The 57,671-nt window shown below is 61.2% G+C and carries 33 protein-coding genes (1 of these 33 running past the window's edge); 26 read left to right on the forward strand and 7 right to left on the reverse strand.

The features are described from left to right. Both ACILSI_RS13390 and ACILSI_RS13395 read right to left on the reverse strand, forming a co-directional pair. The coding region (locus tag ACILSI_RS13390) for an AAA family ATPase (RefSeq protein WP_395722388.1) at nt 1–603 on the reverse strand (603 nt) is incomplete at its 3' end. 136 nt (nt 604–739) lie between these two features. Continuing rightward, nucleotides 740–1,117 carry a hypothetical protein gene (locus ACILSI_RS13395; RefSeq protein WP_395722389.1) on the reverse strand — a complete coding sequence of 126 codons (378 nt, stop codon included), beginning with the start codon at nt 1,115–1,117 and terminating at the stop codon, nt 740–742. Between the two features lie 80 nt (nt 1,118–1,197). On the opposite strand from ACILSI_RS13395, the gene ACILSI_RS13400 reads away from it, so the two are divergent. Further along, nucleotides 1,198–2,391, forward strand: coding sequence for a serine hydrolase domain-containing protein (locus ACILSI_RS13400; RefSeq protein WP_395722390.1), 1,194 nt, complete (start codon nt 1,198–1,200; stop codon nt 2,389–2,391). A 2-nt stretch (nt 2,392–2,393) separates the two neighbouring features. Here the strand turns inward: ACILSI_RS13400 and ACILSI_RS13405 are convergent, their stop codons facing one another. Then, the gene (locus ACILSI_RS13405; RefSeq protein ID WP_395722391.1) at nt 2,394–3,530 is read right to left on the reverse strand and encodes a M20 family metallopeptidase; all 1,137 of its coding nucleotides are present in this window, start codon (nt 3,528–3,530) and stop codon (nt 2,394–2,396) included. Between the two features lie 67 nt (nt 3,531–3,597). On the opposite strand from ACILSI_RS13405, the gene ACILSI_RS13410 reads away from it, so the two are divergent. Together ACILSI_RS13410 and chrA are read left to right on the forward strand one after the other, a co-directional pair. Beyond that, nucleotides 3,598–6,369, forward strand: coding sequence for a PSD1 and planctomycete cytochrome C domain-containing protein (locus tag ACILSI_RS13410; RefSeq protein ID WP_395722392.1), 2,772 nt, complete (start codon nt 3,598–3,600; stop codon nt 6,367–6,369). A gap of 74 nt (nt 6,370–6,443) precedes the next feature. Further along, nucleotides 6,444–7,727 (forward strand): chromate efflux transporter, encoded by a 1,284-nt coding sequence (gene chrA / locus ACILSI_RS13415; RefSeq protein WP_395722393.1) that lies wholly within the window; start codon nt 6,444–6,446, stop codon nt 7,725–7,727. A 14-nt stretch (nt 7,728–7,741) separates the two neighbouring features. Here chrA and ACILSI_RS13420 read toward each other — a convergent pair whose 3' ends face one another. Beyond that, nucleotides 7,742–8,431: a VIT family protein gene (locus ACILSI_RS13420; RefSeq protein ID WP_395722394.1), complete on the reverse strand. Its 690-nt coding sequence runs from the start codon at nt 8,429–8,431 to the stop codon at nt 7,742–7,744. A gap of 167 nt (nt 8,432–8,598) precedes the next feature. Between ACILSI_RS13420 and ACILSI_RS13425 the strand changes: the two genes are divergently transcribed. From ACILSI_RS13425 to ACILSI_RS13460, 8 genes are all read left to right on the forward strand, one after another. Continuing rightward, the gene (locus ACILSI_RS13425) at nt 8,599–11,709 is read left to right on the forward strand and encodes an efflux RND transporter permease subunit (RefSeq protein WP_395722395.1); all 3,111 of its coding nucleotides are present in this window, start codon (nt 8,599–8,601) and stop codon (nt 11,707–11,709) included. Between the two features lie 4 nt (nt 11,710–11,713). Then, nucleotides 11,714–12,697 carry an efflux RND transporter periplasmic adaptor subunit gene (locus tag ACILSI_RS13430; RefSeq protein ID WP_395722396.1) on the forward strand — a complete coding sequence of 328 codons (984 nt, stop codon included), beginning with the start codon at nt 11,714–11,716 and terminating at the stop codon, nt 12,695–12,697. Between the two features lie 11 nt (nt 12,698–12,708). Continuing rightward, nucleotides 12,709–13,986, forward strand: a complete 1,278-nt coding sequence (locus ACILSI_RS13435) for a TolC family protein (RefSeq protein ID WP_395722397.1) — start codon at nt 12,709–12,711, stop codon at nt 13,984–13,986. A gap of 69 nt (nt 13,987–14,055) precedes the next feature. Next, entirely contained in the window at nt 14,056–14,589 is a 534-nt protein-coding gene (locus ACILSI_RS13440) for an RNA polymerase sigma factor (RefSeq protein WP_395722398.1), read from the forward strand. Further along, nucleotides 14,582–16,087 carry a LamG-like jellyroll fold domain-containing protein gene (locus tag ACILSI_RS13445; RefSeq protein ID WP_395722399.1) on the forward strand — a complete coding sequence of 502 codons (1,506 nt, stop codon included), beginning with the start codon at nt 14,582–14,584 and terminating at the stop codon, nt 16,085–16,087. The genes ACILSI_RS13440 and ACILSI_RS13445 overlap by 8 nt, the downstream gene beginning before the upstream one ends. A gap of 219 nt (nt 16,088–16,306) precedes the next feature. Then, entirely contained in the window at nt 16,307–16,750 is a 444-nt protein-coding gene (locus ACILSI_RS13450) for a hypothetical protein (RefSeq protein WP_395722400.1), read from the forward strand. Beyond that, nucleotides 16,747–16,989, forward strand: a complete 243-nt coding sequence (locus tag ACILSI_RS13455; RefSeq protein WP_395722401.1) for a hypothetical protein — start codon at nt 16,747–16,749, stop codon at nt 16,987–16,989. The genes ACILSI_RS13450 and ACILSI_RS13455 overlap by 4 nt, the downstream gene beginning before the upstream one ends. An 859-nt stretch (nt 16,990–17,848) precedes the next feature. Next, on the forward strand, nt 17,849–19,237 hold the full coding sequence (locus ACILSI_RS13460) for an NPCBM/NEW2 domain-containing protein (protein ID WP_395722402.1): 1,389 nt from the start codon (nt 17,849–17,851) through the stop codon (nt 19,235–19,237). A 50-nt stretch (nt 19,238–19,287) separates the two neighbouring features. Here ACILSI_RS13460 and ACILSI_RS13465 read toward each other — a convergent pair whose 3' ends face one another. Both ACILSI_RS13465 and ACILSI_RS13470 read right to left on the reverse strand, forming a co-directional pair. Next, nucleotides 19,288–20,502: a cation:proton antiporter gene (locus ACILSI_RS13465; RefSeq protein WP_395722403.1), complete on the reverse strand. Its 1,215-nt coding sequence runs from the start codon at nt 20,500–20,502 to the stop codon at nt 19,288–19,290. A gap of 27 nt (nt 20,503–20,529) precedes the next feature. Beyond that, on the reverse strand, nt 20,530–21,657 hold the full coding sequence (locus tag ACILSI_RS13470) for a linear amide C-N hydrolase (RefSeq protein ID WP_395722404.1): 1,128 nt from the start codon (nt 21,655–21,657) through the stop codon (nt 20,530–20,532). Between the two features lie 448 nt (nt 21,658–22,105). Between ACILSI_RS13470 and ACILSI_RS13475 the strand changes: the two genes are divergently transcribed. The 9 genes from ACILSI_RS13475 (at nt 22,106) to ACILSI_RS13515 (ending at nt 43,389) form a co-directional block, all read left to right on the forward strand. Continuing rightward, a complete protein-coding gene (locus ACILSI_RS13475; RefSeq protein ID WP_395722405.1) occupies nt 22,106–26,569 on the forward strand; it encodes a PVC-type heme-binding CxxCH protein in 4,464 nt (1,487 codons plus the stop codon). 94 nt (nt 26,570–26,663) lie between these two features. After that, nucleotides 26,664–29,477, forward strand: a complete 2,814-nt coding sequence (locus ACILSI_RS13480; RefSeq protein ID WP_395722406.1) for a PVC-type heme-binding CxxCH protein — start codon at nt 26,664–26,666, stop codon at nt 29,475–29,477. An 18-nt stretch (nt 29,478–29,495) separates the two neighbouring features. After that, complete coding sequence (locus tag ACILSI_RS13485) at nt 29,496–30,269, forward strand: SDR family NAD(P)-dependent oxidoreductase (protein WP_395722407.1); 774 nt, start codon at nt 29,496–29,498, stop codon at nt 30,267–30,269. 5 nt (nt 30,270–30,274) lie between these two features. Next, a complete protein-coding gene (locus ACILSI_RS13490; RefSeq protein ID WP_395722408.1) occupies nt 30,275–33,772 on the forward strand; it encodes a DUF1592 domain-containing protein in 3,498 nt (1,165 codons plus the stop codon). Nucleotides 33,773–33,780: 8 nt separating this feature from the next. Further along, nucleotides 33,781–34,800: a BPSS1187 family protein gene (locus tag ACILSI_RS13495; protein WP_395722409.1), complete on the forward strand. Its 1,020-nt coding sequence runs from the start codon at nt 33,781–33,783 to the stop codon at nt 34,798–34,800. A 103-nt stretch (nt 34,801–34,903) separates the two neighbouring features. Further along, complete coding sequence (locus tag ACILSI_RS13500; RefSeq protein WP_395722410.1) at nt 34,904–37,894, forward strand: PSD1 and planctomycete cytochrome C domain-containing protein; 2,991 nt, start codon at nt 34,904–34,906, stop codon at nt 37,892–37,894. 34 nt (nt 37,895–37,928) lie between these two features. Further along, nucleotides 37,929–39,362, forward strand: coding sequence for a DUF1501 domain-containing protein (locus tag ACILSI_RS13505; RefSeq protein WP_395722411.1), 1,434 nt, complete (start codon nt 37,929–37,931; stop codon nt 39,360–39,362). Nucleotides 39,363–39,421: 59 nt separating this feature from the next. After that, on the forward strand, nt 39,422–40,696 hold the full coding sequence (locus tag ACILSI_RS13510) for a DUF1552 domain-containing protein (RefSeq protein ID WP_395722412.1): 1,275 nt from the start codon (nt 39,422–39,424) through the stop codon (nt 40,694–40,696). Between the two features lie 122 nt (nt 40,697–40,818). Next, nucleotides 40,819–43,389, forward strand: a complete 2,571-nt coding sequence (locus tag ACILSI_RS13515; RefSeq protein ID WP_395722413.1) for a DUF1592 domain-containing protein — start codon at nt 40,819–40,821, stop codon at nt 43,387–43,389. 167 nt (nt 43,390–43,556) lie between these two features. On the opposite strand, the gene tnpA is transcribed toward ACILSI_RS13515, so the two are convergent. Further along, nucleotides 43,557–44,009 carry an IS200/IS605 family transposase gene (gene tnpA, locus ACILSI_RS13520; RefSeq protein ID WP_395722414.1) on the reverse strand — a complete coding sequence of 151 codons (453 nt, stop codon included), beginning with the start codon at nt 44,007–44,009 and terminating at the stop codon, nt 43,557–43,559. 154 nt (nt 44,010–44,163) lie between these two features. Here tnpA and ACILSI_RS13525 point away from each other — a divergent pair, with 154 nt between their 5' ends. The 6 genes from ACILSI_RS13525 to ACILSI_RS13550 all read left to right on the forward strand — a co-directional run. Further along, nucleotides 44,164–45,465 (forward strand): DUF1552 domain-containing protein, encoded by a 1,302-nt coding sequence (locus tag ACILSI_RS13525; RefSeq protein WP_395722415.1) that lies wholly within the window; start codon nt 44,164–44,166, stop codon nt 45,463–45,465. A 91-nt stretch (nt 45,466–45,556) separates the two neighbouring features. After that, nucleotides 45,557–46,342 (forward strand): GxxExxY protein, encoded by a 786-nt coding sequence (locus ACILSI_RS13530; RefSeq protein WP_395722416.1) that lies wholly within the window; start codon nt 45,557–45,559, stop codon nt 46,340–46,342. Next, complete coding sequence (locus ACILSI_RS13535) at nt 46,339–50,409, forward strand: DUF1592 domain-containing protein (RefSeq protein WP_395722417.1); 4,071 nt, start codon at nt 46,339–46,341, stop codon at nt 50,407–50,409. The genes ACILSI_RS13530 and ACILSI_RS13535 overlap by 4 nt, the downstream gene beginning before the upstream one ends. A 52-nt stretch (nt 50,410–50,461) precedes the next feature. Next, nucleotides 50,462–51,757 (forward strand): DUF1552 domain-containing protein, encoded by a 1,296-nt coding sequence (locus tag ACILSI_RS13540; RefSeq protein ID WP_395722418.1) that lies wholly within the window; start codon nt 50,462–50,464, stop codon nt 51,755–51,757. A gap of 109 nt (nt 51,758–51,866) precedes the next feature. Continuing rightward, nucleotides 51,867–56,015 carry a PVC-type heme-binding CxxCH protein gene (locus ACILSI_RS13545; RefSeq protein ID WP_395722419.1) on the forward strand — a complete coding sequence of 1,383 codons (4,149 nt, stop codon included), beginning with the start codon at nt 51,867–51,869 and terminating at the stop codon, nt 56,013–56,015. 160 nt (nt 56,016–56,175) lie between these two features. Further along, a protein-coding gene (locus tag ACILSI_RS13550) for a family 16 glycoside hydrolase (protein WP_395722420.1) crosses the window boundary here: on the forward strand, nt 56,176–57,671 show its start. Its footprint extends 1,873 nt past the window's final position; 1,496 of the gene's 3,369 nt are visible here — the first part of the coding sequence; it begins with the start codon at nt 56,176–56,178; its stop codon lies off the right edge, out of view.

Here is a 57,671-nt window from a genome sequence, read left to right on the forward strand (position 1 = left end):
TTCGTCGTCCTCGCTAAGGTAGTCGATAACGATGTTGAGCATGAAGCGGTCGAGCTGCGCCTCGGGGAGCGGGTAGGTGCCCTCCTGCTCGATGGGGTTCTGCGTGGCGAGCACGAAGAAAGGCTCGGGCAGGTGCATGGTCTTGCCATTCACGGTGACTTGATGTTCCTGCATGGCTTCGAGCAACGCGGCCTGCGTTTTGGGCGGCGTGCGGTTGATTTCGTCGGCCAGGATCATGTTCGCGAAGACGGGACCGCGGCTGAAGACGAGTTTGCGGCCTTCGGGGCTGTCTTCGAGGATTTCGGTGCCGGTGATGTCGGAGGGCATCAAATCGGGCGTGAACTGGATGCGCTGGAAGCTGAGGTGGCAGACATCGGCGACGGTTTTGATGAGCAAGGTCTTCGCGAGGCCCGGCGCGCCGGTGATGAGGCAGTGGCCTCCGCTGAGCAGGGCAATGAGCATTTCATCAATGACATGCAACTGGCCGACAATGACCTTTCCGACCTCCGTGAAGAGCCGCTGACGTGCGGTGGCGAGCAATTCGACGACCTGGCGTTCGGAGAGAGGGGCGGAAGACGGCGGAAGGTCGGGAGGAGCGCTCATGAGTGCCCTATCAAACAGCGGCGAGGGTGCCAAGTTTTCATCTGGCACGAGACAACTCGAAATAGCGCGGGCGCTGACCGGTCAGGTGGTCAACGGTCAAGGCGGGTCAAGTATCGAGCGGTGGCCCTGTGAGGAGCTACTTGGACCACGCAGGCTCTGGCTCCCAAGTCTTCTCGCCGTGACCGACGCCGATGAGTTCGGCTTCTTCCTCTTCCTCAGTTTGTTCGAGGAGCGGGGCGAAGCGCTCGGAGCGAAAGCCGAGTTCCTGCTTTACACTGGAGTGCGGATCATCGGGATTGTGGAGTTCCTTGAGCAGGAGGAGAAGATCAAACTGGGCGTCGGCCAGCTTGATCTCGGCGTCGTCGGTGACGGTGAACTTGGGGTTCGAGCGTCCGGCACGCAGAGCTCGAACCGTGTAGATCTGGTCTTTCTTGGGCAGGGACTTGTAGAGGTCGAAGACCCAGGGATCGAATTGATCATCGATGCAGACAACTTGCTGGCCGGTTTTGAACATGGAAAGCGATGAATAGCGTCCAGTTGCACAATGGCAAGAGATTGACAGGGCACCAGGGTTTGATCGTATGCTGCGTCACCGTGAAATTGATCCATCTAACCGCCTGCCTGCTGTTTTCGCTGTCTTTGAGCCTTCACGCGGAGGTGAAATCCATCCGCGAGAGCATGGAGGCGCTGGTGAAGGATGGATCGCTCTCGGGATCGGTGACGCTGCTGTGGCATGATGGCAAAGTCGTGAGCGAGGAAGCCGTCGGCCTTCAAGATCTCGAAACGAAGACGCCGATGTCGAAAGACAGCCTGTTCTGGATCGCGTCGATGACCAAGCCGATCACGGCGCTGGCGGTGATGATGCTGCAAGACGAAGGCAAGCTGAGCATCGACGATCCGGTGATGAAGCATCTGCCGGAGTTCAAAGGCCAGATGCTGATCAAGGAGAAGACGGCGGAGCAAACGGTGCTGGTGAAGCCAGCGCGACCGGTCACGATCAAGGATCTGCTCACGCACACGAGCGGACTGGTGGGCAATTCACCGCTGGATGGCGACGCGCTAGACGTGCTGAATTTGAAGGAGGCGGTGATCACCTACGCGCTGTCGCCGCTGCAGTTTGAGCCGGGCTCGAAGTGGTCCTACTGCAATCCGGGCATCAACACGCTGGGCCGCATCGTGGAAGTCGTGAGCGGCGAGGAGTACGCGAAGTTTTTGGAGAAACGCCTCTTCAAGCCGCTGGGCATGCGCGAAACGACGTTCTGGCCGAGCAAGAAGCAGCTCGCACGTCTCGCCACGAGCTACAAACCGACGGCGGATGGCAAGGGACTGGAGCCGACGACGATCCGCTACCTCACGCCGCCATTCTCGAACAAAAAGCGTGCGCCGCTGGCCGCAGGCGGGCTGTTCTCGACAGCGGAGGATTTGCTGAAGCTCTATGTGATGGTGCTGAACGGCGGCGAAGCGGACGGAAAGCGCTACATCTCGGAAAAATCGCTGCAATTGATGACGGCGAATCAAACCGGTGATCTGAAGGCTGGGTTTACTGATGGCATGGGCATGGGGCTGGGTTTTCAAGTGGTGCGTGAACCGGTGGGCGTCACGGCGATGCTTAGTCCGGGCACGTTTGGGCACGGTGGAGCGCATGGAACGCAGGGCTGGATCGATCCGGTTAAGAAGACGATCCACATCATGCTCATTCAGCGCGCCGGATTGAAGAACGGCGACGCCTCGCCGATGCGGCAAGCGTTTCAGGACGCGGCGGCTGCGGTTCTGTCCAAACCTGAGTAAACTCAGACAAAGCGCCGCGCGATCTGCGTGTAAAACGCCAGCGCGGCCTCGACCTCGGCGCATTCGACGTATTCAATGGCGGCGTGAGCTTGATCAATGCTACCGGGTCCAAACAGGATCGTGGGAATGCCCAGGCGTGAGAACTTGCTGGCATCACTGCCAAACGGCACGCCGCTGACACTGTCCTCGCGGTTCATCTCGCGCAGCACCTCGCGTGAGAGATGCACGAGCGAGGTGTCCGCGTCCGTCTGAAACGGCCAGTCCTGCAGCATCGGCTTTTCCATCTCGGCGATCACGTCGGGATGACGTTGGGCGAGTTCATCGAGCAACGACTGATAATGCGCGAGCACCGTCTCCACCTCCTCCCCCGGCAACAAACGACGGTCCACCTCGATCACGGCCTCGTCCGGCACAAAATTGACCTGCACCCCGCCTTTGATGACACCCACGTTGCAGGTCCCAGGCCCCAGCAGCGGATGCTGCACCTGCCGCATGCGCTCATGATCCTCGTTCAGCATCAGCACGATGCGGGACATGGCGGTGATCGCGTTGATGCCAAGATGCGGCTTCGCGCTGTGCGCGGCCTTGCCCTTCGTGCGAATGCGCCAGCGCAGGCAGCCCTTGCTGGCGATGACGCATTTGAACTCCGTGGGTTCCGCCACCACGGCGGCGTCCGCTTTGAGGTCTTCGCAGAGTTTCACCACGCCACGGAAGGAAAACTCCTCGTCCACCACGGCGGCCAGCCAGACCTCGCAGGGTGGCGGTTCGCCGCTGGCATTAATGTCCGCCAAGGCGTGCATCATCGCGGCCAGACCGGCCTTGTCATCGACGGAGCCGCGCCCGTGCAGCTTCCCGTCACGGATCACTGGGTCAAAGGGATCAATCGTCATGCCCTTGATCGAGACCGTGTCCGTATGGGCCTCAAAGACAATGCGACGCGATGAATCACGCCCCGGAATGCAGGCAATGACATTGTTGCGCCCTGGGAACACCTCCTGCTCCCAGACCTTGATGCCTCTCGTCTCGAAAAAACGCCGCAAATATGCCGCCGCCTCCTTTTCACCCGGCCCGCCTTCGTACGAGCTGTTGATGCTGTTGATGCGGACGAGATCGGCGAGTGTTTGGAGCACAGGAGACATGCCGCAGCCTAGCCAAACCCCGGGCCACGGCAAGAAGCCCCGCTCCAGACCGTATTTTTTGCATCACATGAAGGTTTTCATCCCCATCGCCCTCGTCGTCGCGCTGCATGCTGGCATCGCGTCCGCCGCCGCGCCTGCGGATGACTCACAGATCGCGTTCTTCGAGAAGACCATCCGCCCGATCTTCATCAACCGCTGCTACGAGTGCCATTCCGTCGAGTCTGGCAAAAGCAAGGGCGGGTTGCTGCTCGACTCACGCGACGCCTTGCTCAAAGGCGGGGACAACGGACCCGCGCTCGTCGCGGGCAATCCTGACAAGAGCCGGATCATTGAGTCCGTGCGCTATCACAACCAGGACATGCAAATGCCGCCTAAGGGGGCCCTGCCCTCCGCCGAAGTGAAGGCGCTCGAAGCATGGGTCAAGATGGGAGCACCTGATCCGCGCGAAGCCGTCGTGGCCGCCAAACATGCCGCTCCGCGCGTCATCGACATCGCCGCTGGCAGCAAGCATTGGGCCTTCCGCCCGATTGCGAATCCCAAAGTGCCTGCATTGAAGACTGAGAACCCGATTGATGCCTTCATCATTGAAAAACTCACCGAGAAAGGCCTCACACTTGCCGCGCCTGCCGACAAACGCACGCTCATCCGCCGTGCCACGTTCGATCTGACCGGCCTGCCGCCCACACCGGAGGAAGTCGATGCCTTCCTGGCTGACAATGCTCCGAATGCCTTCGCCAAAGTCGTGGACCGCCTGCTGCGCTCGCCGCATTACGGTGAAAAATGGGGCCGCCACTGGCTGGATGTGGCCCGATACTCGGACTCGAACGGTCTCGATGAAAACATCGCCCTCGGCACGGCCTGGCGTTATCGCGACTACGTGGTGAAGTCGATCAATGCGGACAAGCCTTTCGACCAGTTCCTCACGGAGCAACTTGCGGGCGATCTGCTCGAATCGAAAGACATTCCCACGCGCCACGAACGCGTCACCGCCACCGCCTTTCTCAATCTCGGCGCGAAGGTGCTCGCCGAGCCGGACAAGGACAAGCTCGCCATGGATGTGATCGACGAGCAGATCGATGTCATGGGCCGCGCCTTCATGGGCCTGACGCTCGGCTGCGTGCGCTGTCATGACCACAAGTTCGACCCCATCCCGCAGACCGACTACTACGCGCTCGCCGCCATCTTCAAAAGCACGCAGAGCTTCAGCGTGGACCGCATCGGCGCGCTGAGTACGGCGTATGAGGCGCCCATGGGATCGCTGGATGACTTCGCGGCGGTGAAATCCTCCGAACGCATCCTCAAGGATCAAAGAGCTGCGGTCGCCAAGATGGAAAACGAGGCGAACACCGCCCTGCGCAAGGAAGTGAGCCAACGTGCCGCCGATTACCTCATGGCCGCATGCGAGCTGCCAGTCGCGCCCACGTTGAGCCAGGTGAAACCCGTGGCGGACAAACATGGCCTGCGCGCGCATGTGCTGCTGAACTGCCGCGTCTATCTGGCCGCGAACGAATCCAATCCCTTCTTCAAACCATGGCAGGACGCGCTGAAGAAAACGGGCAACACCGAAAACCTCCGCCCTTATTACACGGCCATTTTCAACGCCGCCGCACAGATCAAATTCAGTCCCAAAGACAAGGCGGACGATTCCCTGCTCCACCAAGCGCGTGCCGAGTTGGACAAAACCGCCGGCTTCCTGGCGCTGCCACCAGAACCCATCGTGCTTTATCCCAAAGAGATTGCTGAGAAGGTTCGCTCTTTGAAGGACACGATGATGTCCACGGAGAGCAATCTGCCCGACCTGCCCACCACGCTGGCCGTGTCCGAGGCGCCTAAGGTCTTCAAGGAACTGCCCGTCCACATTCGCGGCAACCATCTGGCCCTCGGCAAGCCCGTGCAGCGTGGGTTCATCCAAGTCGCCCAGGCCGCGCTCAAAACTCAGCCGCAGTTCCCCGCGAATCAAAGCGGCCGTCTCGAACTGGCCCGCTGGCTCGCCAGCGCGGAGCATCCGCTCACTTCCCGCGTCATGGCCAACCGCATCTGGTCCTGGCACTTCCATCAGGGCATCGTCTCCACCACCGACAACTTTGGCCTGCTAGGACAGAAGCCCTCGCATCCTGAATTGCTCGACTGGCTGGCACGCTGGTTCACCCACAACGGCTGGAGCCTGAAGGACATGCACCGGCTCATCATGAATTCGCGTACTTATCAGCAAAGCTCCGCTGTTCCGCCGCAGGCCGCCCTCAGTGACCCCGAAAATCATCTGCTGAACCACTTCCCGGTCCGCCGTCTTGAGGCCGAGGAAGTCCGCGATGCATTGCTGCATGTCGCTGGCAGCATCGACACCACCATCGGCGGCAAGACCATCCCGCGCCGCAATCGCGAGTTCGTGTTCAACCACACCTCCAAAGACTTCACCACCTACGGCAGCAGCCGGAGAGCGCTCTACCTGCCCGTCATCCGCAACAATCTCTACGACCTCTTTCAGCAGTTCGATTACCCCGATCCCTCCACCTCCACCGGCCTGCGCAACAGCACCGTCGTCTCCCCGCAGGCGCTGCTGCTCATGAACAGCGATCTCGCCAGCGACGCGGCCCGGGCCTTCGCCCAGCGCCTCGCCAAGCTCTCTCCTGAAAACGTGCAGCGCCTCCGCGCCGCCTATCGCCTCGCCTTTGCCCGCGAGGCCACCGACGACGATCTCCACCGTGCGCAAAATTTCCTCATCACCACCAACGCCGCGCTCAATTCAAGCCAGCAGGACTCCGCAAAACGAGAGCAACAGGCCTGGACGCAGCTTTGTCAGGCGCTCATGATGAGCAACGAGTTCATCTATCTGCGCTGAGGGTTTAAGGAATTGAAACGGTGTGAATCTCTGGCATGGCAATCGCCATGAATCAGGACGGAACGCGCCCTTCCATGCCCACCTTTACCCAGGCCGTCCACTACTGGCTCAAGCTCGGCTTCATCAGCTTCGGTGGCCCTGCCGGGCAGATCGCCATCATGCACAAGGAGTTGGTGGACAAGCGGCGCTGGATCAGTGAGACACATTTCCTCCATGCGCTGAACTTCTGCATGCTGCTGCCCGGCCCCGAGGCCCAGCAACTCGCCACCTACCTCGGCTGGCGCTTGCATGGCGCGAAGGGCGGCCTCGCGGCAGGCGCGCTGTTCGTGCTGCCGTCGATGTTCATTTTGTTCGGCCTGAGCTGGCTCTACATGGCGGGCGGGCATCTGCCCTGGCTGGCGGCCATCTTCCACGGCCTGCTCGCCGCCGTGATCGCCGTCGTGGCGGAGGCTGTGCTGCGCATTGGCAAGAAGGCGCTGAAAAGCCCCACGCTCTGGTGTCTGGCCGCGCTGAGCTTCATCGCCATCTACTTCTTCCAGATTTCCTTCGTCCTCATCATTCTCGCCGCCGCCCTGCTCGGCTTCATCGGCAACCGCCTTTATCCCAAACAGTTCCCCGCTGGCAAAGGCCACGGTGCAGCCAAAGAGGTCGCCGCAGCTATCGAATTGCCCCCTGCCCCGCAGGCCTCATGGTCACGAGCGATCCGCATCTCCGCGCTGTGCCTCACGCTCTGGTGGCTGCCGGTCTTCGGAATCGCCTCGTGGCTTGGCTGGAGCAGCACACAGGCGCAACAGGGCCTCTTTTTCAGCAAAGCCGCACTCGTGACCTTCGGCGGAGCCTACGCCGTGCTGCCCTATGTTGCGCAGCAGGCTGTCGAGACGCATGGCTGGCTTTCGCATCCGCAGATGATGAGCGGACTCGCCCTCGCCGAGACGACGCCCGGCCCGCTGATCATGGTGCTGCAATTCGTCGGCTTCGTCGGCGGCTGGCAGCATCCCGGCGTACTCAGTCCGCTCGCCGGAGCCACGCTCGGCGCCCTCATCACCACCTGGGTCACCTTCCTGCCCTGCTTCCTGTTCATCTTCCTCGGCGCCCCGCACATCGAAAAGCTCGGCGAGCAACCCCGCCTCAGCGCCGCCTTGACCGCCATCACGGCGGCTGTCGTCGGCGTCATCCTCAATCTCGGCGTCAAGTTCACCACCCATGCTCTCTGGCCCACGAGTGGCGGATTCGATGTCTTCATCGTCGTCCTCGCCGTGCTGGCCTTCATCGCCATGCAGCGCTTCAAGGTCGGCCTCATGCCCGTCATCGGAGCCTGTGCCACATTGGGACTGTTAAAGCAGCTTTTGTTCGGCTGATTGCGTCATCCGCTTCACACTGCCGCTCCAAACAACGCCCCGACGCCCGCCGTCAGGCCCATCGCCAAAGCGCCCCAGAAAGCCACGCGTAGCGCCGACTTCAAAACAGGCGAACCACCGGCACGAGCCGCCAGTGCCCCCAGCAACGCCAGGAAAAGCAGAGAGCTCAGCGACACCGTCCAGACCAGCGCAGACGCAGGCACCACCAGGACCAGCAGCAGTGGAAGAGCCGCGCCAACGGCAAAGGTACCCGCCGAGGCGAAAGCCGCCTGCACAGGCTTCGCACTCAAGGTGTCTGAAATGCCCAGTTCATCGCGAGCATGAGCCGTCAGCGCATCCTTCGCCATCAACTGTGTCGCCACTCGACCAGCCAGCTCTTCATCGAGACCACGGCCCACATAAATCGCCGCCAGCTCGGCATGCTCATGCTCAGGGTCCGTCGCCAGCTCATGGCGCTCACGCCCCATGTCCGCCTGTTCGGTGTCGGATTGGGAACTCACCGACACATACTCACCCGCGGCCATCGACATCGCCCCGGCCACCAATCCCGCGATGCCCGCGACCAGCACATTCCCAGGGCTCGATTCCGCCGCCGCCACACCCACGATCAAACTCGCCGTGGAAACGATGCCATCATTGGCCCCTAGAACCGCCGCCCTGAGCCAGCCAATCCGATGCGCCCGATGATTTTCAGTGTGTCTCATGTAACGACCCTCTGGCACGCCATCTGTGCTCGCAAGGCAGATCACCACACATTCCTTGGCAATCCTGACCTCCAGTGTCTTGCCCAGACTAATCCAGCTTGAAAGACCCATCCTCTCCCGCCAGTTACCACGCCCCGCCTTCGCCCCCGTTCGTTTTCATCTCCCGCATGTCCCTCCCCCGCTTCGCTCTCCGCCATCCCTGGACCATTCTTGTTGCTGTCGTGGCGGTCATGCTGGGCTCGTGGATCGCCACGGAAAAGATGGCGCGCGATGTCTTCCCGCCGCTCGGCATTCCCACCATCTACGTCGCGCAGCCGTATGGCGGCATGGATGCGCTGCAGATGGAGGGCTACCTGACCTACTACTACGAGTATCACTTCCTCTACATCGCCGGGATCGAGCACGTGGAGTCGAAGAACATCCAGGGAGCCTCCATCATGAAGCTCCAGTTTCATCCGGGCACGGACATGTCCGCGGCGCTGTCGGAAACCATCGCGTATGTGAACCGCAGCCGCAGCTTCATGCCGCCCGGCACGCCGGGGGCCTTCGTGACGCGCTTTGACGCCGGCAGCGTGCCCGTGGGCAATCTCGTCTTCTCCACGGAGAATCCCACGCGCACCGTCGGCCAGATGCAGGACGCGGCGCTGAACATGGTGCGCCCGCTGTTTGCCACGTTGCCCGGCGTAAGTGCCCCACCGCCCTTCGGCGGCAGCGCCCGCACTATTTTGATCAATGTGAAGCCCGACCGCCTCCGCGCTTATGGCTTGTCACCCGACGACGTCGTCAAAGCGATGACCGAAGCCAACACGATGAGCCCCAGCGGCAATCTCGCGCTGCCCAACAGCTTCCCCATCGTGCCGACGAACGCCGTCGTGAAAAACATCCAGGACCTCGCCGCCGTGCCACTGACGGTCACCGACAAAGGCGCGGTCTATGTGCGCGACATCGGCGAAGTCAGCGACGGCAGCGACCTCACCACCAGCATCGCCATCGTGAACGGCAAACGCACCGTGTACATGCCCGTCACGAAGCGCAGCGATGCCTCCACGCTCAGCGTCGTCGAGCTGGTGAAAGCCAACCTCGGCAAATTCAAAGCCGCCTGCCCCGAAGACATCAACGTCACCTTCGAGTTCGACCAAAGCCCGTGGATCATCCGCGCCATCGAAGATCTCGTCAAAGAAGGCCTGCTCGGTGCCGCGCTCACCGGCCTGATGGTCCTCCTCTTCCTCCGCGATCTCCGCAGCGCCATCATCGTCATCCTGAACATCCCCATCGCCATCGCCGCCGCGCTGCTCGCGTTGTGGCTCACCGGCTACACCGTCAATCTGATGACCTTGGGCGGTTTGGCGCTCTCCGTCGGCATTTTGGTCGATGAAGCCACCGTCGAGATCGAGAACATCCACCGTCGCATGAAGCAAAGTGGTGCGGGCACTCTTGCCCGCATTGTTTTGGACGCCTCCGAAGAAACCATCGGCCCGCGCAGCCTTTCGATGCTCTGCATCCTCGCCGTCTTCGTGCCCAGTTTCTTTATGACCGGCGCAGCGAAGGCTCTTTTCCTGCCTCTCTCCCTCGCCGTCGGCTTCGCGATGATCTCATCGTATCTGCTCTCCAGCACGCTGGTGCCCATCCTCAGCATCTGGTGGCATAAAGAACCCCGTCAATCAGGTCAATCAGGTCAATCGGGTCAATCAGGTCCCAGCCCACTGCGCTACCTCTTCCTCCCCAGCATCACCACCCGCCACCTCCTCGTCCCCGCTTACCTCGCCGGCACGATCTTCGCCATCACGCTCTTCCTTCCCTTCCTCGGCACCGAAATCTTCCCGCAAATCGACGCCGGACAACTCCAGCTTCGCCTCCGCGCCCCCACCGCCACGCGACTCGAAACCACCGAGCAGATCGCGCAACGCGCCCTCGCCATCATCGGCGAAGAAGCCCCCATCGCCACCAGCATGGGCCTCATCGGCGTACATGCGCCGAATTACCCCGTCAATCTCATCCACCAATGGAACAGCGGCCCGGAAGAGGCCACGCTGCAAATCCAGCTCAAGGAAGATGGCAGCCGGATGCCCATCGACGAACTGCGCGAAAAACTCCGCGCCCGCTTCGCGCAGGAGTTTCCCGGCGTGTCATTCTCCTTCGAGCCTGCCGACATCGTTTCGCGTGTCATGTCGCTCGGATCGCCCACGCCCATCGAAATCGCCGTCAGCGGCAAAGACTTCGCTGCAAGCCGTGCGCACGCCGAAACGCTCCGCGCCAAGCTCGCCGAACTGAAAGACCTTCGCGACGTCCAGTTCAGCCAAACCCTCGATTACCCCAGCGTCGATGTGAACATCGACCGCGAACGCGCCGGCCTGCTCGGCGTGAAAATGAGCGATGCCACACGCAGCCTCGTCGCCGCCACCGCCAGCAGCCGATTCACCGTTCCCAACTACTACGCCGACCCCAAAACCGGCCAAAGCATGAGCCTGCAAATACAGGTGCCGCAGACGATGATGAAAAGCCTCGAAGACCTGCGCAACCTGCCCGTCAGCAGCGACAAACAAACCACCGTCCCGCTGCGCAACATCGCCAAAATCACCGAAGGCAACGTCATCGGCCAATACGACCGCTACAACATGTCCCGCACCGTTTCGGTCATCGCGAATCTGCACGATCAACCGCTCGGCACCGTCGCCAAACAGGTCGAAAAAGTCATCGCCGACAATCCCGCGCCCACCGGCACCAGCGTCGCCCTGCGCGGCCAGGTCCCGCCCATGAAGGAACTCCAAAGCGGCCTTCAAAACGGCCTCCTCATCGCCATCATCACCATCTTCCTCCTGCTCGTCGCCAACTTCCAAAGCCTGCGCCTCGCGCTCATCGTTCTCACCACGATCCCAGCCGCCATGCTCGGCGTCGTGCTCGCCTTGAAGCTCACCGGCACCACCGTGAACCTCCAGAGCTTCATGGGTGCCATCATGGCCGTCGGCGTCGCCGTCGCGAACGCCATCCTGCTCGTCACCTTCGCCCACCGCGCCCAACTCAGCGGCCTTAGCAAACGCGAAGCCGCCCTCGAGTCCGCCACCACCCGCCTTCGCCCCATTTTGATGACCAGCCTCGCCATGATCGCCGGCATGATCCCCATGGCTCTCGCCAGATCACAAACCTCTCCCCTCGCCATCGCCACCATCGGCGGCCTCGCTTTGGCAACCGTCGCCACCGTGCTCGTGCTTCCTGCTGTGTATGCGCTGCTGGCGAGCAAGACGGCAAAAAATGCTTCTCTCGAACCCATCGACGCTTAATCCCATGCGCCTCCTGACCTTTCTATTCTTCACGTCACTAGCCTCCGCGCTCGAACTCCCGACGACCAAGCCCACCACCGGTGCCATCCATCGCTGGGTTTCCCTGCCCTCCACGCTCGCGCCATGGCAGCAAGCGACTCTGCACGCCAAAGTCACCGGCTACATCGCAACGCTCACCGTGGACAAAGGCGATGCCGTCAAAGCAGGCCAAGTCCTCGCCACACTGGAGGTGCCCGAACTCCAGGCCGACATCGCCAAATCGAAAGCCGAGGTAACAGCGGCTCAGATAGAGGTCAAACGTATGCACGAAGCCCGCGCGAAGTCTCCCGATCTCGTCTTGCCACAAGCCGTCGATGATGCCGAAGCCAAGCTTGCCATCGCCAAAGCCGGATTGGAGCGCAGCGAGACTCAAATCCAGTTTGCGACGCTCAAAGCACCCTTCGACGGCATCATCACCGCGCGGTTCGTCGATCTCGGCTCACTCGCCACCGCCAACACGACGAAGCTTCTCGAAGTCACCGACCTCAGCACGCTGCGCCTGCAAATTCCCGTCACCGAACTCGAAACCGGCCTCGTCACCGTCGGCAAGCCCGTGAAGGCTCAAATTGACGCCGCCGGAGCCACACCCATCGAAGCCAGCATCAGCCGCATCGCCTACGCGCTCGATCCCGCCACGCGAACCATGCTCGCCGAGGCCGACCTCAAAAATCCCGACCTCAAACTCCGTCCCGGCATGTATGCGATGACCAAGATCGCCGTCGAAAAACACGACAACGCCACCCTCATCCCCGTCGCCGCCCTCGTGATGGAAAAGACGAATGCCTTCGTCTTCAAACACACCGACGGCAAAGCCATCAAAACTGCCATCAAGATCGGCTTCAACGATGGCACGAATGTCGAAGTGCCTGAACTGAAAGCGAGCGACGTGCTCCTTGTTCCCGGAACCATTGCACTGACCGACAAGCAGGCCGTTAGCGCCAAACCCTGATTCGCAGCCAGATGAAAACGTTTCTTTTCCTCCTCGCCGTCACGCTTTCCACTGCCGCTCCGGTCCACGTCGATCTAGTGACCGTGATGAAGCTCGCGGGCGCTAACAACGACGAGATCCAACTCGCTCGCGTGAAGCACACCGAGACCCTCGCGGAGTCGAAGCTCGCGTGGCAGCGCTTTTGGCCCAGCCTGAACCTCGGTGTTGGTTACAAGCGGCATGACGGCAACATCCAGGATGTGGCCGGGGCCATCTTTGATGCCAGCAAGCAGCAGTACACCGTCGGCCCCTCCGTCCTCATCGACTGGGCGCCGGGCGAGATCTATTACGCCGCCCTCGCCGCCAAGCAGAAAGCTCTCGCCGCCGAGCAGCTCGCCGAAAAATCCCGGCGCGATATCGTCACGCAGGCCACAGGCCGTTATTATGACCTTCTCGCCAATGAGGCCAGCGTCGCCATCATTGAGGACGACCTCCGACTCACGCAGGATTACGAAAAACAGCTCGCAGGAGCCGTCACCGCTGGCACAGCTTTCCGCGCCGACCTGCTCCGCGTTAAAACGCAGGTCTCACGCGCCAGGCTCGCGATTCGTCAGGAACAAGAGAAGCGCGATCTCGCCGCCGCCGCACTCGCCGAAACGCTGCGCCTGCCACCGCAGACCGAACTCCGTCCCGCGAAGGCCGATCTCGTGCCCGTACGCCTCAACGGCAAAACCGGCGTCGCCACGCTGCTTTCTCAGGCCACACAGAACCGCCCGGAAATGAAAGTAGCCTCTGCGGTCAGTACCGCCGCCCAGCTTGAGCGTGACCGCGCCCGCATCGCCCCGCTGATCCCCAGTGTGCAGGCTGGTTACAGCTTTGGCGGCCTCGGTGGCGGCTACAACGGCCAGATGGGCAGCTTTGACGACACGCAGGACATGTACATCGGCCTGGGTTGGAAAGTCGGTCCCGGCGGACTCTTCGACCGGCAGCGCCAGGTCATCGCCAACAGCCGCGAAGAAGCCACGCAGCTTCAGGCAGGCCAGATCAAGGCCGCCATCGGCCGCGAAGTCGTCGAAGCCGCCGCGAAAGCCCAAAGCGCCCACGACCAGATCGCCATCAATGACGAAGCCGTCACCGCGGCCGAAGAGATGGTCAAACTCGCCAAAGAACGTCAGGCCAGCCAGCTCGGCGTCGTGCTCGAATACCTCCTGGCCCGTGAAGAACTCACCCGCGCCCGCCAGAGCCGCGTGCAGTCCGTGACGAACTTCAACAAAGCCCAGCACGAGCTGAAACGGGCGGTGGGAAGGTAAAACGGCCATCTTGGCAGCGGAGAATTTTCCTGTCCGGTTTCCCCTTCTCGCGTGAGATAATGGGATCGCATGAATCTCGCCGAAACCCACGCCGCGCAGGTTTTCCTCGCCCATCACGACTTTGTGAAGGGCGTGGCGCTCAAGTATGCTCCCTGGCCGGGGCTGATGGAGGACATCACGCAGCAGGTCTTCCTCGAATTCATGGCGAAGGAGTCGAAATGGGACCTCAGCAGCGATGCGCGGCCGCTTTTGGCGACGATGACGCGTCACATCGCCATGCGGCTGTGGCGTGAGCGCACGCGGCAGCAGCCGGACGTGGTGCAAAAGCTCGCCGATCACATCCGCCTGCTCGCGGAGGAGCGCGAGACGCCGCCGCGCTACGAGGACGAGGTCCGCGTGCTGCGCAGCTGCCTGCAAAAACTGCCTCAGAAGAGCCGCGAGCTCGTGGAGCTCTATTATTACGATGATGTCGGCACGCCGCAGATCGCCGAGCAGATCCAGATGAAGGCCGACACCGTCTGCCGCGCCCTCTCCCGCGTGCGGGAAAAGCTGCGCGAGTGCATCGAACAAAACCTCAACCAAGGAGGCCACGCCCATGCCTGACGCCGACACGCTCATCCAGCACTACCTCGAAGGCACGCTCACCGATGCCGAGGCGGATGAATTGCACACGCGGTTGCAAAACGAGCCACAGCTCGGCTCCAAACTGCTCCAGCACTTCGAAATGGACGCGATGCTCCGCGCCACGAAGCCGCTCGCCGTGCCGGGCAAGGTCATCCAGCCCGCTTTGGTGCCGCGACGTCGCTTCACCTTTGCCACCGTCACCACCGTGGCGGCGATGGCGGCCTGCATCACGCTCATGGGCGCGTGGCTGGCCATGTCGTGGCTGCAAAGTGACGAGGAGGACACCACGGCCTCCGTCGCCGTGCTCACACGCGGCGTGAATCTCGAATGGGAATCCGCCGCCATCGCGCCGGGAACGCCGCTTTCGCCCGGATTGCTGAAACTGAAGTCCGGCATCGCGCAGATCGAGTTTTATCAAGGCGCCCGCGTCTTGATCGAAGGTCCCGCCGAGCTGCAGCTCATCTCCAGCGGCGAGGCGACGTGCACGCGTGGCAAGCTCAGCGCGAACGTGCCGCCGCAGGCCAAAGGTTTCCGCATCAACACCCCGAAAGGCACCATCGTCGATCTCGGCACCGAGTTCGGTCTCGATGTGAGCGATGCGAGCGCCGAGGTCCACGTCTTCAAAGGCGAGGTCGAGCTGCACAAGGCCGCCGAGTCGATGAAATCGCTCAAAGAAGGCCAGGCGATGGCCTTCGCCGCCGAATCGCAGATGCTCCCGGCGAATCTGTCGAACTTCGCCTCGCTCAGCGATCTCGATTCGCGCACCGCGGTGTCGGATCGCACGCAGCTCGACCGCTGGCGTGCCGCGAGCGACCAGCTCAATGCCGATCCGGCCCTGAAGCTGCATTTCAACTTCCAGGACGACGACAGCTCGCGCTCGCTGCGCAATCACGCCTCGCACGGCGAGGACGGCAGCATCGTCGGTGCCTCGTGGACCACGGGCCGCTGGCCGGGCAAAGGCGCGTTGGAGTTCCGCAATGTGAGCGACCGCGTGCGTCTGAGCGCTCCGAACGAGGTCAAAGCGCTCACCATGGCCATGTGGGTGCGCATCAACGGTCTCGACCGCTACTTCAACTCGCTCTTCATGTCCGAAAGCTGGGGCGAGCGCCGCATCCACTGGCAGATCGTGCGCGACGGCCGCATCCGCCTCGGCATCGCCGGAGGTCCGGGCCAGCATCATCAGGACTGCGATACGGAGGTCTTTTTCACCCCCGAGCGCTTCGGCCGCTGGATGCACCTCGCCGTCGTTTTTGATCCGCAGAGCAAAGAAGTGCGTCATTACGCCAACGGCTCACTTCTGGCCAAAATCGCCCTCAAAGACCCGTCGCCGCTCAAACCCGGCATCGCCGAACTCGGCAACTGGAACGACCGCCGCACCACCGGCGTCGCCATCCGCCATCTCAGCGGCACGATGGACGAGTTTGCGCTTTGGGACCGCGCGCTGAGCGAGGCGGAGATCAAGGCGATGGGGCGGTGAAGTGGCCGAGTCATCGTGATTGGTGATTTCCAGCAGATTGGTTTCTGAGATCATCTGTGGGCCTCCCTGAGCCGAGTCCCCGAGACGGGCGAAGTCAATCTGTTGGAGAAATCCGACTTCAAAAAAAGGATGACGCGAGGCATAACACATCCATCCTCCAAGCGGCCCGACAAGCCGCTTCCAGCGCTTGAGCAGCCGAAGTAATCACAGCACCTGAACATGCGACTCTACCTCGACACGTGCAGCCTGAACCGCCCTTGGGACGATCAATCCCAGGTGCGTATCCACCTGGAAGCTGAGGCCGTTATCTACATCGTGGATGCTGCCCGTCGTGGCCGTGAGGAAATCGTCAGCAGCGATTACCTGCTCGCGGAAATCCAGCAGATGAATGATTCCGTCCGCCGCGCCGACGTACTCGCCTTGCTTGATCCTGCCACCCTGCATGTGCCGCAGCATTCCTCCATCGACACACGGGCCCAAACCTTCGCCGCCTGGCACATTGAGGGCTATGATGCCCTGCACATCGCCGCCGCGGAGGCCGCGCAGTGCGACTACCTCCTGACCACCGACGACCGTCTCATTCGCCGCAGTGCCCGGGCCGGCCCCGCCCTTCGGGTGAAAATCTTGAATCCCTTCGATTATCCCCCATCTTCCACGCCATGACCACCCTGCACGAAATCAACCAAAAGGCCCGGCAAGCGCTTCTCACCACGCTCGGCCCCGTGGACTATACCCGCTACCAGCAGCAGTTCAGCCAGGGCGCTGGCGACTACACCGCCGAGCGCCAGCAGAGAAAGGCGACCACGAGTGAAGTGATTGAACAAGTCAGCGAACTGAAAGCCACAGACCACCTCGTCGCGCCGCCCAATGCCACCGTTTTAGTCGTGGAAGGCAGGGCGTAACCGCCACTGAAGTCGCCTAGGCCCAGCTCGACACCGCTATCACGAACAACGTGAACTCCTGGACACACGCCAACTTCTCCACACGCCATGAACGGAAGAACTGGAGTCTATAACAAGTGGCCCAAGATCGCTCCCGAGTTGTCTATGGCTTTGGGGCGAGTGCAGGATCGGTTGATCTTTCGACATCGTAAGTGGCTGAAGCGTTACCAGCTCACATTTGACTGCACTGTCTGGGAGATGACGGGTTGCACCTCCGACACGTTCTATCAGCACTTCAACGATCAATTTGAGGAGGGAATGACTTGGCTGAACTACGGTGAGTGGCAGATAGACCACATTTTTCCGCTCGCTGCCGTTGACCCAACAGACACCAGTTTGATACTCGGAGCCTTCAACTATCGGAACCTTCGCCCTGTTTGGGCTACGACCAATTCCACGAAGGGAGCTACTGTTTCGTCACCACGTCCAACCCACGGATACCTGACTCGTGGTCAACCCGATCTTCTCCAGACGATCCCAGCAGATCAGCTGCAGATCCCATGACGAGACACCGACCAACCACCAAGGTCGGATGCATGCAACGGATCGTAGGCTATCCGGAGAGACAACTACGTTTACTCCTCGCCGTCGCCTGATCTGGGGCATTAGTCTCGGTCGACAAGCCGACATGGCGTTTCACAAACTTTATCCGATTTTGCCCGCTCCTGCGGAATAGAGTTTTTGAATCGCCCCTTTAGTCGAAAAACAAAACACGGGCATGCACGTCCGTTTCCCCCTCCCGCGGGATGAAGACCTCCCCATCGCCTTTTTGCCGCAACATCACGAGGCAAACGCGCGACTTAGATGTCCCCCACCCCGCATGAAATACCTCCTTGCTCTCGCATTCCTCACCACGGCCGCATTTGGTCAGCCGCGTGACATTTTTGACTACACTGGCCAAAACAACGCACCGGCGGGCACGAAGCGGCTGGTGTTCATCGCGGCGAAGGGGACGCATGGGGGCGGTGGGCAGCATGAGTTTCTCGCGGGGGCGGCGTATCTGGCGCGGCGGATCAATGAAACCTATCCGCAGGCTTTTGCGGTGGTGTATCCGGATAGCAACTGGCCGAAGGATCTGACCAAAGCGGATGCGATCATCGTGCTGCTCAACCACGGCGGTCGGGCGGCGGACGATGCGAACATCAAGGCGGCCTGCGATCGCGGGGCGGGCTTTGCGGCGATTCATTACGGCGTGGAGGCCAAGATCGGCTCACAGGGCAAAAACTATCTCGACTGGATGGGCGGCTTCTTCGAGACGTTTTACTCGGTGAACCCGACCTGGGATGCGAGCGTGCAGCCGGGCCAGCATCCGGTGGCGAATGGCGTGAAGGCTTTCTCGGCAAAGGATGAATGGTATTACCACATGCGCTTCGTGCCGGAGATGAAGGGGATAACGCCAGTGCTCAGCGCCATCGCGCCACTAAACACGGTGAGGTTCAAAACAGGCGACAAGCCCAGTCCGCACGGTGGCAATCCGCACGTGCTGGCCGATGTGAAAGCGGGCAAGCCGCAGCATCTCGCGTGGGCCTTTGACCGGCCGAAAGGCGGTCGCGGTTTCGGTTTCACGGGCTTCCACTTCTTCGCCAACATGACGAACGACAGCTTTCGCACCACGATGCTGAATGGCGTCGCATGGGCCGCTGGATTGGAGATTCCAGCGAACGGAATCGCCACCAAAACCCCCACTCAAGCCGAACTCGACGCCATGATGGCCGAAGCTCGCGGCGCGGGTGCGATGCCTGTTGGCAATGCCAAACCTGTCTTCGAAACGCCGCTCATGACGGCAAAGAATCCCAAGCCGCGCATCCTCGACATCGACGTGGCCATCAAGAACGCGAAAGAACTGTATCTCGTGGCGTCCGATCAGGGCAGCATCTCCTGCGACTGGGCCACGTGGATCGAGCCGCGTCTCATCCTGGCGGATGGCAAGGGCATTGACGTTACCACCTTAAAATGGAAGGGCGAGGAGCGTGGTTATGGCCGCACGCAGATCGGCAAAAACAATGCGGGTGGCCCGATCCAAGTTGAGGATCAGGTGTATGCGAATGGCATCGGCACACATGCGTCATCGACCATTGCGTATGATTTACCGGCTGGGGTGGAGCGCTTCACCGCGAAGGGGGCGATCGATGACGGCGGCATGGTCCGCGCTGGCAAGCTGAGCGATGCGGCGATGCGCTTTCACATCTCCACCGCGCTGCTGCGGTAGCTTGGCCTGTTCCGCAGGAGCAGGACCACTATGGAGACCCGGCGGGCGGATCAAGGGGCGGGCAGGCGCCGGATGAAACGGCCGGTGAGCACCGGGCCGATCACACAGGTGACGACGACCATGAAGAGAGTGGCATTGATGAAGCGCTCATCAAGGAGCCTCTCCCCGGCGGCGTTGCGGACCTGATAGCCGACGACAGCGCTGGCGAGTGTGGCGGCCATCTGAGGGATGGAAAGGCTCCAAACCACGGAGGTGGATGCGGGATCGAGGCCGGTGAAGCGGCCAGTCAGGCGTGCTGCCACCCATTTGCCCAGAATGAGCACGCCGGTGAGGCCAAACACGAGGGGCCACTGGGAGGTGACGGTGTCACGCAGCACGCCGAAATCCACGAGGAGGCCAGTGGCGACAAAGAAGACCGGGATGAAGAGGGTGCGTGAGACAAGCTCAAGCGACTCGATGTCGAAGCCAGCAGGGATGACGCGCTTCAAGGCAAGTCCAGCGAGGAAGGCGCCGACGATGCCCTCCAGGTGGATGAGATGGGCAGCCTCGGAACAGACGATGATGAAAGCGAGCAGGATGCCGATGCGGGCCTCCTGGGTGCTGCCGATGCGACGGAGGAGGAAGGCTGCGAAGCGGCTGAGGCCAAAGAGAACGAGCGGCACAAACACGAGCAGCTCCGCGCCCTCGGCGGCGAGAAAGCCCCAAGAGAAGCCGGTCTGGTGAATGGAGACGGTGATGGCAAGGATGATCATGGCGGCGACATCCGTGAAAAGAGTGCCTCCCACGGTGATGACGGCGGCCCGTGACTGCGTGAGGCCTGCCTTGGCGAGGAGGGGATAGGCCAGCAGGGTGTGGCTGGCGATGATGGAGCCGATGAGCAAGGAGGCATTCCATTCATAGCCGCCCGCCCGGCCGAGCATGAGGCCGCCAAGCAGGGGCACGAGGAAAGTGAGACTGCCGAAGACCATCGAATCGCGCCGGCATTTGTGGAACTCTTCGAGGTTCACCTCGTAACCGACGAAGAACATGAAGAGTAGCTTGCCGAGGTCGGAGAAGAAGCGGGTGCTAGAATCCTCAGGAAGCATGACGCCGAGCAGCCCGGGACCCAGCAGCATGCCGGCGAGGAGGTAGCCGACGACAGGGGGAAGCCTGAGCCGCGCCATGATCTGGGGCAGCAGGACGAGAAAAAGACAGATAACGGCGACGCGGCTCATGGGAGCCAGGGCGAGGAAGGGCAGATGCGCGAGGAGGGTGTGACAGGTCATGAGTTTCTCTTCAAACTGCAGGTGCGGTCAGGGCCGGGCGGCAGGGGTGAGGTCTTTCACATCCTCTTCACGATGGGCGCTCTCATCAATGACGGTGATGCCCGGCTTGGTGAAATCGACGCGTTTGAGGTCGATCGTGCGCACACGGCGGTTGGACATGGTGTGAAAATAGAGGACTCGCTCCTGCAAATCCGCAGCCGTGGTGATCTGGGTGGCCCCTGTGATGTCCGTGGCGATTTTTTCCCGCGGGGCGGTGGTGCCGGCGGGAATGTTAAAGCTGTCGAGGATTCGAAATGCTTCGAAAACGGCCTCGTGGGATGTTTTCAGCGGTCTGGCGAAGGCGGTGAAGGCGGCGGCGCGGATGAACCGGGACGGCGGGGTGAAATCACCGGGCAGGCCGACGAACCCGGAGCCGCCGCCGAGGGGGGAGAGCTTCAATCCTTCGAGGGTGATGGCGGCACGAGGAGCGGGTGAGAGTCCGATGTGGTTGCGCAGGTTGGTCAGGTGCCAGGAGTAGTCGGGGGAGTTTGTGATGACGCCGAGGAAGGCATCATGCACCTGCAAGCGGCCCTTTTGCGAGATTTCCAGGATGAGGCAGGCACCCGAGGCATCGGCGATCTTCCAATGGAACGGGAGTGGTGCGCCGCCGAAGCGCGGGTCCTCCACATTGACGACGGTGACCTCGTCCAGATGCTCACGCACCTCGGCCACGGTGCGGAAGGAGGAGAGCATCCACTGCATGAAGTCTCCGACGCTGAGCGAACGGTCAGCCTGCGAGGGATCATACGGTGCGAACTCCGCGAAGCCGGGAAAGTAATACATGCCGACGTAGAGACCGGCTTCATTCAGACCGTCCGGGCCGTAGTCCTGATCGTAGGCGGTGATGGTGACAAAGCCATGCCGGGAGGTCCAGCGCCTGCCTTTAGGTCCCTCTGGAGTGAGCGCGGTGAAGTCCCTGCCGCGTGGGAAGATGACCAGCCGGTCATGCTTGGCATCCCCCAGGGCCCATTCCACGGTGCGGGCCACGACCACCCCGCCATCTGCCGCCCGCAGGGAGATGCCAGTGCAGGCAGAGGCATTTTGAAGTGGCACAAAAGCCATGGCGCTGATGGCGGCCAGACAAAGCCAAGTGGTGGAGTGAAGAAGCGCTTTCATCAGGTTCATGGTATCGGTGTGAGCAATCGAAGCGGACAGCCAAAAGCTTGGGCCAGCCTTCTGGAAGACAAGCATGAAGCCGGTAAGGGAAGGGTGCGGACCATGGGGAGATCAGGTGCCATGTCATCTTTTTTGAACCCTGATTTTCCTGAGGCAAGACGCTGGTTCCGGCTTTTGCTCAGCTCCATAAAGCTCCTCTGCTCGCTTCTTTAGCCTTCTGGGTGGCAGCAAGCAGTCGCAGCAGCGGAGGATGAATGGGCTCCATGAGCTTGATTCGATCGCATCGACGCTGCAGCGCTGCTCGCAAGGCGGCGAGACGGTGTTCGATTCTTCGCATCGACGGAACATTGTCCGGTTTTCATCTCTCATGCGGGATGCAGTTTCCGAATCGTCTCTTTTGTCGCAAAAACACCCGGCAAAGTGACGACTTAGAAGTCCTCTCAACCGCATGAAACACACCCTCCTCACTCTGCTCTCGCTCGCCACCTTCGCGACGGCTGCGCCCCTAGTCTATGAAGGCACCGAAGGGCCTGGCAAAGGCAAGCACATCGTCTTCATGGCGGATGACCATGAGTATCGTTCCGAGGAGTCGCTGCCGCAGTTGGCTCGCATCTTGGCCAAACATCATGGTTTCAAGTGCACCGTCCTGTTTGGCATTGATCCTGAGTCGGGCGAGATCGTTGCCGGTAATGCGATGAACATGCCGGGCATCGAGGCGCTGCACACCGCCGACCTCGCGGTGGTGTTTCTGCGCTTCCAGAACTTCCCCGCGGAGCAGATGAAGCACTTCGATGATTATCTGAACCGCGGTGGTCCCGTGATCGGCATGCGCACGGCGACGCATGGCTTTAAAATGCCAAAGGATGCTCCCTTCGCGAAATACTCGTATGATTACAAAGGGACCGATTATGAACTCGGGTTCGGCCATCAGGTGCTCGGTCAGACATGGGTTGGCCACTACGGTAAGAATCATGTGCAGAGCACTCGAATCGCCCTCGTGCCGGACAAGGCAGCGCATCCGATCCTGCGCGGTGTGAAGGACATTTGGGTGCAGGCAGGCGGTTACGTCGGCAAACCAACCGATGGCGAGATTTTGACGATGGCGCAGCCACTGGATGGCATGACACAGGACTCCCCTGCATCCAAGACACAGCCTCCGCAGCCGAGCGAGTGGACACGCTCCTATAAAAGCGCTTCGGGCAAAGTAGGCCGCGTTTTCACCTCCCTTTACGGAACATCAGAGGACATCACGAACGAAGGCTATCGCCGCATGATGGTGAACGCCATGTTCTGGGCTGTGGGTCTGGAAGACGCGATCAAAGCGGATCTAAACGTCGCCTTTGTCGGTGCTGCGAAGCCGAACACCTTCGGCGGCGGCGCGTATGCTCGCGGCATCAAGCCGGAGATGTATGCCGGCTTTGAAAGCCCAATTCCAGCGAACAACAACACGAAGAAGCCTGAGAAGCCAAAGAAGGAAGAGAAGCAGGCTGCGAAAGCCGAGGTTTCGGCCAAGCCCACCATCGCGACCGGCAAACCCGCTCGTTTTGTCCGTATCGAAATCCCCGGTGACAAAAAGTGCCTTCAGATCGCCGAGATCGAGATCCTGAGCGGTGGCAAAAACATCGCCAAAGGCGGCAAGGCCACGCAATCGACCACGGGACACGGCGGCGACGCGAGTCGTGCGATGGATGGCGACAAGAGCCCGAACTACGGCAAGGGCATGACGCACACCATCGAGAACAAGCCGAATCCCTGGTGGGAGATCGATCTCGGTTCTGCACAGCCAGTGGATGCGATCAGCCTGTGGAGCCGTCGGGGCTTCCCGGATCGTCTGGGTGATTTCACGCTGCAATTGCTCGATGAAGGGCGCAAAGCGGTGTTTGAGCTGAAGAATGTCGCCGCTGGCGATTCGCTCACAATTGATGTGAAAAGCGGCGGTAAGATCGCTTATCTGGACTTTGATGGAAAACCGGGCAAACCGGCGGCGAAGGGTAGTGGCGGTCGTTCCGCGCCAGCAGCGGCGAAGGAGCCTGCGCTCGTCGAAGTGCCTGCGGACTACAAGGACACGCTGCCCTTCGCTTTCAGCAAGGGCGACACCGTGGCGATCCTCGGCAATGGCCTGCCGGACCGCATGCAGCATGATGGTTGGATGGAGACCGTCCTGCAAAGTGCCCTGCCCGAGCAGAACGTGCGCTTCCGCAACATGAGCGCCAGCGGCGACCGCCCGAACTCCTTCCCGCGCAGCGGCGGACACATGCACATGACGGATTACCTCCGCCATGTGAAGCCGGATGTCGTGTTCGCCTTCTTCGGCTACAACGAGTCCTTCGAGAACAAGCCGGACGACTTCAAAAAGCAGCTCGTCGATTTCGTGAAGTATGTGCGTGGCACGAAGCCGAACGGGAAGTCCTTCCCGCGCATCGTGCTCTTCAGCCCCATCGCGCATGAGGACACGAAGAATCCGAACGTGCCGCACGGCGCAGAGCACAATCCGCAGCTCGAAGCCTACACGAAGGCCACCGAGGCCGCCGCGAAGGAAGCGGGCGTGGGTTTTGTCGATCTCTTCCATCCCTCGCTCGATCTTTTCAAAGCCGCGAAGGAGCCGCTCACGATCAATGGCGTGCATCTCAGCGCCGAGGGCAATCGCCAGCTCGCGGAAGTGATCGCGAAGGCGCTGCTCGGCAAGGAAGTGACCGCCTCCGCCTCGCTCGAAGAACTGCGTGAGGCCGTGATGGAGAAGGACGTGCATTGGAACGCCCGCTACCGTGCCCGCGATGGCAATGACGTGTGGGGTGGCCGTTCGACGCTCTCCTTCACCGATGGTCAGACCAACGCCGTGGTGCTCCAGCATGAGCTGACGATGCTCGATGTCATGACCGGCAATCGCGATCCAAAGATCTGGGCGCGTGCCAAAGGCGGCGACCTCAAAGTCGATGACAGCAACGTGCCGCCACCCGTGCCGGTGATTTCCAATGTCGGTGGCAAATCCAAATCATCGAGCGCCATGAAGGAAGGCCGCACGGAATACATCAGCGGCCAGGAAGCGATCAAGCACATGGCCTTTGATCCACGCTTTGAAGTGAGCCTGTTTGCCGATGAAGCGCAGTTCCCGCAGCTCGTGAATCCCGTGCAGATGCAGGTGGATACCAAAGGTCGCCTCTGGGCCGCCGTGTGGCACACCTACCCGATGTGGGAGCCTCTCAAGGAGATGAAGGACGCTCTCGTCATCTGCCACGATGACAACAAGGACGGCAAAGCGGATCGCCTCACCGAGTTCGCCCGCGTGCAGAATCCGCTCGGCTTTGAATTCTGGAATGGCGGCGTCATCGTCACCTGCGCCCCGGACATCATCTTCCTCAAAGACACCGATGGCGACGACGTGGCCGACGTGCGCACCATCATGCTGCAAGGCGTGGACTTCGCCGACACGCATCACGGCGCGAACAACCTCGTCATGGGCCCCGATGGCGGCATCTACTGGCAGAGCGGTGTCTTCATGGTGCACAATCACGAGCATCCGTGGGGCCCCTCGTTGCAAACCGGCAGTAGCGCCATGTATCGCTTCGATCCGCGCCGCTTTACCATTGCGAAACACGCCGACAACTCGCCGAACCCGCACGGCATCGCTTTCGATACTTGGGGTTATCTTTATGCCACCGACGGCACCGGAGGTCGTGCGTATCAAGTCCGCCCTGAGGGCAACGGCTTCAAAATGCACGAGCTACTCAAGAAGGAAGTCCGCCCCGTCACCGCGAGCGAGATCGTCAGCAGCACCCACTTCCCCGAGGACATGCAGGGCGACTTCCTCATCTGCAACGTCATCGGCTTCCTCGGCATCAAGCACTACGACCTGGCCCGCGATGCGGAAAAAGCCAGCGTGTGGGGCGAACCCGCCGGCGCTGAACTCACCGTGAAGGTCACGCAAGCCGACGGCACCGTCACCGAGGACAAATCCCGCGGCTTGCTCATGAGCGGCGACAAGAATTTCCGCCCCAGCGATGCCGTCTTCGGCGAAGATGGTGCGCTTTACATCGCCGACTGGCACAACGTCATCATCGGCCACATGCAGCACAACGTCCGCGATCCAAATCGTGACCACAAACACGGCCGCATCTACCGCATGACCGCCAAAGGCCGCGAATTGCAGAAACCCGTTGCCATCGACGGCCAGCCCATCCCCGCGCTGCTCGAAAACCTCAAGCATCCCGCCGATGGCGTGCGTCACCGCACCCGCGTCGAACTCAGCGAACGTCCCACCGCCGAAGTCATCGCCGCCACGAAGGAATGGATGAAGCAGTTCGACGCCGCCAAGAAAGAAGACGCTCACCACCTTCTCGAAGCCCTCTGGCTCCACCAGCAGCACAACGTCCGCGACACCGCTTTGCTCGCCAAACTGCAAACCTCCCCCGAACTCCATGCCCGCAACGCCGCCAACGTCGTGCAGCAACTTTGGTTCAACGTCGAAGCCAGCACCAAAGGCGGCGTCATCGCCGGAGAAGTCGAGGAGAAGGCCCAAAAGTCCGGCATCCTCAGCGACACGCCTGAGTTGACCACCATCCGCATCGGCACCATCCGCGAGCGCCTCATGTATGACGTCAAAGAACTTAACGTGAAGGCCGGCAAGAAGATCAAGCTCACCTTCGCCAACACCGACGTCATGCCGCACAACCTCCTCGTCACCAAGCCCGGTAAAGCCGACGCCGTGATGAACGCCGCCATCGTCATGGGTGCCGCCGGCTTCGAAAAGGGCTTCATCCCCGCAAGCGAAGACGTCCTGCACCACACGAAGCTCCTCGACATGGGCAAAGAGGAAGTCCTCGAATTCACCCTCCCCGCCGCTGGCGATTATCCCTTCGTCTGCAGCTTCCCCGGCCACGGCATCATCATGCGCGGCGTGCTACACGCCAAGTAACCGGTCATTCCTGTCCACCTTGCTGGGGCCATTCTTGGCCCCAGCGCTTTTGGCAGTGCCCAATCATGTTGCGACGATGCGTTAATCCCACTCTATGACTCGACGCCTGATCTACGCCGCCACGCTGCTGGCCACTCATCTTTGCGCTCAGGAGCCAGCGGTGCTGCTTGAAGGTGAGCAGCTCAAGGTTTTGAAGCACACGGGGCAGGCGCGGCTGCAGGATCTGCGTTCGTATCGTCACATCACTTGGAGTGGGATGGCGCATCTATGGTGGACGGGGGCGAAGCCGGGAGATGTGCTGGAACTCGCACTGCCAGTGGCAAAGGACGGTGTGTATCGACTCGGTGCGGGGTTCACGAAGGCGGCGGATTACGGCGTGTTTGAGTTCGTGCTGGATGGGCAGCCGCTCGCGGGGCCCATCGACCTTTTTAACAGCAGCGTGATGCATGCAGGCACGGTTCCGCTTGGCAAATCGATCACGCTGAAGGCTGGCGAGCATCGTCTGAGCATCACGGTGAAAGGTGCCAACGCGGCGGCGAAGAAGAGCTACATGCTGGGGCTCGATTACGTCGTGCTGGCAACGGGAGCCGATGCGGATGTGATGGCGTTGGCGAAGCCGCTCATCGTCACCCAGCCAAGCAAACCTGCAGTGCCGGTGGCAAAGCCCCAGCGCGACATCAGCTACAACAATCTCGAAGTGCAGCCTCTGAAGGCGGCGGAGCAGCAGAAGAAGTTCACCGTGCCCGAAGGCTTCGAGGTGGAACTGGTAGCGAGCGAAGAAACCGGGCTGCCCAAACCCACGATGGTCGCCTTTGATGATGCCGGACGCATGTGGTCGGCCACGGCAACGGCGTATCCTTGTGACAAGGACAATATCATCTGGACGCAGCCGGGCAAGGATCGCATCGTCGTCTTTGATACGCCTACCGCACGCACGCCGCAGATGGCACGCACCTTTGCGGAGGGCATGGTCATGCCCGTGTCGTTGCTGCCGCATGGCAAGGGCGTGTTCGTCGCTCAGGGGCCGGAGATCTTTTATCTCGATGATCGCGATGGCGACGGCCACGCCGATGAGCGACGCGTTTTGGCCAAAGGTTTCGGCGTGCAGGACACGCACACCGTTCCGCATCAGCTCACGTGGATGCCAGGCGGACGCGTGACGTTTTCCCAGGGCCTGCTGAACAGCGGACGCATGACCGATGCGGAAGGAAAGATCTTCGTCTTCAACCGCACGCTCGTCGCCTCCATGAAGCCGGATGGCACCGACACGCGCATCCTGAGCGCCGGGATGAACAACATCTGGGCCTGGGCTCATGGGCGCACGGGGCGTGTGTTCATCCATGAGGCAAACGACCTCGGCTACAGCGTCGTGCCGTTTGAGGAAGACTCGAGCTATCCCGGCTTCGTGGCGATGAAGCTGCATCCGTCCTCGCCGATTCATCCGCCGACAGCGCAAGACCTCAATCTCGGCGGCACCGGCTTCAGCGGACTCGCCATCTGCGATGACAAAAGCGGCAGCTTCCCCGCGCCATGGCACGGGCTGCTTTACATCGCGAATCCCATCCTCGGGAAGATCCACGCCGTCGCCGCCACGCTGGATGCACGCGGCGTGTGGACCTTTGAAAAGCGCGGTGATCTCGTCTCCTGTGCCGATCCGATGTTTCGCCCGGTCGCCATCACCTTTGGCCCCGATGGCTGCCTCTACATTACCGACTGGTACAACCGCATCATCTCGCACAACGAGATCCCGCGTGATCATCCCGCACGCGACAAAGAGCGCGGACGCGTCTGGCGCATCCGCCACAGCTCACAGAGCAGCGCGAAGGTGCCGGACATGACACGCGTGCCCGCGGGCGAACTGCCAGCGCATCTCAAAGCCGACAGCACCTGGGAAATGCGTGCCGCGTGGCATCAGATCGGCCAGCGTGGCGGCATAGAACTCATCCCCGCGCTCACGCAGTTGGCGGCGGACGTGAACACGAGTGTCGATGCTCGCATTCACGCGCTGTGGTCGCTCGAAGAGATGGGCCACTTCGATGCAGCACTGTGGGCGACGTTCCTGGCCGATGCGTCTCCCGATCTCCGCCGCGAGGCCGTGCGCTCACTCAGCACGCTGAAGGTCGGCGAAGACACCGCGTTCGATTTGCTCCAGCCGCTGGCCGATGAACGCGAATGGACCGTGCGCTATGAAGTGCTGCGCTTCTTCCGCCGCGCCGCTGGGCCGGTGAATCCAAAGCACATCGCGTGGTTGAAGCGCTGGAGTGCGAACCCCGCGCCCAAGACCGAGGTCAAGGGCTGGAACGGCACCTATCTCGCACTCGGTGGCAGTTACGAGCGAGCTTTCCAAGACTTCCTGCTCTCGCTCGCAGAAACGAAATCACCCGCAGCCGTGCTGAACGAATCCAAGTGGGACAAAACCATCGCCACAGCGCCTGAACCCACAGCGGAAGAAGTCGCAGCACTCTCCAAGCGTATCGCAGCCATCAAAGCTCTCCTGCCTAAAGCGAAGCCCGATCAAGGTCGGCCCATCGTCGAAAGCACCTGCTTGGCCTGCCACAGCGCTGGCGGCAAGGGCATCTCACTCGCACCGCCTCTCGATGGTTCGTCCAAACGCGACACCGACGGCATCCTCACCGCCATCCTCGCTCCCGACGCCGCCATTGAGCAAGTGTTCCGTCTCTACCGCATCGAGACCCAGGACGGCGGCAAATTCGAAGGCTTCAAAAAGAACGAGAGCGACAAAGACATCACCCTCATGCTCATGGGCGGCGCCACGCAGGCCGTTCCCATCGCCAAGATCAAAAGCGCAGGCTACGTGGCCGGAAAGTCCGTCATGCTGCCCTTCGCCGCTGGCTTCAGCGATGCGCAACTCGCCGATATCGTGCGCTATTTGCAGACGTTGCAGTGATCCCTCGTCCCCACCTTCATGCCTGCCCACTACGCCCGTTATCCCTCGCTCGTTGATCGCACCGTCTTCATCACCGGAGGCGCAGATGGCATCGGCAGTGCCCTCGTGGAGCAGTTCGCTCGCCAAGGAAGCCGTGTGGCCTTTGTGGACAAAAACGTCGCGTATGCCCAAGCCACGATTCAGCGCTGCATCGACGCTGGTGCGGCTCATGCGCCCTTGTTTTATGAAGTCGATCTGCTGGACATCGCAGCGTTGAAATCCGCCTGCGACGCTGCGATTCGTGATCTCGGCAGCGTCACCGTTTTGGTCAACAACGCCGCCAACGACGACCGCCACGACTGGCAGGAAATAACGCCCGAGTATTTCGACAACCGCATCAACACCAACCTGCGGCATTACTTCTTCGCCATCCAGGCGCTGGCACCACAGATGATCACTGCTGCGCATGGCTCGGTCATCAACATCGGCTCCAGCAGCTACATGATGCAAGAGGACTTCTTCCCCGGCTACGCCATCGCCAAATCGGCTGTGGAAGGCATCACGCGCACCATGGCACGCACCTTTGGCCCGCACGGTGTGCGCGTGAATACCGTGCTCCCCGGCTGGGTGCCCACGGAGCGGCAACTCACCAAGTGGTGGTCGCCCGAAGGCGAGGCCGGCACCATGCGCGATCAAGCCCTCAAGCGCCGCATCATGCCCGACGAGTTTGCGCAGATGGTTCTCTTCCTCGCCGCCGATGACGGAGCCGCCTGCACCGCGCAGCAGTTCATAGTGGACGGTGGGCGATTCTAAAGATCATGAAACGAGCAGCATTCTTCCTTCTCATTCCAATGGCAGTTCAAGCTGCCGATCCGGCGATGCCTGACAAGCACCGCGCTCTTTTCAAAGAGCACTGCGTGAGCTGTCACGGGCCGGAAAAGCAGAAAGGGAAGTTTAGGGTCGATGACTTGCCGCTGGTGATCACGAATATCGAAACGGCCGAGAAGTGGCAGAAGGTGCTCAATGCGATGAACTCGGGCGACATGCCACCGGAGGACGAAAAGCAGCCGCCGAACGAGGCGAAGGCGGATTTTCTCGATGATTTGTCGAATGTGATGGTCGCGGCAAGACGTGCGCTGAACGATCAGCACGGCCTCATCACGATGCGGCGGCTGAACCGGCGTGAATACAAAAACACGCTGCGCGATTTGCTGGGCGTCGATATCAATGTGGCCGAGCTGCCGAGTGACACGGGCACGGGCGGCTTTGACACATTTGGCTCGAACCTCTTCATGTCGGCGAACCAGTTCGAGCAGTATCAATCGCTCGGCCTGCAGGCGCTCGACGAGGCTTTCACGCGCTACTCGGCCACCGATGAGGTGCTGAAACTGCACATTGAGGCCGAGGAGAACAACACGCGCATCCGCAAGAACTACGAGGAGAACCTCGCTGCGCTCGAACGCGCGACGAAATGGGCCGCTGAGGTCGAAAAGGCCGCCGCGAGGCCGGAGAACGCCGCCGTGGTGGCCGAACTGCGAAAAGCGGCCAAGAACAACGACCTGTTCCTCCGCGAGTGGGCGAAGATCAAAGGCGCACCGGCGCCAGAGAGCTTTGGTTTCAAAACGGTGGAGAACAACGCTGACAAGGCGACCCGAGCGCTCGGCTACGGCACGAAAATGGGCACGGGCTTCACGCGACCGTATCATGAGCACTACCTGAAGCAGCCGCATCTCGACTCCGGCGCGTATTTGACCGTCAGTGTCGGCGATCTGGGCAATGACAGCCTGCAGTGGCTCATTCCCTACAAGTGGCCGGCGGGTGATTACATCGTCCGCGTGCGTCTCGGTCACACGCCGGAGTCCGCGCCAGAGCAGCGCTACATCGAGTTCGGCACGAACCCGCGCAACGGCAAGCCTTTGAGCACGCACGCCGTCGCAGGCACCATCGAGCAGCCGGAGATCATCGAGATGCCGCTCACGATCACGAAGGAGCACAACACGAACCTCGACCGCACCATCTTCCTCCGCGAAAAAGGCACCAACGACCACTATGAGCAGACGCGGCGCATCTTTAACGCCGGCAAAGCCAAGAACGGCCGCGGTCCCGAACTCGCGATCTGGGTCGATTGGTTCGAGATCGAGCGCAAAACGGCCAAACAGAAGCCGAAGGAGCCCGAGTTGGTGAAGTTTGGCATCGGTGACAATCGCCAGGTCGGCAGCACGACGGCGAAAGGTGTGAGCAAAGTGCGTTTCGAGTGCGAAACGGCCAATGAGAAGATCAGCAAGTATGTGAAGGAGCAGATCGACGCGCGGGCGAATGCCAACGCGTGGGTCAAAGCTGTGAACGAAGCTGCGGCGAAGCCGGAGAATGCCACCGTGGTCGCGGAGATTCGCAAAAACTCGAAGAGCGACGCCATTTTCCGCCGCTCATGGGACAAGATCAAAGGCGCGCCCTCACCCGAGAGCTTTGGTTTCAAAACAACGGAGAACAACGCCGACAAAGCCAACTCCGCGCTCGGCGAGAACTGGCAGAAGTATCACGAATACTACCTCGGCCGCCCGCATCTCGACCAAGGCGCTTATCTCGGCACGCCGACTATGCATCCCGCGGTCATGGCGCTCGGCTTTTTGCAGCTTCCGGTGCCGGGTGACTGGGCGAGCGGCAACTTCGTCTTCCGCGTGCGCATCGCCGCCGCAAAGGACGCGCGGCCCGAGCAGAAGTTCCTCGAAATGGGCACGCATCCACGCAACGGCATGGTGCGCGCCACTTTCGAGATCACCGGCACGATGGAGAAGCCGCAGATCGTTGAGATGCCCTTTACGCTGACCAAATCGGTGACCGATGGAGGCGACCGCACCCTTTTCATTCGCGAAAAAGGCGCCTGGGATAACAACGAGGAAGGTGGTCGCAAACGGCAGGAGGCCGTGAAGCGCAATGGCATCGGTCCTGAGGCGGTGTTGTGGATTGATTACATGGAAATCGAGCGCGTGAGCGACCCTGCGAACTCAGCGCCGGGCTTGGCAGCTCTCGCGATTCCGCTGGATGATGCTGGTGCCGTCACGGAGGTGAAGCCCGCGCTGCAACGCTTCTGCAGCATCGCGTTTCGCGGATTGGAGCCGCCCGCGAGCTTCGTGGACAAGCTCACCGCCATCTACGACACGCAGCGCAAGGCCGGCGCGAAACACAGCGTCGCCTTGAAGGAGACACTCTCCGTCGTGCTCGCCTCGCCGATGTTTTTGTATCTCGCCGAGCCTGCTCATGAGGCGAAACGTAGCTCCCTGACCAACTCCGAACTCGCCAACCGCCTCTCTTATTTCCTCTGGAGCGCTCCGCCGGATGACGAACTGCTCAAAGCCGATCTCTCCAAGCCCGAGGTGCTCGCCGCGCAAACGAAGCGCCTGCTCGACGATGAACGCTCGCGAGATCTCGTGCACGGTTTCGTGCATCAGTGGCTCGGCATGGACCGCATCGACTTCTTTCAGGTGAACCGCGCGATGTATCCGCGCTTCGATGACAGCACAAAGCTGAACGCACGAAACGAGGTCTTCGCCACCTTCGAGCATCTCATCAAAACCAACGCGCCGCTCAGCGACCTGCTCAAAGCCGACTACGCCATCATCAACCACCTGCTCGCCGACTTTTACGGCATCGATGGAGTGAAGGGCGATGCGTTTCAAAAGGTGGCGCTGCCCGCGAACTCGCCGCGAGGCGGCCTGCTCGGCATGGCGGCCATTCATTTCATGGGCGGCAACGGCGAGCGCACCAGCCCCGTTGAGCGCGGCGCGTGGGTGCTGCGCAAACTCCTGAATGATCCGCCGCCGCCTGCGCCCGCGAATGTCCCGCAGATCGCCCGCCTCGCGGGCAAGGTGCTGACCACACGTGAGCGCCTGCAAATGCATCAAGAGGATGCGCAGTGCGCCAGTTGCCATCGGAAGATCGACCCCGTCGGCTTCGGCTTGGAGAACTTCGACGCCGTCGGCCAATGGCGCACCGAGGACACTTATCAGGTCATGGATGAGAAGGGCAAACCGGTCAAAGGCGCGAGCAAGACCTGGAGCATCGAAGCCAGTGCCCAATTGCACCGAGGCCCCGCCTTCAAAGACTACTTCGAAATGCGCGATATCATCGCCTCACGCGCTGACAACTTCGCCATCGGCTTCAGCACGGCCCTCATCGAGTATGCGCTCGGCAGAACCGCAGGCTTCCGCGACGAACCGCTCATCGCTGACATGCTCGCCGCCGCGAAGAGGGAAAAGCTCGGCGTGCGGAGGTTCATCCATGCGCTCGTCGCCAGCAAGGAATTTCACACCAAGTAACCTCAACAATGAAGTCCCTCCTCATCACCTTCCTCCTTCTCGGCAGCCAGCTCGTGGCTGCTGACGGCCAGCGATTTGACCTCTCCATGCGTGCCAGCGAGATCGATCCGCGGGCGAAAGCGCACCCGGAAATCAAATTCAGCTTCACGGATGACAAAGGCAAACCAGCGGACCTCCAGCACGCGGTGGTGGACACTCGTGTGCCGAGTCAGGGAAAGTTGGTGATCTGGCTCATGGGGCACAATCAAGGGCTGTTCGAGCGCATCTCCAGCTACGGCTATCACGGCATCCAGCCGCATTACTCGAACGGCTGGTTCGCAGGCATCACCAAAGCGCAATACGAGGACGGCTCCGGAACCGTGTTGGGAAATATCCGGCTCGAAGCATCCACGGGCGAGGATCACAGCCCGCTGGTGAACATTCCGAAGCCAGATGGCATGATGGAGCGCTCGTTGCAGTTCGTGAAATGGCTCGTCAAAGCGAACCCCGAGGGCAAGTGGCAGCAGTTCATCACCGACGACGGCATGGGCCTGCGCTGGGAGAAAGTCATCATGAGCGGCATCTCGCACGGCAGCACGACATCGGCGCGTTTTGCCATGCATCAAAAAGTGGATCGCGTCGTGATGTTCTCTGGCCCGCGTGACAACACCGAGACCTGGCAGGGCGGCCCCTCCGCCACGCCTTCGAACCGCTTTTTCGGCTTCACTCATATTCTCGACGGCGGTTGGGCCGCAGATCACTACTGCCGCTCGTGGCAACTGCTCAAAATGCACAACCACGGCCCCATCGTGAACATCGATTCCGCCAAACCACCCTATGGCAACACCCGCCGCCTCATCACCAACATCGACGTGAAAAACAACGCCGGCCGCGCCCACACCATCGTCGTGCCCGGCGGGAAGGATGTCGTGGGCCAGTGGGTGTATGATGAGGTCTTTCGCTACCTCTTCACACACCCTGTGGATCAAAGCGGCCCTGCGGTGCCGATGGATGCGGATTGCGAGATGGATCAAGGACAGCGGAAGTGAAATCCGACAATCAGGCACGCTGTCCCTCCCATGATCGAGCGGGCCCATTTCCCTCGTAGTTAATGGCTAACCATTCTTCTGCCTAGATCGCTTTAACCGCTCCATGCGCTCCCACCTCTATTCAGCATTCATCCTCGCCAGTCTAGCCTCGCGGGCTCTTGCCGCAGACACGAACGAGCAACTGGCGTTCTTTGAGTCGAAAATCCGGCCGGTGCTGGCGCAGAACTGCTTTGAATGCCACTCCGTTCAGGCGCAACAGAACAAGAAACTCAAAGCCGGTCTGTTGCTGGATAGCAAGGCAGGCGTGTTGCACGGCGGCGAGACGGGGCCGGCGCTGGTGGCGGGGAAACCAGTGGAGAGCCTCATGATGAAAGTGCTGCGTCATGAGATCAAAGGGGCGGAGATGCCGCCGAAGGGCGCGCTGCCATCCAGTGTGATCGCGGATTTTGCGAAATGGATTGAGATGGGTGCTCCAGACCCGCGCACAGGTAGCGCACCGGTGGTGGCGCACAAACGTGTGATCGACGTGAACTCGGGCAAGAACTGGTGGGCGTTTCGTCCGCTGGCGGTGCCTGCATTGCCGAAGGTGAACAACACCGCGTGGGGCAAAACGCCGGTGGACGCCTTCATCCTCGCCAAACAAGAAGCGAAGGGCATCGCGCCGAACGCGATGGTGGCGAAGGAACAACTGCTGCGCCGTGCGTGCTTTGATCTCACCGGCCTTCCGCCGACGGAGTCAGAGCGTGCGGCCTTTCTCCAGGACACGAGTGCGGATGCGTATGAGCGGCTGATTGACCGCCTGCTGGCCAGCAAGCACTACGGCGAGCGCTGGGGCAGGCACTGGCTGGATGTGGTGCGCTTTGCCGAGAGCAATGGCTATGAGTTCGATGCCTTTCGTGCGGGGGCGTATCACTACCGCGACTGGGTGATCGATGCGCTGAACGCTGACATGCCGTATGACCAGTTCATCCGCATGCAGCTCGCCGGGGACAAGCTCATGCCGGGCGAGTTCGACGGGGCACGCGCGACGGGATTTCTCGTCGCGGGGCCGTATCCGGGGCAGATCACGGCCAAGACGAGGGAAAAGATCCGCTACGACCAGCTCGATGACATGGTCTCCACCATCGGCAGCGGCATGTTGGGCGTCTCCATGGGCTGTGTGCGCTGCCACGATCATAAGTTCGATCCACTGCCGCAGCATGACTATTACGGCTTTGCCGCCGCGCTGGCGACGACGGTGCATTCGCCGGAGAAAATCGATCTCAATCATGTCGAGACGCAGAAGCAACTCGTGAAGCACAACGCCGAGGCCGCACCGCTGGTGGCCGCCTTGAAGCGATATGAGGCGGACGAACTGCCGAAGCGCTTTTCCGCATGGAAGCGCGATGAAATGCCAAAACTGGCGTCCAGCGCCCCGTGGCAGATATTCGACGTGCAAAGTGCCACGGCGCAAAAAGCTCGGCTTACCAGCGACCGTGACGGCCATGTGATCTATGTTGGCAACAAGGAGAAGGACGACACTTACACGATCAAGGTCATCACGTATCAAAAGGGCATCCGCGCCTTCCGGCTGGATGCGCTGAGTGATCCTGCGCTGCCGCGCAAGGGCCCGGGTCTCTCCGACAACGGCAATTTCGTGCTTGGTGACGTGAAGATCATCGCGCGTCCGCTCGACAAGCAGAACAAGTCGAAGCCCGTGACGCTCGATCTCGCCGCAGGAGCGGTGACGTTCGAGCAGAAGCGTTTCGAGTTCGCGCAGGCCGTTGACAACAGCCCGAACACCGGCTGGGGCGTGGCCCCGCAACTGGGCAAGGATCACGCCGCCACGTTTGCGATTGAGGGCGATGCCGCAGGCTTCGACGGCGGCACGGAGTTCGAGGTGCAGTTGCGCTTCAGCGGCTTCTTTGGTCTGGGTAAATTGCGGCTGGCCTTTGCGCAGGACGTCAAAACCGAGCTTGCGGCCAAGGCCGAGATGCAAAGCCTGCGCGAGCTGCAATCGCTCGCTGATTTGAAGACGGACAGTGCAGCGATGACACGCTGGTTTTCGCGTTTCGATCCACCGGCGCGGAAGCTGCTCGCCGCCATCACCGAACATGAGAAGAAGCGTCCGCAGCCGCTGCTGACGGAGGTTTACACCACAAAGCAGGGCGGTGAGGACGTGTATTTCCTGCGCCGTGGCGAGGTGGACCGCAAGGAAGGCAAGGCGAGCCCGGACTTCATCCAGGTGCTGATGCGTAGCGGCAGTGCGGACAAATGGACAGGCGCACCCCAGCCAAAGCAGCAGCCGAAACATCCACGCATCGCGCTCGGCGACTGGATGACGGATGCACAACAAGGCGGCGGTCCGCTGCTGGCCCGCGTGATCGCGAACCGCGTGTGGCGCTTCCACTTTGGTCGCGGCATCGTCGCCACGCCGAACGATCTCGGCACGCAGGGCACGCCGCCCACGCATCCTGAGCTACTGGAGCATCTGGCAGCGAACCTCGTGAGCGGCGGCTGGAAGCTCAAGCCGCTGCATCGCGAGATCATGCTCAGCGCCGCCTACATGCAATCCGGCGCGACAAACGAAGCGAACCAGAAGCTCGATCCCGACAACCAGCTTTGGTGGCATCGCCCAGCAAGTCGCCTGGAGGCCGAGGCCATCCGCGACGCCCTGCTGGTAGTCGGTGGCAAGCTCGATCCGGTGATGCACGGCCCGTCCATCACCGATGTCGCCAGCCCGCGCCGCAGCGTGTATCTGCGAGTGAAACGCAGCGAGCTGGTGCCGTTCTTGACCATGTTTGATGCGCCCGAGCCGACGCAGAGCATCGGGGATCGCGGCAGCACCACCGTTCCCACGCAGGCGCTCGCCGTGATGAACAGCCCCTTCGTGCGTGACATGGCCACTCGCTTCGCCAGCCGCGTGAAAGCCGCCACAGCGGAGGAAACCATCGCCCGCGCGTTTCAACTCGCCTTTTGCCGCTCCCCATCGGCCACAGAAACTGGTCGCCTGACCGAGTATCTCCATGCGCAACGCCAGCTCGGATCAAAGTCACCCGAGACCGAGCTGTGCCTCGCATTGCTCAGTCTGAATGAGTTCATCTATGTGGACTGAAACGGTCGTCCATCACTCCACCTCTTCACCCATCATGATCCCTTCCTCAATCCTTCCCACCCGCAGACGCTTCCTCGCGCAGTCCGGTCTCGGCTTTGGCTCGTTGGCGCTGGCGTCGATGCTGCAAGATGAGGCTCGTGCCGCGGCAGTGGCCAACCCACTCGCCCTGCGGCCCGCGCTCTTCGCACCGAAGGCGAAGTCGGTCATCTGGCTCTTCATGACCGGCGCGCCATCGCAGGTGGACACTTGGGATTACAAGCCGGAGCTGCAAAAGCGCCACGGTCAGCCCTTGCCCGGCAGCGATGCCAAGACCGGCTTCTTCACTACGAGCGGCAAGATTTTGAAGTCGCCGTTTGAATGGAAACAGCACGGCCAGTCCGGCTCGTGGGTCAGCGGCATCTTTCCGCATCTCTCGCGGCATGTGGACAAGATGGCCTTCATTCACAGCATGCATCTCCAGGCCAACAACCACGCCCCGGCCTCCATGGAGCTGATGTGCGGCTCTAACCAGCCCGGCAGACCCGCCGCAGGTGCCTGGCTCACTTACGGCCTCGGCGCGGAGAACCAAAACCTGCCCGCCTACGTCGTCATGCACGAGCGCCGGCCACGCGGCGATGACCAGATCTGGTCCGCCGGTTTCCTGCCAAAGACCTTCCAGGCACTCGCTCTCGACGCACGGCGTGGCGGCGTGATTGACAATCTCGACCGCAGCGTGTCCCAGACCGCATCGCAGCAGCGGAGCACGCTCGATCTTCTGCGCGACCTGAACCAGCAGCACGCACAGTCCCGCTCTCCGCAGACAGATTTGGCAGCGCGCATCAACAGCTTCGAACTCGCCTATCGCATGCAAACCGCCGCGCCCGAGGCCATGGACATCGCCAGCGAAAGCGAGGCCACGAAGAAGCTCTACGGCGTGGACAACAAGACCTGCGCGGTCTTCGCGAAACAGTGCCTCACCGCACGGAGACTCGTCGAACGCGGCGTGCGTTTTGTGCAGATCTTCGCCGGAAAGAACGCTGGCGGCGACGGCGCGGTGGATGACGTGCCGTGGGACGGCCACAACAACATTGAGACCAATCATCGCAGTTGCGGTGCGGCCACCGACCAGCCAGCCGCCGCGCTTTTGGAGGATCTCGAAGCTCGCGGCCTGCTCGATGAAACGCTCGTCATCTGGGGCGGTGAGTTTGGCCGCACGTCTGACTCCCAAGGAAGTGTGGGCCGCGATCACAACCCCAACGGCTTCACCATCTGGATGGCTGGCGGCGGCGTGAAAGGCGGCGTGCATCACGGCGCGACCGACGAGTTTGGCTACCGCGCCGTGGAGAACAAAGTTCACGTCAACGATCTCCACGCAACGCTGCTTCACCTGATGGGCCTCGATCATGAACGACTCACCTACCGCCACAATGGCCGCGACTACCGCCTCACCGATCTGGGTGGAAAGGTGATCACGGAGATTCTCGCGTAGCGATCAGCTGATTCATTCTTCTGCCCCAATTCTCCTGCCTGCAAAAAACACTCCCCACCATGCCCACTCGCCGCCATTTCCTCCGCAGTTCCACCGCGCTGATCACTTTGCCAGCGCTGGAGTCGATTGGCTTTAAAGCGTTCGCGGCTCCCAAAGGTGCTGCGCCGCCAAAGCGAATGATCTTCCTCGGCTTCGGCTGGGGAGTGACGAATGAGACTTGGTTTCCGGATGTGAAGAAGACGGGCGCAGCGTGGGAACTGCCGGAGGGCCTCAAACCTCTCGCGCGACATCAGAAGGACATCACGGTGGTGCAGGGCTGCTCGAACAAGTTTGCGAATGAGGCGCACTGGGGGAGCACGTTCTGGCTCACGGGAGCGAATCGTTATGCGGAGCCGGGGCAGAGCTTTCACAACAGCATCAGCGCGGATCAGGTGGCGGCGGCGCATCTTGGCAAGGACACGCGTTTTGGCTCGATTCAGCTCAACACGCCCGATGCGCAGAACTCGGGGCACGGGCCGGGATTGTCCCTGGCGTGGGATGTGCGTGGGAAACCGCTCTCGGGGCTCGAAAATCCCGTCGCGGCGTTTCACCGGTTGTTTTCCAATGACACCACGCCGCTGACCGAACGGCAGGCGATGCTCGCGCAGAAGCGCAGCGTGCTCGATGCAGTGCTAGAGGATGCGAAACGCGTGCAAAACGGCCTCACGAAGACCGACCTCGACAAACTAGACGAGTATTTCCAAAGCATCCGCGACATCGAGGTGCGGCTCGGCAAGGACGAGCAATGGTTGAGCGTGCCGAAGGCCAAACCGCTTGTCGCGGAGCCGAAACCGGGCCTCGCGGGCAAGGAGGAGATCAAGGTGATGTATGACCTCATCGTCGCCGCGCTCCAGACGGATAGCACGCGCGTGCTGACGTATCGCCAGCCGGTTGGCACGCTGTTGCAGAGTATCGACATCAAGGTCGCGCCGCATGACATGAGCCACTACTCGCCCGGCGACCGCATGGCAGCCTCGCAAAAGCGTGATGCGACGCAGAGCGAGCTTCTCGCTGGTCTCATCGACAAGCTGAAGGCCACGAAGGAGGCCGATGGCACGAATTTGTTCGACCACGTCGCAATCGCGTATGGCAGCAACATCCGCAGCATTCACTTCCTCGACAATTGCCCCACGCTCATCACTGGCGGAGCCGCCAAGCTCAAACTCGGCCAGCATCTCGTGCTGCCGAAGGACACACCGCTGTGCAACGTGTGGCTGACGATGCTCCACGGCCTCGGCATCCCCGCCGAACGTCACGGCGACAGCACAGGTGTGGTGAAGGAACTTCAAGTCTGACCTTCGACAGGAGAATGGGGACAGAAGAATAAGTCCGGCATTCTCCTGTCCCCATTCTTCTGTCGATGAACTCGTATCGATCCGCCAAGCCAGATCATCAGCGCCGTTTTTAGCATCATCTCATGCGCCTCGTTTTCCTTGTCCTAACATCAACTGCACTCGCTGCGGCACCGCAAGCCACCCTCGACGCCAAACACCGCGTTTTTTTCAAAGACTACTGCATCGAGTGCCACAACGCGAAGAAGCAGAAGGGCAAGCTGCGATTGGATGACATCGCGTTCTCGCTCGACTCGGTGGAAGGCGCGGACCGATGGCAGAAGATTCTCAATGAGATCAACTCCGGTGACATGCCTCCGGAAGACGCAAAGCAGCCGGAGTCGCGAGCGAAGGCGGATTTTCTGGAGGCGCTCTCGAACACGCTAGTGGCAGCGCGGAAGTCGCTCGGGGACTCAGGCGGGAAGATCGTCGTGCGGCGGCTGAATCGCCGCGAGTATCAGAACACGATCCGCGATCTGCTGGGCGTGGAGATGGATGTGAGCGATCTGCCGCCTGACACGGGCAATGGCAGCTTCGACACGGTGGGCGCGTCGCTTTTCATGTCGAGCGATCAGGTGGAGCAGTATCTCGCGCTGGGCCGTCGAGCGCTGGAGGATGTGTTCGCACAACACGCTGCTCAGGGACGGCAGTTCAAGGTGCATCAGGAAACCGAGAAGGCGGCGAACGCGCAGACGCGGAGCGCGATGGACGTCATCACCAAGAAGAGCGAACCCGCGCGGAAATGGCATGCGGCGGTGGATGCGGCGGCGGCGAAGCCGGAGAATGCGAAGCTGGTGAGCGAACTGCGCGCGACGAAGGAGGTGCGGGAGGATGCGCGGCGTTTTTACCGGCGCTGGCAGGACATTCAGGGTGCGCCATCGCCGACGAAGTTTGGATTCAAGGATGCGCCTGAGGCGGAGATGGCGCAGGGCGAATACGACGCGATCCACCAGTATCAAGAGCGCTACCTGGCGCTGCCGAGGGCGAACGAGGGCTCATATCTTTTCATCTTCCGGCTGCGGCATGAGGAAGGCATCAAACCGACCGACTCGATGCCGCCGGGCCGCTACGTCATGCGCTTTCGTATTGCAGCGCTCGATGAGACGCCGCCGGAGCGCCGGTTCATCGAGTTGGGGCGGCCCAGCCAGCCGGGCTCGTATGACATCCTGAGCACCCACCACATTACCGGCACGCTGGCGAATCCGCAGATCGTCGAGGCACCGGTGACGCTCACCAGCACGGACCGGCGCGAGATTGCCATTCGCGAGAAGCGCCTGAACTCGCGACAGCACGAGGTGGCGCTCTGGGTGCTGCATGAAAAGAAGCACAAGGACTGGCTACCGCCCTCGATGTGGATCGATTGGGTCGAACTCGAAGGACCGCTGCCAAACGAGGCGGAGCACGGTCTCTTCAGTGACAAGCCCGTGCGTGAACTCATCGCGGATTTCAGCACTCGTGCGTTTCGCGGCACGAAGCCGGATGCGGCCTTCGTCGATGGACTGGTGCAGGTCTATGAGAAGCGTCGCGCGCGAGGTGATTCGCACGAGCAAGCGTTGAAAGAGTCCCTGAGCATCGTGCTCGCGGCACCGGGTTTTCTTTATCTCGCCGAGCCCGCGCAGCGGGGCAAAGTGCGACTGCTCACGAATACCGAACTGGCCACACGCCTCGCGTATTTTCTCTGGAGCGCACCGCCGGATGAGGCGCTGCTGGACGTGGCGGATCTGCATTCGGAGAAGGCGCTGGCTGAGCAGATGGATCGCATGCTCGCGAGTCCCAAGTCACGCGCCTTCGTCACCGGGTTCGTTCATCAATGGCTCGGTCTCGACAGGCTGGACTTCTTCCAGTTCAACGCGCGACAGTTCCCTGAGTTCGACGACAGCCTCAAAGCGGCGGCACGCCATGAAGTGTTCGAGACCTTTGCGCATTGGCTGCATCACGACGGCAGCCTCACGCGCCTGCTGAAGAGCGACGAAGTGATCGTCAATGGCATGCTCGCCCGCTTCTACGGGATCGACGGCGTCACGGGCGATGCGTGGCAGGCGGTGAAATTGCCTGCCGACTCACCACGCGGCGGGCTGCTCGGCATGAGCGCCATCCTCGCGATGGGCAGCAATGGCGAACGCACCAGCCCGGTCGAGCGCGGTGCCTGGATGCTGCGCAAGATCCTGCACGATCCGCCGCCGCCCGCGCCGCCGAATGTGCCGCAGCTCAGCCGCCTTGCCGGGAAGCCGCTGTCGCCGCGCGACCAGCTCGTGGCGCATCAGGAGCAGCCGCAGTGCGCCCAATGCCATCGCAAGATCGATCCGCTGGGCTTTGGCCTGGAAAACTTCGACACCATCGGCCGCTGGCGCACCACTGAGACCTACACGCGACAACCCGGCGGCCGTCAGCCATGGCCGATCGATGCCAGCGGCGCGTTCTTCAAAGGCCCGGCCTTCGACGATTACTTCGCGCTGCGCGACCTCGTGGCCGCACGAAGCGAAAACTTCGCCCGCGGATTCACCGAGTCGCTGATCGAGTATGCGCTGGGCCGCCCGTTTGGTTTCGCCGATGAAGCGCTCGCCGATGACATCATGCAGCACGCGAAAGCGAAGGATTTTTTCATTCGCGAGATCATCCGCGCCCTCGTCGTCAGCAAAGCGTTCGGAACGAAGTGACGAGGCCAAACCGCCGTCTCTTCGGACTCGTGGCACTCAAAGCTCAATGTCTGATGAAAGATGCGATGCCGTTCAGGCCCCAACGGGGCCCAATGCGATAGCCCAGGGCAACGCCCTGGGAACAGGCACCCCCAAACACCCCAAGCCCTGAAAGGGCGAAACCACCGTCAGTCCCACACATACCGTTCATCAAATGCGATGCCGTTTTTGGCCAACAACCGGCGGTATTCATCCTGAAACGTCACCTTGCGATGATGCTCCGCCTGATTGGCGATGTAGGCTTCCAATGAAGGCCGATGCGAAGGGCTGATGGAAAAGATCCCGTAGCCACCCTGCCAATGAAAGTCCGCGTATCGAGCGCCCTTGGTCTTCAACCACTTCGACGATCCCGTTTTGATCTCCTGCACCAACTCCGACGGCGCACAGGTGCGAGGATGAGCAACCAAGAGATGAATGTGGTCGGCCACGGATCCCGCCTTGAGAAGCGTGCCCTTCTGATTCTCCACGATGCCACCGATGTAGGCGTGGAGTTCATCCCGGATGTCATCCGCCAGCAACGGTTCCCGATTCTTCGTCGAGAAGACCAGATGCACCAGGATTTGGGCGAGCGATTGCGGCATGGTTACGCCCTTTCAGGGCTTGGGAAGGTTGTTGATGTCATATACCCAGGCGTTGCCCTGGGCTTTCACATGATGCCCCTTTGGGGCTGAGGAAGTTGAGGCGCATTGGCTAGGACGTAGATTCCACGGCGCAGGTGCGTTTGATTTCTCACTCATGATCCCCCATCGCACCCGCCGCCACTTCCTTCGCAGCACCTCCGCGTGCATCGCGCTGCCGTTTCTGGAGTCGCTTGGCTTTCGTCGCTTCGCCTCGGCTGCTCCAGCCGTGCTGCCGCCGAAGCGACTGATCTTCCTCGCCTTCGGCTGGGGCGTCACGAAGGAAACGTGGTTCCCAGACGTGAAGCAGACGGGCCTGCACTACACGCTGCCGCCCGGGCTTGCGCCCCTGGCCCGGCATCAGAAGGACATCACGGTCGTGCAGGGCTGCTCGAACAAGTTTAACAACGAAGCGCACTGGGGCAGCACCTTCTGGCTCACCGGCGCGAACCGCTACGCGCAGCCGGGGCAGAGCTTCTGCAACAGCGTCAGCGTCGATCAGGTCGCCGCGGCACAACTCGGCAAAGACACGCGCTTTGCCTCGCTGCAACTCGGCACGCCCGATGCCAAGGACCAGGGCCACGGGCCGGGGCTGTCGCTCGCCTGGGATCCGCGTGGAAAGCCTGTCGCGGGCATCGATCATCCCGTGCAGGTGTTTCACCGGCTCTTCTCCACCGAGGATGCGCCGCTCGCGGAGCGCGAGGCGATGCTGGCGCAGAAGCGCAGCGTGCTCGACCTGCTCACGGGCGATCTCCGACGCGTGAAACGCGGCCTTTCGAAAGACGATACCGACAAGCTCGACGAATACGCGCAGAGCATCCGCGACATCGAGACGCGGCTCAGCAAGGACGCGCAATGGCTGTCCGTGCCAAAGGCCAAGCCACCGCTCGCCGAGCCGCACGAAAAGCCCGGCGGCCGCGAGGAAGTGCAGGTCATGTATGATCTCATGATCGCCGCCATGCAGACCGACACCACGCGCGTGATGACGTATCGCCAGCCGGTGAACTCCGTCTTGAAAGACATCGGCGTGCCCTACACCGGCCACGACCTCAGCCACTACGAACGCTCCCAGGGTGACCGCATGGAGTTTTCCCAGAAGCGAGACGAAACCCAGAGCGCGATGTTCGCGAAGTTCATCGACAAGCTCAAAGCCACCAAGGACACCAGCGGCACCAGCGGCACCAGCCTCTTCGACAACGTCATCGTCGGCTACGGCAGCAACATCAGCTCCGTCCACTTCCTCGACAACTGCCCCACCCTCCTTACCGGCGGCGGCGCCAACCTCAAACTCGGTCACCACCTCGTGCTGCCGAAGGACACGCCGCTGTGCAACGTGTGGCTAACGATGCTCCACGGCCTCGGCATCCCAGCCGAACGCCACGGCGACAGCACCGGTGTGGTGAAAGAGCTGCAAGCCTGACGGAATCTGCTGGTAAAAGATTTGGGGTAAAAAATTGGAAACCAAATCTCTGAATCTTTTACCCCTAACCTTTTACCAGCGCTCATCGCTGATGCCCATCCACTGCCCGATCACGACAAACCGCATCTCGCAGGAGCAATTCAAATTGCTTTCCAGTGAGGTCATGGATCACGTCTTCGCCATCCACAATGACTTCGGTCGCTTCTTTGACGAGATCGTTTACAAGAAGGAACTCGCTGACCGAATGAGCGGTGTAGTGTTGGAGTTGGAAATCATCGTCACCCACGGCACCTTCTCGAAGACCTACTATGTGGATGTGCTGATCAACAGCAGTGGCCTCTTCGAGTTCAAGGCGGCGGACGCGATTCATCCCCGTCATCGCGGACAGACGCTCAACTATCTGCTTCTACTCGATCTCGCCCATGGCAAAGTCATCAACATGCGGCCTGAGTCCGTGGGGCATGAGTTCGTCAATTGCCCGGCGAGACTCGTCGATCTCAAGAACCCACGCATCCACGACGCCAAATGGAGCTGTGAGGTCGCTGGCGCGGAAGCTCTCCGCGACACTCTCATGCCTCTGATTGCCGATTGGGGCGCGGGCCTGGAAACTGGACTCTACGAGGAGGCCTTTACCCACTTTCTCGGAGGAGACGAAAAGGTGCTTATGCCAGTGCCGGTGATAGGAGCCAAAGGCCATCTGGCGGATCAGCGCATGCGCCTCGTCGCGCCGGGAGTCGCTTTCAAGATGACGGCTTTGCAGGACAGGCTTGATGACTTTGAGCGTCAGGCCATCCGGCTGCTTCGGCATACAAATCTGAATGCGATTCAGTGGATCAACATCACGCATACCTCAGTCCGCTTCACCACTCTCTCATGAACTGCCTTCCTGAAATGGCTGGTAAAAGATTGGGGGTAAAAGGTTTCAAACCCTTCTCCAATCTTTTACCCCAAACCTTTTACCAGCCCAAAGCCATCCTCATCGCCTTGGGCCTCCTAACCTGCCCATCCCTTGCCCAACAGCCTCAGGCCACTCTCGACGCCAAACACCGCGCCTTTTTCAAACACAACTGCCTGAGCTGTCACAACGCCGAGAAGCAGAAGGGGAAGGTTCGGCTCGATGACATCGCGTTCAGCGTGGACTCGGTCGAGAAAGCCGATTTGTGGCAAAAGGTGCTGAACTCGATCAACTCGGGCGACATGCCGCCGGAGGATGAAAAGCAGCCAGACCCGGTGGCGAAGACGGATTTCCTCGATGACCTCTCGCGCATGCTGGTGACGGCTCGATCGGTGCTGAGCGACAGCGGCGGCAAGATCACGATGCGGCGGCTGAACCGGCGCGAATACAAGAACACGATCCGCGATTTGCTTGGTGTGGACTTGCGTGTGAACGAGCTACCTGCCGATGGCGGCGCGGGGACCTTCGACACGGTGGGCTCGTCGCTTTTCATGTCGAGCGACCAGTTTGAGCAATACCTCGCGCTCGGGCGGCAGGCGCTGGATGAGCATTTTGCGCGGTTCGTCGCGCCGCCGCCTGCGCGGGAACTCAAGGTTCGCATCGAGGCAGAGAACAACAAGGAGCGCATCATCAAGGGTCTGCGTGAGCGGACCGATGCGCGTGACCGCTATCTGAAATGGACGGCGGCTGTCGAAGCCGCGGCTGCCAGGCCGGAGAACGCGGCTCTCGTTGCGAAAATCCGCAGCGAGAAGCCCAATGACGCGAATGCGCTGCACAGTCAGTGGGCGAGCCTCAAGTCGGCTCCATCGCCTGCCGACTTCGGCTTTACGGACGCAGTTCACGCCGAGCAGATGGGCCGACGCGACTGGAATCACTTTGTGCCGCATCACCGCGCCTATGTGGAGCATCCGCTGACCAAGATCGGCGCCTTTCTGACCATTGATGATGCCTATGTCAACAGTCGGCAGATCTTCCAAATCCCGTCCGAATGGCCAGCAGGCGACTACGTAGTGCGAATCCGCACCGGAGTCCCGAAGGACAGACCACGTGAGCGCCGCTTCATGGAGTTTGGCCCGCAGGACCCCAGTGGCGTGTGCACGGTGATGAGCACGCATGAGATCACCGGCACGCCGGAAAGTCCGCAGACGCTGGAGATACCGCTGAAGCTCTCCGAGTCCAAAGTGCGCCTCTTCATGCTGCGCGAGCGCGGCTCCCACGACTCCGACGCATCTGCCAGCCGCCTCTTTGCCGAAGCGAAGCAGCGCAACGGCATCGGGCCGGAGTTCGCCATCTGGATTGACTGGATCGAGGTGGCGAGTGCGAATGCGCCTGCTTTGACGAAGACGATCAAACAGCGCCGCGAGGTCGAGCTGCATGCGAACGCGATGGTCGGTGGCACTTACAATGGCTACTTCAAAGGCGGTTACGAGGCGGCGAAGAAGTTCATGGAGACCAAGCAGCCACAACGAGGCATCCCTGACGAGCAGGAGGCGAAGTTTCGCATTCGTGGCTTTGAGCAGAATGGGCCGACCTTTGAACGCTACCTGAACGATCCGCTGACGAAGACGGGCGCCTATTTGACGATCTACAACGTCCACACTGAGGAGGTCATCACGCTGCCGCCGGATCAGCCTTCGGGCTGGCTGAAGACGAAGCATGAAGTCGAGAAGGCGGAGCCAGGCGAATACAAGCTGCGCTTTCGCATTGGCGCGGTGAAGGGCACGCCGAAGGAGCGGCACTTCGTCGCGCTCGGGAGCCGCATGAAGCCGGAGGAGCGCGAGGACTTCACGTTGATGCAGACGTTTCAAATCAGCGGCAGCACCGATGCACCGCAGGTCATCGAAGTGCCGGTGAGCATCACCGCGAATGGTCCGCGCACTTTTGTGCTGCGCGAGAAGCGCGATGTGAAGCTGGATCACGAGCTTTTCACCACGGCGCAGAAGGAAACCGGTGTCGGGCCACAGTCGGCGCTGTGGATCGACTGGGTGGAGTGGGAAGGGCCGCTCACACCGCAAACGGCCATCGCCAAAGTGGAGCACATCGAGCCGGAGAAGCGCCGCGCGGAGGTGGAGCGCGGGCATTTGCGCTTCAAGTATCTCAACGAGCAATACGCGAAGTGGAAGGCCGCAGGCGGCGATGAGAAGCGGCTGAAGGAGTTCGACTTCACGGACAAATCGCACGCCGAGTTCGCCAAGGTCGTGTGGGACAGCAACAACCGCTGGTTCCAGCAATACCTCGACCGACCGCTGTCGAAGACGGGCCTCTTCCTCGACAACACCGTGCAGGAGACCTGCGAATACGCCATCGACATGCCCGCCGACCTCGCATCCGGCGATTACGTGATGCGCGTGAAGATCGGTCGCGTGCCGGACATGCCGAGCGAGCGGGCGTTCCTCACCTTTGTCGAAGCCTGCCCCATCGACAAAGACGACCGCACCTTCCTCGCGAACAAACAAATCACCGCCACCCTCGACCAGCCCGAGATCATCGAGCTGCCGTTCAAGATCGTCCCCGGCGGCCCACGGAAGTTTGTGCTGTTTGAAAAACGCCCGCTGAAAAAAGAAGCCATCAGCCTTCCCGGTCGCACACGACAGATCACCGATGTCAAACAACGCGATCCCGTCCTCTGGATCGACTGGATCGAATACGAAGGCCCGCTCGTGCCCATGAATGCCAGATCGAGCGTGATGCCTGTGATCGCTGCTGGTGAGACCAATGCACGCCAAGTGCTCGAATCCTTCGCCAAACGTGCTTTCCGCGGCAAAACGCCCTCCGCGGCCTTTTTAGACAAATTGGCCGCTTTGCACGAAATACGCCTGAAAGCAGGTGAGAGCTTCGACAAGGCCATCCGCGAGCCTTTGAGCGTCATCCTGGCCTCGCCGGGCTTTTTGTATCTTCAGGAGGCAGGATCGACAGAAGAATGGGGACAGAAGAATCAAACTTCTGAAACTCATTCTCCTGTCCCCATTCTTCTGTCGAAATCCGAACTCGCTTCACGCCTGTCCTACTTCCTCTGGAGCGCTCCACCGGATGAACCACTGCTTAAGGCTGATCTCTCGAAGCCCGAAGTCATCGCTCGCGAGGTGGATCGCATGATCGCCAGTCCGAAGGCGGACGAGTTTGTCAGCGGCTTCGTGCATCAGTGGCTCGGCATGGACCGGCTCGACTTCTTCCAGTTCGACACGAAGCAGTTTCGCGACTTCGACGAGAGCGCGAAGGCTGCCGCGCGTCGTGAGGTCTATGAGACCTTCGCGCATCTGCTGCGGCACAACGGCAGCCTCACCCAACTGCTCAAGAGCGACGAAATCCACGTCAACGGCCTGCTCGCCACCTACTACGGCATCGAAGGCATCAGCGGCGATGCGTTTCAAAAAGTGAAACTGCCCGCAGGCTCGCCACGCGGCGGATTGCTCGGGATGGCGGCCATTCTCGCGATGGGCAGCAACGGCGAGCGCACCAGTCCCGTCGAGCGCGGCGCCTGGGTGCTGCGCAAGCTCCTCCACAACCCGCCGCCGCCCGCGCCGCCGAATGTCCCGCAGATCACGCGACTCGAGAACAAGCTGCTCAACACCCGCGAGCGCTTGCTGGCGCATCAGGAGGAGCCGCAGTGCCTGCAATGCCATCGCAAGATCGACTTCATCGGCTTCGGGCTCGAAAACTTCAACGCCGCCGGCAAATGGCGCACCGAAGAGACCTACGAGAAGCGCGGCGTCGGGAAGAAAACCTGGCCCATCGACCCCAGCGGCCAGTTCTACAATGGCCCCGCCTTCCAAGACTACTTCCAGCTCCGCGACCTCATCGCCGCCAAGAGCGAAGACTTGGCCCGCGGCTTCACCGAGGCCCTCATCGAGTATGCACTCGGCCGCCCCTATGGCTTCACCGATGCCGCGCTCGCCGATGACATCGTCAAAAAGGCCAAAGCGAAGGATTTTGCGATGAAGGAGTTTTTCGTCGCGCTGGTGACGAGCCGCGAGTTCGGGCGGAAGTAGTTTTTGATGACTACGGTCGAGAAAAGACCGCTTTCATGTCGTTTTGTAACTCGTGACTCCTTCTCGCCGCCATTTTCTGCAGTCCTCCACCGCCATCATCGCACTGCCGGTGCTCGAATCGCTCGGTTTTCGTCGCTTTGCGTCCGCCGCAGCGCCTGCGGCTCCACCGAAGCGGCTGATTTTTCTCGGCTTCGGTTGGGGCATCACGGACACGACTTGGTATCCCGATATCAAGACGCCCGGCCCAGACTACGCGCTGACCACCGGCCTCAAGCCGCTGGAGCGGCATAAAAAGGACTTCAGTGTCGTGCAGGGACTCTGGAACAAATACAGCAACGAAGGCCACTGGGGCAGCACCATGTGGCTCACGGGTGCGAACCGCTATGCGCAGCCCGGCCAGAGCTTTCACAACAGCATCAGCGCGGATCAGGTCGCTGCGGCGCAAATCGGCCTGCAGACGCGTTTTGCCTCCCTTCAGTTCAATAGCAGCGAAAACGGCGACATGAGCGGCCACGGCCCTGGACTCTCGATGGCCTGGGATGTGAGCGGCAAGCCCGTCGGCGGCCAAAACGGCCCCGTGGCGGCGTTTCATCGTCTCTTTGCCAAGGACACCACGCCGCTCGTTCAGCAGAAGGCCATGCTCGCGCAAAAACGCAGCGTGCTCGATGCCGTGATCGATAACGCGAAGTCGCTCCAGCGCGGCCTCGCGAAAAACGACAACGCCAAGCTCGAAGAATACTTCCAGGGCATCCGCGACATCGAAACGCGTCTCTCGAAGGAGGAGCAGTGGATGGAAGTGCCTCGCCCGAAGGCCCCGATCAAAGAACCTGCCGTCACCGCGCAAGGCAACGGCCGCAACGAAATAGAACTCATCTACGACATCATGATCGCCGCCATGCTGACGGACAGCACGCGCGTGATGACCTTCCGCCAACCCGTGGCCACGCTGCTGACCGCCATGGACATCAAAGTGCATCCGCACGACATGAGCCACTACCACACCACGCTCGGCGAGAAGCTCGATGCCTCCCAGCGCCGCGACCTCGCGCAGAGCGAACTGCTCGCCGGATTCCTCGACAAACTCAAAGCCACCAAGGAGGCCGATGGCAGCACGCTTTTCGACAACCTCGCCCTAGCCTACGGCAGCAACATCCGCACCGGCCACGAGTTGAGCAACTGCCCCACCATCCTCACCGGACGCGGCGCAGGCTTGAAACTCGGCCATAACATCGTCGCGCCCAAGGACACGCCGCTTTGCAACGCTTGGCTCACCCTGCTCCACGGTGTCGGCGTCAATGTGGAGCGACACGGCGACAGCTCCGGCGTGTTGAAGGAGATCGCGGCGTGAGGTTAGCGACGAGGTCCTGATTTTGCCAAAAAATGCTCCAATGAGCATTTTTCTTGTCCGGTTTGGGCTTTTGGTGCGGTATATCGGCTCCCCGCAGTTATCCCCAACCATGAAGCAACTCCTATTCTCCCTCGCACTCCTCGGCTCGGTCGCGTCCGCGCAGGAATACCTCGAATTCGCCGCGAATCCGGGCGGAGCTGGGGGTGGCAAGAAAATCGTGCTGGTGGCAGGCGATGAAGAATACCGCACGGAGGAGTCGATGCCGATGCTGGCGAAGATTTTGGCCAAAAAGCATGGCTTCAACTGCATCGTGCTCTTTTCCACGGACGAAAAGGCGGGCTACATCGACCCGAACAACCAGAAGAACATCCGTGGCACCGAGTTGCTCGGCGATGCGGATCTCATGATCATCGGCACGCGCTTCCGTCAGCTCCCGGACGAGCATCTGGCGAACTTCGCGAAGTTCCTGAACGCCGGAAAGCCGGTGATCGGCTTCCGCACGGCCACGCATGCCTTCAGCGGCGGCGCGAAGACGGGCGACTTCAAGTGGAGCGAGTTCGGACTCAAAATCCTCGGTGAGAAGTGGGTGGCGCATCACGGAGCGCACAAGAAGGAAGGCACTCGCAGTGTGTTCGAGACCGCCAATTTGAAGCACCCCGTGCTGCGTGGGGTGGATGAGATCTTTGGCACCACGGATGTGTATGCGGTCAAAAACTTGGACCTCAGCAAGGCGACCATCCTCCTTCGCGGCGCGGTGACGGAGACGCTGCATGACCGCTCGGTGCCGATTCGCGGCCCGAAGAACGACCCCATGCAGGCGCTGGCCTGGCTTTTCGAGTACACCGCGCCGGATGGCAAGGCGACGGGCAAATCCTTCTGCACCACGATGGGTGCCTCAGTCGATTTCGCGGACGAAGATCTGCGCCGCCTCATCGTGAATGCCGCGCATTACCTGCTTGGCCTCGAAGTGCCGGCGAAGGCCGATGTGGCCTTTGTCGATCCGTTCAACCCGACGATGTACTCCGCGCTGAAGAGCGACTATTATAAAGAGCGCAATCTGAAGCCCGGTGATTTCGCCACGGGCAAGAGCCCCTCGCTGGGCCTGCCCGGCGACAAGAAAGCCGCCGCCACCGAGCAGCCTCCGCATGCTCCGAATGCCGAACCGCCTGCCGCGACCTCCGCTCGCCCGCAAAACGTGGCTCCACCGACCAAAGGCGAGCGCATCGTGCTCGTCGGCAATGGTTTGGCCGAGCGTGACACCTGGTACAGCCGCATCGAAACCGAGCTGCAGCTTCGTTATCCGAATCAGGCGCTGTTCTTCCGCAACATGGGCCATGTGGGCGACACGCCCGGCTTCCGTCCGCATCCGGCACGCGTGTCGCAGTGGGCCTTCCCCGGCGCGGAGAAGTTTCACCCCGACAAGACGATCCACAACGGCAAGGGCTTCTACCCCACGCCCGATCAATGGCTCACGCATCTGATGGCGGACACGATTGTCGGCTTCTTCGGCTACAACGAGTCTTTCGATGGAGCGAGCAAGGTGGGCAACTTTGAAGCCGAACTCGATGCCTGGGTCGTCCACACGCTGAGCAAGGCCTACAACGGCAAGACCGCGCCGCGTGTCGTGCTCGTCAGCCCCATCGCCTATGAAGATCAGAGTGCGAAACGCGATCTGCCGAAGGGCGACGTGGAAAACTCCAATCTGCTGCTCTATGCCGCCGCCATTGAGAAGGTCGCGAAGAAGCACTCCCTCACCTACATCGACCTCTTCTCGCCCACGAAGGCCATTTATGCCAAAGGCGGCGATGCCTTCACCACCGGTGGTTTTGTGCCGACGGACGCAGGTTATGCCGAAGTCGCCAAACTGCTCGCCACCGGCCTGTATGGCCACGCCAGCTACGAGTCGAAGGCCGATCCAAAGCTCGTGCATGAGGCCGTGAAGCAGAAGGACTGGTTCTGGAACTGCGACTACAACATCCTCAATGGCGTCCACACCCACGGCCAGCGCTACAATCCGTATGGGCCGCAGAATTACCCTGATGAGGTGAAGAAGACCCGCGAGATGGCCGCGCTGCGTGATGAGCTCGTCAGCCAAGTCGTCAGCGGCAAAACCACCGATTTGAAAGTCGATGACAGCAAGACGCATAAGCTCGCCGAAGTGCCGACGAACTATGTGCCGAGCGTGAAGAACGGCAGCACAAAGTATCTCTACGGCGAAGAAGCCACGAAATCTCTGACCGTGCCGGAAGGTTACAAGGTCGAGATGTTTGCCTCCGAAAAAGAGTTCCCGAATCTCGCGAACCCGATGCAGATGAGCTTCGACAACAAAGGCCGCCTGTGGGTCGCCACGATGCCGACGTATCCGCATTACCGCCCCGGTGATGCGCTGCCGAATGACATGCTCCTCATCTATGAGGACACCAATGGCGACGGCAAAGCGGACAAGGAAACCGTCTTCGCCGACAAGCTGCACCTGCCCATCGGCTTCGAGTTCGCGCCGGAAGGTGTGTATGTCACGCAGGAGCCGAATGTCGTGCTCATCCGCGACACGAATGGCGACGACAAGGCCGACAGCATGGAGATCATCCTCGGCGGTTTTGACACGCATGACACGCACCACGCCATCAGCGCCTTCACCGCCGATCCCAGCGGTGCCTTCATGATGTGCGAGGGCGTCTTCCTCCACTCCAATGTCGAGACACCCTACGGCCCCGTGCGCTGCGTCGATGGCGGCTTCTTCCGCTACAGCCCGCAGCGTGGCCAGCTCGAGCGCACCATCCAGATGGGCATCCCGAATCCCTGGGGCTTCGTCTTTGACCAGTGGGGCCAGGACTTCCTCCTCCACACCTCCGGCACCACCATGAACTGGGCGCTGCCCGTCGAAGTGAAGCCCACCTTTGGCAGCAAGACACCCTCCACCGCCGACCTCGTCCCGAACGAGCACAAAGTGCGCCCCACCAGCGGCCTCGAAGTCGTCAGCAGCCGCCACTTCCCCGACGAGGTGCAGGGCGATCTCATCTACTGCAACGCCATCGGCTTCCTCGGCATCAAGCAGGTGAAAATCGAAGACGCAGGCACCGGTTGGAAGACCTCCCACCGCCACAACCTCCTCCAGAGCAGCGATGGCAACTTCCGCCCCGTCGATCTCGAATTCGCCCCCGATGGCAGCCTCTACGTCATCGACTGGCATAACGTGCTCATCGGCCACATGCAGCACAACGCCCGCGATCCCCTGCGCGACCACGTCCACGGCCGCATCTACCGCATCACCTATCCTAGCCGCCCGCTGGTGAAGGCCGCGCCCGTCGCCGGAGCACCTGTGGCCGCCCTTTTGGAAAACCTGAAGGCCCCCGAAATGCGCCAGCGCTACCGCACCCGCCGCGAGCTGCGTGCGCATCCCGCCAGCGAAGTGCTGCCTGCGGTCAAAGCCTGGGCCGCCGAGCAAAAAGACACGCACGCCAAGCTCGAAGCCCTCTGGACCACCTGGGGCCTCAACGCCGCCGATGAAGGCCTGCTCCGTGAAATGCTCGCCTCCAGCGACTTCCACGCCCGCGCCGCCGCCGTCCGCGTCCTGCGCTACAACACCCACCGCATCGCCGATCACGTCGCCCTGCTCGAAAAAGCCGCTGCCGACGAAAATGGCCGCGTCCGCCTCGAGGCCATCGTCGCCGCGAGCTGGCTGCCGAACATCCCCGCCGCGAAAAACATCGTCGCCATCGCTTCCAAGCTCCCGCTCGACGATTGGAACAAAAACGCCGCCAAAACCGCCGCCGATCGCCTCGCTGGCGTCGTCGAGGTCGTGAAGCCCGAGTACACGGTCGCAAAGCCACCCGCTTACCTCAGCGATGTCGCCAAAGGCCAGTTCACCGCCGGTCAGGAGGTCTATTTCCGCGAAGGCCACTGCGTCACCTGCCATCAGCCGAATGGTGCCGGACTCGATCCCGCCTTCCCCAGCATCGTGAACAGCCCCTGGGTCACTGCTGACAAAGAACGCCTCATCAAGATCGCCATGTTCGGCCTCATGGGCCCCATCAAGGTCGGCGACAAAGAATACAACGGCCAAGTCCCCATGACACCCTTCGGCGGCATGCTCAAGGACGAGGAACTCGCCAACGTCCTCACCTTCGTCCGCAACCACTTCGGCAACAAAGCCGACCCCGTCACCCCCGCCGAAGTCAAAGCCATCCGCGACGCCAACAAAGGCCGCATGATGCTCTTCACGACGGATGAAATCCTCAAAGCGCATCCGATGAAGTAGCGCTACGCGCGGTCAACTTGGTCAAGGAGGTCGAAACGGCACCTCCTTGACCACTTCTTGAGTGTAGGCCACGACCTGGCGGTTCCGAGCATTGCCAGATCCGACACAGCTTTTGCTGGCATGTTTTGTGTGAAGGCCGCGTTTAACCAGGCGCCCAACCATGAAACGCCTCTTTATCCTTCTTTCGTCATTCGCCATTCTGCATTCGTCATTCGGCGAAGACGCTGGCTTCAAACCGCTCTTCAACGGCAAAGACCTCACCGGCTGGGATGGCAATCCGGAGCTGTGGAAGGTCGAAAATGGCGAGATCGTCGGCAACACGACCGGACCGGAGCAGTTGCCCTACAATCAGTTTCTCATCTGGCGAGGCGGGAAGGTCAAAAACTTCGAGTTGAAGGCCAAAATCCGCCAGAAGGGCAACAACACCGGCATCCAATACCGCAGCAGCGAGAACACCGACAAAAAATGGTCCATCCGCGGCTACCAGTGCGACATCCACCCGAACGCGCCCTACCGCGCGATGATGTATGAGGAAGGCGGCCGCGGCATCGTCTCGCAAAACGGCCAGAGCGTCGTCATCGACCCCTCCGGCGTGAAATGGCTCGCAGGCGAGCACGACCTCGTCGAGGCCGATGTGGCCGAGTGGCACGAGTACACTATCATCGCGAAGGGAAACCACCTCGTGCACCAGATCGATGGCAAAACGACCATGGAGCTTACTGACTTCGAAGAGGCCAAACGCTCCCTCGAAGGCCTCCTCGCCTTCCAAATCCACCGCGGCCCCGCCATGGAGGTCCACATCAAGGACGTGATGCTCAAAGAGCTGCCCGAGGGCGGTGTGATCGCGTTTGAGAAGTCCGCGATCCCGAGCGACGCGCAGATCATCGAGGCCAAAGCGCCCGGCAAAGGCAAGGCGAAGGCTCCTGCTGCGGCACCGAAAGCGCCAGCGAAGGGAAAAGGCGCTGAAAAAGGCAAAGCAGCCGAAAAAGGCAAAGCCAAGCCCAAACGCCCCGACGCGGTCGGGCCGGCGATTGGCGCGAATGTGGCGACGCCGGTGTCGAACATCAAGACGCTGAAGGACTTCAAGGTGGAGCTCATTTACAGCGTGCCGGGCGGCGAGCAGGGCTCGTGGGTGAACCTCACGACCGATGACGCGGGCCACATCTACGTGAGCGACCAGTATGGCATGCTCTACCGCTTTAAAGCGCCCGCCGCGGGCCAGACGCTGAGCGCTGGCGACATCGAAAAAGTGCCCGCGGACATCCGCGGCGTGAACGGCATGCTCTTTGCCTTCGGGGCGCTGTATGTCGGCGTGAATGATTATGAGAAAAAGATCCCCAGCGGCGTGTATCGCATCACCGACAGCAACAGCGACGACATGCCGGACAAAGTGGAGATGCTGCGCGAGTTCGATGCGGGCAGCGACCACGGGGTGCATGCCATTTTGAAGACGCCGGACGGCAAGGGCCTTTACCTCATCAGCGGCAACAACGCCGTGCTCAAAGAAGGCCCGAAGGCTGGCACGCCGGACAGCTCGCCCGTCGCGAAACTGTGGGGCGATGACCATCTGCTGCCGCGCATGCCGGACGGTCGCGGCCACAACCGCCACGTCATGGCGCCCGGCGGCATCGTGTATCGCTTCACGCCGGATGGAAA

Origin of the sequence: Prosthecobacter sp. (assembly GCF_044232965.1) — a bacterium.
Classification (GTDB): domain Bacteria; phylum Verrucomicrobiota; class Verrucomicrobiia; order Verrucomicrobiales; family Verrucomicrobiaceae; genus Prosthecobacter.

Excerpts from the sequence above, each read along its gene's own strand:
- ACILSI_RS13430 (WP_395722396.1), top strand. The coding sequence starts at position 11,714 with ATGCGCCTCCTGACCTTTCTATTCTTCACGTCACTAGCCTCCGCGCTC.
- ACILSI_RS13500 (WP_395722410.1), top strand. The coding sequence starts at position 34,904 with ATGCGCTCCCACCTCTATTCAGCATTCATCCTCGCCAGTCTAGCCTCG.
- ACILSI_RS13460 (WP_395722402.1), top strand. The coding sequence starts at position 17,849 with ATGAAATACCTCCTTGCTCTCGCATTCCTCACCACGGCCGCATTTGGT.
- ACILSI_RS13395 (WP_395722389.1), bottom strand. The coding sequence starts at position 1,117 with ATGTTCAAAACCGGCCAGCAAGTTGTCTGCATCGATGATCAATTCGAT.
- ACILSI_RS13495 (WP_395722409.1), top strand. The coding sequence starts at position 33,781 with ATGAAGTCCCTCCTCATCACCTTCCTCCTTCTCGGCAGCCAGCTCGTG.
- ACILSI_RS13510 (WP_395722412.1), top strand. The coding sequence starts at position 39,422 with ATGCCCACTCGCCGCCATTTCCTCCGCAGTTCCACCGCGCTGATCACT.
- ACILSI_RS13485 (WP_395722407.1), top strand. The coding sequence starts at position 29,496 with ATGCCTGCCCACTACGCCCGTTATCCCTCGCTCGTTGATCGCACCGTC.
- ACILSI_RS13455 (WP_395722401.1), top strand. The coding sequence starts at position 16,747 with ATGACCACCCTGCACGAAATCAACCAAAAGGCCCGGCAAGCGCTTCTC.
- ACILSI_RS13505 (WP_395722411.1), top strand. The coding sequence starts at position 37,929 with ATGATCCCTTCCTCAATCCTTCCCACCCGCAGACGCTTCCTCGCGCAG.
- ACILSI_RS13450 (WP_395722400.1), top strand. The coding sequence starts at position 16,307 with ATGCGACTCTACCTCGACACGTGCAGCCTGAACCGCCCTTGGGACGAT.
- ACILSI_RS13480 (WP_395722406.1), top strand. The coding sequence starts at position 26,664 with ATGACTCGACGCCTGATCTACGCCGCCACGCTGCTGGCCACTCATCTT.
- ACILSI_RS13490 (WP_395722408.1), top strand. The coding sequence starts at position 30,275 with ATGAAACGAGCAGCATTCTTCCTTCTCATTCCAATGGCAGTTCAAGCT.
- ACILSI_RS13410 (WP_395722392.1), top strand. The coding sequence starts at position 3,598 with ATGAAGGTTTTCATCCCCATCGCCCTCGTCGTCGCGCTGCATGCTGGC.
- ACILSI_RS13465 (WP_395722403.1), bottom strand. The coding sequence starts at position 20,502 with ATGACCTGTCACACCCTCCTCGCGCATCTGCCCTTCCTCGCCCTGGCT.
- chrA (WP_395722393.1), top strand. The coding sequence starts at position 6,444 with ATGCCCACCTTTACCCAGGCCGTCCACTACTGGCTCAAGCTCGGCTTC.
- ACILSI_RS13445 (WP_395722399.1), top strand. The coding sequence starts at position 14,582 with ATGCCTGACGCCGACACGCTCATCCAGCACTACCTCGAAGGCACGCTC.
- ACILSI_RS13545 (WP_395722419.1), top strand. The coding sequence starts at position 51,867 with ATGAAGCAACTCCTATTCTCCCTCGCACTCCTCGGCTCGGTCGCGTCC.
- ACILSI_RS13425 (WP_395722395.1), top strand. The coding sequence starts at position 8,599 with ATGTCCCTCCCCCGCTTCGCTCTCCGCCATCCCTGGACCATTCTTGTT.
- ACILSI_RS13535 (WP_395722417.1), top strand. The coding sequence starts at position 46,339 with ATGAACTGCCTTCCTGAAATGGCTGGTAAAAGATTGGGGGTAAAAGGT.
- ACILSI_RS13440 (WP_395722398.1), top strand. The coding sequence starts at position 14,056 with ATGAATCTCGCCGAAACCCACGCCGCGCAGGTTTTCCTCGCCCATCAC.
- ACILSI_RS13475 (WP_395722405.1), top strand. The coding sequence starts at position 22,106 with ATGAAACACACCCTCCTCACTCTGCTCTCGCTCGCCACCTTCGCGACG.
- ACILSI_RS13525 (WP_395722415.1), top strand. The coding sequence starts at position 44,164 with ATGATCCCCCATCGCACCCGCCGCCACTTCCTTCGCAGCACCTCCGCG.
- ACILSI_RS13470 (WP_395722404.1), bottom strand. The coding sequence starts at position 21,657 with ATGAAAGCGCTTCTTCACTCCACCACTTGGCTTTGTCTGGCCGCCATC.
- ACILSI_RS13420 (WP_395722394.1), bottom strand. The coding sequence starts at position 8,431 with ATGAGACACACTGAAAATCATCGGGCGCATCGGATTGGCTGGCTCAGG.
- ACILSI_RS13405 (WP_395722391.1), bottom strand. The coding sequence starts at position 3,530 with ATGTCTCCTGTGCTCCAAACACTCGCCGATCTCGTCCGCATCAACAGC.
- tnpA (WP_395722414.1), bottom strand. The coding sequence starts at position 44,009 with ATGCCGCAATCGCTCGCCCAAATCCTGGTGCATCTGGTCTTCTCGACG.
- ACILSI_RS13530 (WP_395722416.1), top strand. The coding sequence starts at position 45,557 with ATGCCCATCCACTGCCCGATCACGACAAACCGCATCTCGCAGGAGCAA.
- ACILSI_RS13515 (WP_395722413.1), top strand. The coding sequence starts at position 40,819 with ATGCGCCTCGTTTTCCTTGTCCTAACATCAACTGCACTCGCTGCGGCA.
- ACILSI_RS13435 (WP_395722397.1), top strand. The coding sequence starts at position 12,709 with ATGAAAACGTTTCTTTTCCTCCTCGCCGTCACGCTTTCCACTGCCGCT.